This is a genomic window from Paenibacillus glycanilyticus (assembly GCF_023715145.1).
In the GTDB taxonomy this organism is placed as follows: domain Bacteria; phylum Bacillota; class Bacilli; order Paenibacillales; family Paenibacillaceae; genus Pristimantibacillus; species Pristimantibacillus glycanilyticus_A.
The window spans coordinates 1-55,098 of sequence record NZ_JAMBNP010000020.1; the positions used below are offsets into that span (position 1 = coordinate 1).

Sequence of the window (55,098 nt, forward strand, 5' to 3'; positions counted from 1 at the left end):
CCCCCCTCAAGATGAGATTTCCCAATTAGTAAGACCCCTTGAAGACGACGAGGTTGATAGGTTCGGGGTGGAAGCACAGCAATGTGTGGAGCTGACGAATACTAATCGGTCGAGGGCTTATCCTAAACAATCCCCAAAAAGTGAAGTTAAGCGTTGCAGCTTATTCCGATTACTTTTCGGGGACCCCGCAAGAAACTTAAGGAGAACATTATTTCGCATCCAGTTTTCAAGGCGCAAATCCTGAAGCGTTTCTGCAAGAAACGTACTTCGAAAGCAACGCCTTACGTTTGGTGGCGATGGCGGAGGGGAACCACACGTTCCCATACCGAACACGACCGTTAAGCCCTCCAGCGCCGATGGTACTTGGACCGCAGGGTCCTGGGAGAGTAGGACGTCGCCAAGCAATGAAGAGCCTGTCGCATTACGCGGCAGGCTTTTTGTTTTCGCACACTTATCAACGGTTCATCCACAACCTGAACAGCTGATCCACATTGGGATCAAGCTGCTTTTTTGTGTTGATATCCACATGTGAATAGTCGCTCAATTACAACTTATCTGCACATTGTAGATGAAGTTGTGTATAAATAGTGAAATCCCCTTATTTCATGCGCGTTTCCGCTCTGGATAACTGAATAGGCGGGTGGACAGTCGGCTGCTGCACGCAGCAATTCCCTCCTTTTGTCCTCATCCTGTTTATAAACCCAATATTTCTGTTTAATAACAACTTAGAGCCTTTGGTTTGCCCAAGCTTTTTGAACAAGCTTATGCACAAGTGTGAGTAGTCGGTGGAAAAAGTGCTTAGAATACAGCTGCAGCGATGTGTTTATGGGACGGACTGTGTATAAATCACATCCATCCGCACCATGATAGATAATGGCGATAGTGTAATTGTTAAATTATCAGAAAATTGAAATTCCGTGTATTGACCTTTCCTGATTTTTGCGTATAATAAAGTTAAAGTCAAAGAAAGTCAAAGTCAGTTGGGGCAGCATTTCCTTAAATGCATCCACAGCTCATGTCGCCAGGGGGTTGGTAAATTTGCGTAACATTTCCGATCTCATCGAGCAGTACTTGAAGCATATGTTGCAGGAAAGCCCGGAAGGCGCCGTTGAAATTCAACGCAATGAACTGGCAGACAAGTTTTCCTGCGTTCCGTCGCAGATCAATTATGTAATCAGTACCCGGTTCACTTTAGAGAAGGGATACATGGTTGAAAGCAAGCGCGGCGGCGGCGGTTATATCCGCATTCAGCGGGTAGACCTGCCGGCGCTTAAGACGATTCAATTCCATATCCATCAAACGATTGGCGATTGTGTCGAGCAAAGCGTGGCGGAGGGGCTGATTTATCAGCTGGAGGAGGCAATGCTAATTACGAAACGGGAAGCGAATCTGCTTCGGGCCGCGGTTGACCGCGATACCATAGCCGTTAAGCTGCCGCTTCGTGATGAGATCAGAGCCAGGTTACTGCGCTCCATGCTGATATCTTTATTAGCCAAATAAGCGCCTGAGAAGGTTACACCGGAAGGAGGGGATTCGGCTTGATTTGCCAGGAATGCGGCAAGAAGCCGGCAACGCTTCATTTTACGAAAATCGTGAACGGTGAAAAAACCGAATTTCACATCTGTGAATCCTGTGCGAGGGAACGGGGAGAAGGCATCCCTGGCGCTCCAAACGGGTTCTCTATTCACAGTCTGCTGTCGGGCCTTCTCGATTTCGATCCGAGCAGCACTAATGGCGCAAGCAGCGCCAAGCAACAGCAAATGATCCGTTGTGAGCATTGCGGATTAACTTATTCGCAATTCAGCAAGATCGGCAGATTCGGCTGCAGCAACTGCTACCGCCAATTCTCCGACAAGTTGGATCCATTGCTGAAACGGGTACATGGCAATACGGTACATGTCGGTAAAATACCGAAGCGTTCCGGCGGCCAAATTCAGTACAAGCGAGAGATTGAACAGCTGCGGCGAGATTTGCAAAGCCGCATTGAACGAGAAGAATTTGAAAGCGCGGCTCAGATTCGTGATCGAATCCGTGAGCTGGAGCGTAAAATAGTAGACCTGTAAGGCGCACGAAGGAGGGTTACTCTTGGCGAGTCGTCGTTTCTCACAACAAGCGTTAAGCGATTGGATGAAGGGAGTTGGGCCTGACTCCGATATCGTCATTAGCAGCCGAGTTCGCATCGCGCGAAACTTGAGGCATTTTCCATTCCCGATGCTTGCTACCAATCAGCAGTCGCTTGAAGTGATGAATCAGCTTTCTGCAATAGGGCAATCCGGCAAGCTCGATCCAATTGGCCGTTTCGATACAATTATTTTATCGGAACTGAGCGAGCTGGAGAGAAGGGTATTGGTGGAGAAACATCTAATTAGTCCGAACCTGGCCAACGAGTCACGGGGAGGGGCGGTCATCCTAAGCGAGAATGAATCGGTCAGCATTATGATTAACGAAGAGGATCATCTTCGTATTCAATGCTTGTATCCGGGCTTCCAAGTCAAAGAAGCTTGGACGCTCGCTAATCAGATCGATGATATCTTCGAGGAGGAAGCCAATTACGCATTTGACGAGCGGAGAGGTTATTTGACCACCTGCCCGACAAATGTGGGGACCGGTATTCGCGCATCGGTTATGATGCATTTGCCGGCGCTTGTGCTAACTCAGCAAATTAACCGCATTTTGTCGGCTGTCACGCAGGTCGGTCTCGCTGTCCGGGGAATGTACGGTGAGGGCAGCGAAGCGCTGGGAAATCTGTTCCAAATTTCGAATCAGATTACGCTGGGGCAGTCGGAAAGCGAGATCATTGATAATTTGCATGGGGTAGCCCGTCAGATTATCGAGCATGAGAGGGCAGCCCGTCAAAGACTCCTGTCAGAGTCCCCGCTTCGGGTTGAAGATCGGGTCAGACGGTCCTTCGGGATTCTCTCTTATGCGGCAGTGATGGATTCCAAGGAATCCGCGCAGCGGTTGTCCGATGTAAGGCTTGGGGTTGATCTGGGATTGCTTGATCACATCACGAGTCAATCATTAAATGAATTAATTGTTATGACGCAGCCCGGGTTCCTGCAGCAGACGTTCAACGAAAAGATGAGCTCTGATCAGCGGGATTACCGCAGGGCCGAATTAATCCGCAATCAATTGCGGGGTCAAACCGAGCATGGGGGTGCATGAAACATGATGTTTGGACGATTTACGGAGCGAGCGCAAAAGGTACTTGCCTTGGCGCAGGAGGAAGCGGTTCGTCTTGGTCACAATAATATTGGTACGGAGCATATTTTGCTCGGCCTGATTCGCGAAGGGGAAGGCATTGCAGCGAAAGCGTTAATCGGACTTGGTCTTGGGCTTGAGAAAATCCAGGATGAAGTGGAAGCTTTGATTGGACGCGGGCAAGAGCAGCCTACGAATATTGCCTACACGCCACGCGCGAAGAAAGTAATCGAGCTGTCGATGGACGAAGCGAGAAAGCTTGGCCATACGTACGTAGGAACTGAACATATCCTGCTTGGTCTGATTCGTGAAGGAGAAGGCGTAGCGGCCCGGGTTCTGAACAACCTCGGCATCAGCCTGAACAAAGCCCGTCAGCAAGTATTGCAGCTGCTTGGCAGCAGCGAAGCGGTATCCAGCAACCATGGCTCTCCATCTAATGTGAGCACGCCAACGCTGGACGGCTTAGCGCGTGACCTGACCGCATACGCTCGCGAGGGCAACCTCGATCCGGTTATCGGCCGCAGCAAAGAAATCGAACGCGTTATTCAGGTGCTCAGCCGCCGTACAAAGAACAATCCTGTTCTGATCGGTGAGCCGGGCGTTGGTAAAACAGCGATTGCGGAGGGTCTTGCTCAAAAGATCATCGCAAACGAAATTCCGGAGACTCTGCGCGACAAACGCGTAATGACGCTGGATATGGGCTCGGTAGTAGCCGGTACCAAATACCGCGGAGAATTCGAGGATCGTTTGAAAAAAATTATGGATGAGATCCGCCAAGCCGGCAACATCATCCTGTTCATCGATGAGCTTCATACGCTTATTGGTGCAGGCGGCGCAGAAGGCGCGATTGATGCCTCCAATATTCTGAAGCCTGCGCTTGCGCGCGGCGAGCTGCAGTGCATCGGCGCAACAACGCTGGATGAGTACCGCAAATACATCGAGAAGGATGCAGCTCTCGAGCGCCGTTTCCAGCCGATTACGGTTGATCAGCCGTCGCCGGAAGAAGCCGTTCAAATCCTGCACGGCTTGCGTGACCGCTACGAAGCCCATCACCGCGTGAAAATTACGGATGAAGCGATTGTTCAGGCGGTAAAGCTGTCTGACCGTTATATTACAGACCGCTTCCTGCCGGACAAAGCCATTGACTTGATCGACGAGGCGAGCTCGAAGGTTAGACTTAACTCGTATACCGTACCGCCTAATTTGAAACAACTGGAGAATCGTCTCGAGGATATCCGCAAGGAGAAGGACGCAGCGGTTCAAAGCCAGGAGTTCGAGAAAGCGGCAGCCCTACGCGATACGGAGCAAAAAATCCGCGAAGAGCTGGACGTGACGAAGAACCAATGGAAAGAAAAACAAGGCCGCACCGATTCCGAGGTAACGCCTGAGGACATCGCGCAAGTGGTTGCAAGCTGGACCGGTATTCCGGTTAGCAAGCTGGCGGAAGAAGAGACCGAGCGTCTGCTCAATATGGAATCGATCCTGCATGACCGCGTTATTGGTCAAGAGGATGCCGTTAAAGCGGTAGCGAGAGCGATCCGCAGAGCGCGTGCAGGCCTGAAGGATCCGAAGCGGCCAATCGGCTCGTTCATCTTCCTTGGTCCAACCGGGGTTGGTAAAACCGAGCTGGCCCGCGCGCTGGCGGAAGCCATGTTCGGCGACGAGAATGCGGTTATCCGCATCGATATGTCGGAGTACATGGAGAAACACTCCACGTCCCGTCTCGTCGGAGCTCCTCCGGGATATGTCGGCTACGAAGAAGGCGGTCAATTGACCGAAAAAGTACGCCGCAAACCATATTCCGTTGTCCTCCTCGACGAAATCGAGAAGGCCCATCCGGAAGTGTTCAACATCCTGCTGCAAGTGCTGGAAGACGGCCGTTTGACCGATTCCAAAGGCAGAGTGGTTGACTTCCGCAATACGCTGATCATTATGACGTCGAACGTTGGCGCGGATCAGATCAAACGCAACTCTTCGCTTGGCTTTACCGCGGTACAGGATTCGGGCCGCGAGTTCAACCAAATGAGAGACAAAGTAATGGCCGAGCTGAAGAAAAGCTTCCGTCCGGAGTTCCTGAACCGGATCGACGAAACGATTGTGTTCCACTCTCTGGAGCAAGAGCATATCGCTCAAATCGTAACGCTGATGTCCGACGAGCTTCGCAAACGGCTGCGTGAGCAAGAGGTGGACTTCATTCTCACGGATGCCGCGAAGGCATTCCTGGCGAAGGAAGGCTTCGATCCTCAGTATGGCGCGCGTCCGCTGCGCCGTGCGATTCAGAAGCATATCGAAGACCGTCTTTCCGAAGAGCTCTTGCTTGGCAAAATCCGCAAAGGCGACTCCTTCACGATTGACGAGAAGGACGGCGAACTGACGGTAAACAAAGCCGAGGCTGTCTCGGAAGAGCCGGCTGCGAAATAAATAAGCTAAGAACAAGGCTGCTTGAGCGAGGTTTTCCCCACTCAAGCAGCCTTTGTTTTCCCTATCTATTTGACAATGAGAATCATTATCTTATATGCTTGATGTAATGAGATGAACTTGAATGTCTTTTTAACATAGAAGCTTGGGAAGATGGAGGGACTTGAAATGATCGTTGTTACGAATACGATAAAAGTTAAAAAAGGCCATGGCGAAGAGGTTGCCGAACGGTTCCAGAAAACGAAAGGCATTGAGCATACTGCCGGCTTCGTGCGCATGGAGGTTATGCTGACTGAAAGCCTTGTTGAGTATGATGAATTGAAGGTGTGCACAACCTGGGAGAACAAAGCTTCCTTTGAAGGATGGGTCAACAGCGACTCCTTCCGTCAGGCGCATGCCCATAGAGGAAATAAGCAGGCCGAGAGCGGAAAAGCGCAGGATGGCGAGGGGGAACGCATCATGCTGGGCTCCCATTTGACGACGCACCGGATCCTCGTAGCAAGAGCGGCCGCGGCGATTGTCTAGAGAAACTTATACTTTTTTATCTTTTAACAAATGCTTTCTTTATTCCGTTATGGAGTAGAGAAAGTTTTTTTTGTTACCTGGAATCAATTGGTCCGTACATTAGTTCGTAAGAAGGGGTTTATACCCTCTCGATAAAATGGTAAACTTTGAATGGTAACGCTTGTTAAAAGGAGCCTTGTATGGCAAAAATAAAGTTGAAGTTTGTATGCACTGAATGCGGGACGGAATCGCCGAAATGGCTGGGGAAATGTCCGGGCTGCCAGTCTTGGAATACGATGGTGGAGGAAAAAGAGACCGTTATCAAGACACAAGGTGTCGGTCTTCGTGTGGCTCAGACGAAAGAAAAGCCGAAATCCATCATACATATAGAAAGTGGGCAGGAACCGCGTATTGAAACACGGTTGCAGGAGCTTAACCGGGTACTGGGCGGCGGCGTTGTGCCGGGCTCCCTTATTCTGGTTGGCGGCGATCCTGGTATCGGGAAATCCACGCTGCTTCTGCAAACCTCGCATGCTTTAGCATCCAAGGGATTGAAGGTGCTGTATATATCCGGGGAGGAATCGGTCCGGCAGACGCGTCTTCGCGCAGACCGGCTTGGTGCTCTGACGGAATCCCTGTTTGTGTTGTGCGAGACGAATATGGAGCAAATTAATGATGCGATCGAAACGGTCCAGCCGGATTTTCTCGTCATTGACTCCATTCAGACGGTGTATGATCCAAATGTTCAGTCCGCTCCGGGCAGTGTCGCTCAGGTCAGGGAATGCACCTCTCATTTCATGCGCGTTGCCAAGATTAACGGAATTGCCACCGTGCTGGTCGGGCATGTCACGAAAGAAGGCGCTATCGCAGGCCCTCGGCTTCTCGAGCATATGGTTGACTGCGTGCTGTATTTCGAAGGAGAGCGGCATCATACATACCGGCTGCTGCGGGCGGTTAAGAACCGCTTTGGTTCCACCAATGAGATTGGGATCTTTGAAATGGGCGAAGAGGGGCTGCGCGAAGTGGCCAATCCGTCAGAGCTGTTCCTGTCGGAACGTCCGCTTGGCGTATCCGGTTCTACGGTTGTGGCCAGCATGGAAGGAACACGCCCGGTGCTTGTCGAGCTTCAGGCTCTTGTCGCAGCGACGAATTTCCCGTCGCCGCGGCGGATGTCGACGGGGATCGACCATCACCGGATGGCATTGATTATTGCAGTATTAGAGAAGCGGATCGGCATGTTTTTGCAGACGCAGGATGCCTATTTGAATGTAGCGGGCGGCGTGAAGCTGGATGAGCCGGCCGTTGACCTTGCTGCTGCTGTCTCGTTGGCATCAAGCTTTCGGGATGCGCCTACGCGCCCCTATGACGTTATCTTCGGCGAAGTCGGGCTGACAGGCGAAGTAAGGGCGGTGTCCCGTGCCGAGCAGCGGGTGAAGGAAGCAGAGAAGCTTGGCTTCAAGCGGGTCATTATGCCGGAGAAAAGCTTAAAGGGCTGGAAGCCGCCGGAAGGCATCGAGATTATCGGCGTGAGTACGGTAGCAGAAGCGCTGTCCGCGGCACTTGGATAGGGGGCAAATGATGAAGGAACAAAGTCAGCTAGAAGTGATGAATCAGCTTTTGCAATTAGTCGCACCAGGCACCCCGTTCCGTGATGGGCTTGATAATGTGCTCCGGGCCAAAACGGGTGCGCTGCTAGTTGTCGGGTATAGTCCCGAAGTAATGGAGGTCGTGGATGGAGGCTTCTCCATTAACTGCGATTTCTCGCCTAACTATTTGTATGAGCTGGCCAAGATGGACGGGGCCATTATCCTCAGCGAGGATATGAAGCGGATCCTGTATGCCAATACACAGCTTATACCAAACAACTCGATTCCATCGATTGAGACCGGTATCCGCCACCGTACAGCGGAGCGGGTGGCAAAGCAGACCGGAAAGCTAGTCGTGTCGATCTCGCAGCGCCGTAATATCATTACCCTGTATCAGGGCAATTTGCGTTACTCGCTTAAAGAGATGGGCGTTATACTGACCAAGGCCAATCAGGCGATTCAGACGCTTGAGAAATATAAGGTGGTACTTAGCCAGTCATTGACGAATCTGTCGGCTCTCGAATTCGAGGAGCTGGTGACGCTGCAGGAAGTAGCGCATGTCGTTCAGCGGGTAGAGATGGTCTTGCGGGTCAAAATGGAAATCAAGCGTTATGTCACGGAGCTTGGTACGGAAGGACGCCTCATCGCCATGCAAATGGAAGAGCTTGTTAACGGCGTTGACGAAGATGCCTGGTACCTGCTCAAGGATTATGCCAAAGAAAATTCCGATGACAAAATCCGCGAAATTCGGGTTGCTCTAAAGAAACTGAGCGCAGAAGATCTGCTTGACGCGCCTCCGATTATCCGCCTTCTCGGGTATACGCATACCGCTGCAATGGCGGAAGAAGCCGTATCGCCGCGCGGCTATAGGCTGTTGAATAAAATTCCTCGTCTGCCATTAATTATTATGAATAATCTGATCGAGCGGTTCGGCCGATTGCCTCATATTTTGATGGCAACCATTGATGAGCTTGACGAAGTGGACGGTATTGGAGAGGTTCGGGCACGCGCGATTAAGGATGGCTTGAAGCGAATCCAAGAGCAGATGTTCATTGACAGACAAATTTAAATCTCATACAATGGATGGAATGTGTACCGTGTTCCAAACATACATTAGTAAACGGTTTTAGGGCATAGTAGAGAAGAGGTGGAATAGATGATCACTAAGTCGATACCGAGCCTTCTCACGGTCGGAAACTTATTCCTAGGAATAGCCGCCATTATTCTCGTGTTTAATGAAAAGCCGGAGACAGCTGCAATGATGGTTATTATTGCGATGCTGCTCGATGGCGTGGACGGCCGTGTAGCACGTGCGCTGAACGCGCAAAGCGAGTTCGGCAAAGAGCTCGATTCGTTATCCGATGTGATCTCGTTCGGCGTGGCGCCGGCTTTTATTATGTATGTCGTTGCCTTCCAAGAGCTTAACCCGACCATTGCCTGGATTATTACCGCACTGTTCCCGATCTGCGGTGCATTGAGGCTGGCCCGCTTTAATGTGATACCTGGGAAACCGGGTTACTTTATCGGCCTTCCCATTCCTGCTGCCGGAGGCGTGTTGTCCACGCTTGCGCTGTTCCAGGATGATATTGCAGTCTCGGTCTTGCTTGCGAGCACGCTTGTGCTTTCCTTGCTTATGGTTAGTACGATTAAATATCCGAACTTTAAAAAAATCGGCATCTCCAAGGGTGCCATTTGGGCGATTCCGTTTGTCGTCGCACTGGCGATTTTCCTCGGGATCCAATTCCCTGACCAGTTATCTAAAATTATCTTTGTTCCGATGTTGTTATATGCGCTTTATGGTCTAAAAAAAAACGTTGACGGCCGTATGAAAAAACGCGTCCGCAAACGCCGCGGCAAGGATGTACAGGATGAAAACGTACAATCGGAGACAATCGCGTAAACATTTCCCCACAAAGTGAAGCAAATGCTCCGGAGCTTATTCCGAGTACTTTGCGGGGGGCCCCGTTGTGAAAACAGGAAATAAATAAAAAAAGAAGGAGCTGTTCCTGCACTCGTGATGAACGAGGCGGGGAACAGCTCCTTTTTACGTATCGTATTAAGTTAAATTAAACAATCCGAGGGTTGAGCATTTGTCGTATTCCTTGGCGACAACTTCGTCTAATTGAATGTCCAGCAGATTGCACATCGCGGTCATGTAGAACAGATTACGCCCGAGCTCGGATTTGAGCACATCGCGGCAGGATTCGCATACATGGCCGGAGAGATGACTTTGAAGCGTAGACTTGGCGCTTTCGAGATTCGGTTCGTCTGCATACTCTTGCTTGCGTGCGTTGAGCTCAATACATCCGCAATCCGTTACGGCCTTCGTTACCGCGCGGTTAACGGACGCACCGGATTGACCAAACTTGGACATGACATCTAACAGGCTACGATGTCTAAGCAATAGTTCCGATACTTGCTGCTGGAATTCCTCCAGTGTTGGAGCGCTCATCGATTCCACCTCTTTCATCAGCTTCGTCTGCTATAACTGCTAATTCCATTATAAGCATACCTTGCCATCATTTCAAAATGAAAAATCATTCACGAACCTACGGTTTAGCCCGTCCATTATTGGAACATAATTGTAATGGAGGTGGTATTTATGATGAGACGTATTATTCAACTGGCTGGTCTACTATTCGGAGGACTGGCAGGATTAGAAGTGCAGGGAAGAACAAATGGCATGGAGAGCTGGACGCAATCGTCCCTTGGTATTTGGCAGGGAACAAGTTTGTATTATTTCGCGATTGGGGCACTTTTTGGACTTCTTGTTGCGAGCATGTCTGCAGGGCGGATTATCCGGTTTATGCAGCGCGGTATTGAGCAAACGGCTGAAATGCCGATGAAAGATCTGATGTCCGGCGGCGGCGGGCTCCTAGCGGGGCTGCTCTTTTCCGTACTCTTGTATCCGGCGGTAGCGGGGCTTGGAGGACCGGGACTGTTGATTCCGGCAGTAATGTCCCTCTTCTTCGGTTACCTGGGCCTTCGAATCGGCCTTAACAAGAAGGAAGAATTGGCGGCAGCTGCTTCGGCTATGCTGGAACAGCGCAAGGCTCAGCCGGCGGCAGAGGAAGCGGGCGGATTCGAAGAGCATAAAATTTTGGACACCAGCGTTATCATTGACGGCAGAATTGCGGATATCTGCAAGACCGGGTTTATCGAAGGCACTCTGGTTATTCCCGAATTCGTGCTGGAGGAACTGCAGCATATTGCGGATTCATCGGATCTGCTGAAGCGCAACCGCGGACGACGCGGGCTCGATATTTTGAACAAGATTCAAAAGGAGCTGGATGTCCGGGTGCTTATTTACGAAGGAGACTTTGAAGAAATAAGCGAGGTGGACAGTAAATTGGTCAAGCTGGCGAAAGCGCTCAAAGGCAAGGTTGTTACCAATGACTTCAACCTGAACAAGGTATGCGAGCTTCAAGGGGTATCGGTGCTGAACATTAATGATCTGGCAAATGCGGTGAAGCCGGTTGTCCTTCCCGGAGAAGAAATTATCGTACAAGTAATTAAGGACGGCAAAGAGCATGGGCAAGGCGTCGCCTATCTGGATGACGGTACGATGATCGTTGTCGAAGGCGGACGCGATTATATCGGCACAACGATGGAAGTGCTCGTAACAAGCGTTCTGCAAACCTCTGCGGGCCGAATGATATTTGCAAAGCCGAAGCTGTTGGAAAAAGCGCTGTAACCTTGTATAGTAGGGAGTAGTTGTTACGTACGAGGGAGACTTGAGGCGATGAATGCAAATTGGGGAGCGGTTGTCGTCGCGGCCGGACGCGGTTCGCGGATGGGAACCAAAGAAAGCAAACAGTATTTGCCGCTGCACGGAAAGCCTATTCTCGTTCATACGCTGGAGCTGTTCCAGGCGATGGACGAGATTGCAGATATAACGCTTGTTGTTGGCGCTGACGATGTCGAGCGCTGCACGCGGCTTGTACAAGAGTACAAGCTCGGCAAGGTTACGGATGTGGTAGCCGGAGGAAGCGAGCGGCAGCATTCGGTCTTTGCCGGGATCAAGGCGTTATCACCGGCAGCCGAGTGGGTTATGGTGCATGACGGCGTGCGGCCGCTGGTTACTCCGCAGGCGATACGCGCCTGCTGCGAGAAGGCCGAGCAAAGCGGCGCAGCCGTCTTGGCCGTACCGGTCAAGGATACCATCAAACAGGTAGATGACACAGGTCTGATCGTTTCAACCCCGGACCGCCGAAGCTTGTGGGCGATACAAACGCCGCAAGCTTTTCGTCGTGATCTGCTGACGGAAGCGCATGAGCGAGCGGCAGAGGAGCATTTTCTCGGTACGGATGATGCGATGGTGGTGGAACGGACGGGCGCGCCGGTCGTCATTGCGGAAGGCGATTATACGAATATTAAAATTACAACGCCGGATGATCTGCCCTGGGCGGAATTTTTGCTGGAGAAACGAAAGAGAGAGGAGAACAAACAATGATTCGAGTAGGACAAGGCTTTGACGTGCATCAGCTGGTGGAGGGGCGCCCATGTATTATCGGGGGCGTAACGATTCCGTATGAGAAGGGACTGCTGGGTCACTCCGACGCGGATGTGCTGCTGCATGCAATTAGCGATGCGATTCTGGGGGCGCTTGGTCTAGGGGATATCGGCAAGCACTTCCCGGATACTTCGGAGGAGTTCAAGGATGCGGACAGCTTGAAGCTGCTTGAGCATGTATGGTCTCTCGCGAAGGAGCGGGGCTACAAGCTTGGCAACTGCGATTCGACGATCATTGCGCAGCGCCCGAAGATGGCGCCTTACATTCCGCAAATGGCGGAAATTATCGCGCGCGCGCTGGAGGCCGACATAGAGCAGGTGAATGTGAAGGCGACAACGACCGAGCAGCTTGGTTTTACCGGCAGAGGCGAGGGAATTGCGTCCCAATCGGTTGTCTGCTTGATCCAGGATGTTATAATCAAGTAATGGTTAAAGTTATACGAGAGGGGTTTTAACGATGACGCAAGAAGTGAGAGTCCGTTATGCACCGTCCCCGACGGGTCATTTACATATCGGTAATGCCAGAACGGCCTTATTTAATTATTTGTACGCGCGCAGCCTTGGCGGTAAATTCATTATCCGGATCGAAGATACCGACGTGAAACGCAATGTGGCAGGCGGGGAAGAAAGCCAGCTGAAATATTTGAAATGGCTCGGCATCGACTGGGATGAGAGCATTGACATCGGCGGAGGCTACGGTCCTTACCGTCAGACAGAGCGTCTTGATATTTATAAGGAATATTGGCAGGATCTGCTTGACCGCGGACTTGCTTACCGCTGCTACTGCACGGAAGAGGAACTCGAGCAGGAGCGGGAAGAGCAGATGAGCCGCGGCGAGACGCCTCGATATTCCGGACGCCACCGCAATCTGACGGAGGAACAGCGCCAGGCCTTCGAAGCGGAAGGCCGCGTAGCAAGCGTGCGGTTCCGGGTGCCGGAGGGCAAGGTCTATGCTTGGGACGACATGGTCAAAGGATCAATCAACTTCGATACCGCGGAGATGGGCGACTGGGTAATCGTGAAGAAGGACGGCATTCCGACTTACAACTTCGCGGTAGTTATCGATGACTACCTGATGAAGATCAGCCACGTGCTGCGCGGCGAGGACCATATCTCGAATACCCCTCGTCAGTTGATGATCTATGAAGCGCTGAACTGGGAAGCTCCGAAGTTCGCCCATATGACGCTGATCGTGAACGAAAGCCGCAAGAAGCTCAGTAAACGCGATGAGTCGATCATTCAGTTTATCGAGCAATACGACGATCTCGGTTACCTGCCTGAAGCGTTGTTCAACTTTATCGCGCTGCTTGGCTGGTCGCCTGAGGGCGAGCAGGAAATTTTCTCCCAAGAGCAGTTGGTTGAAGTGTTTACAGCTGATCGCCTGAGCAAAAGCCCGGCCGTGTTCGACACGCAGAAGTTGAGCTGGATGAACGGCGAATATTTGAAAAAGATCGACCTTGAGCGTCTCGTTGATTTGTGTCTGCCGCATCTGCAAAAAGCAGGCCGCGTAGCGGAGCAGCTGGAAGGAGCGGATCGCGAATGGGTATCGGCTCTTGCAGCCCTGTACCAGGATAAGCTCCGTGCCGCTTCGGATATCGTGGCACAAACAGAGCTGTTCTTCCGGGATACGGTTGAGGATGAGGAGGAAGCCGCAACGGTTCTTGCCGAAGAGCAGGTGCCGGCTGTCCTTGCCGCATTCCTCGCCAAGATCGAAGAAAACGGCGCTGCGGCCTTTACGGTTGACGGCATTAAAGACTGGATCAAAGCCGTTCAGAAGGAAACGAGCTTCAAAGGCAAGCAGCTGTTTATGCCGATCCGCGCTGCGCTCACTGGCCAGACGCATGGTCCTGATCTGAACCAGTCGATCGCCCTGCTTGGACGCGACAAGGTGATTAACCGCCTTAAGAGCCGTCTGGGCTAAGGCATATTTGGGAGTGACAGTTGACAAGCCATGGCATAAATTCCTTGTCACGCTTATGGGGATTCGTTATACTGTTACTAATTACAATTCGATGACATACAAAAAGCCATGAACAGGAAAAGTACGTTTTGCCGGATTTACAGAGAGGACAACCGCGTTTGACTAGAGCCGATTACTTATTGGCAATAGAAGATGCAGGCTGCAAGTTGTCTAATTCGGGGGGCGGAAAATTGCACCTGGGAGCTTTGTTCCGATCCGCATTCCTTCCGCTTCGTATACCGAAGCCGGCGAAGCGGGGTAGGCAGCAACGTATCAGCCAACGTTACAGGCTTTAAGACGGACAGCCGGATGAGGCTGGGCCGAAGCTCATCTGCAGCTCCGGTTCCCAATCCTGGTTCGTTCAAGCAGAGTGGAACCGCGACGTTACACGCACGCCTCTGCAGCATTTCGATGCTGCGGAGGCTTTTTTTAGTTTCACCTTGTTTTATTTTGTTTTCTTCCTGCGGGGGGCCGCTGGACATGGGAGAGGAGAACACGCATGTTTCGCCATTTGCAATCAGACATTAAGGCAGTATTTGAGAATGACCCTGCGGCGCGGAGCCGATTCGAAGTGGTATTTACGTATTCGGGCCTGCATGCGATATGGGCGCACCGGATTGCAAATAAGCTTTTCCGCAAGGGATGGTTTACGTTTGCCCGGATTATCTCACAGTTCAGCCGCTTTATGACTGGCATTGAGATTCACCCGGGGGCGACTATCGGAGAGCGGTTGTTTATTGACCACGGGATGGGAATTGTTATTGGGGAAACATGCGAGATCGGCGACGATGTCGTGATTTATCAAGGGGTAACGCTAGGGGGGACCGGCAAGGAGAAGGGCAAGCGCCATCCGACCATCGGCAATAATGTCGTCATCGGATCGGGTGCGAAAGTACTAGGCTCGTTCCGTGTTGGCGATAATTCGAATATCGGATCCAATGCCGTCGTGCTTCGCGAAGTACCGGACAACTGCACCGTTGTAGGCAATCCGGGCCGTGTCGTCAGACGCAATGGGGAACGGGTCGGAGACCGGCTTGACCATAAGCAGCTGCCGGATCCTGTCATTGAGATGTTCCGCGAGATGCAAAAGGAAATAGATAGTTTAAAGGCCGAGGTCGAGAGACTTCGCGAGCCTGTAGCTGGAGGAGAAACGAGATCATGAATGTACAAATTTATAATACGCTGACCCGAGCAAAGGAAGCATTTGTCCCGCAGGAGCCGGGAAAAGTAAAGATGTACGTATGCGGACCAACGGTCTATGACTATATCCATATTGGCAATGCGCGTCCGGTTATCTTCTTCGACGTCGTACGCCGTTACTTGGAATACGCGGGTTATGACGTGAATTACGTTGTAAACTTCACGGATGTGGACGACAAGCTGATCAAGAAGGCCGAGCAGTCGGGACTGACGGTTCCGGAGGTTGCGAATAAGTTCATCAAGGCGTTTAACGAAGATATTGCCTCCCTTGGCGTGCACAAAGCTTCGCTTAATCCGCGAGTTACCGAACATATCCCATCGATCATCGCGTTTATTCAAGGCCTTGTCGACACAGGCTATGCGTACACGAGCGAAGGGGATGTGTATTACCGGACTTCGAAGTTCGAGGATTACGGCAAGCTCTCCCATCAGAATCTGGAGGAGCTGCAGTTCGGCATCCGGATCGAGGTGGGCGATCGCAAGGAAAACCCGCAGGACTTCGTCTTGTGGAAAGGCGCAAAGCCTGGCGAAATTAACTGGGAGAGCCCTTGGGGGCCGGGGCGTCCCGGCTGGCATATCGAGTGCTCGGCGATGGCTCGCGAGTACTTGGGCGATACGCTGGATATCCATGGCGGCGGCCATGACCTGCAGTTCCCGCATCATGAGTGCGAGGTTGCCCAGTCCGAGGCTCTGACAGGCAAATCGCTTGCCAACTACTGGATGCACAACGGCTACATTCATATCAACAATGAGAAAATGTCCAAATCGCTCGGCAACGGGATTACGGTAAATGAGCTTGTGAAGCGGGTGAAGCCGGCTGCTATCCGTTACTTTATTTTGTCTACGCATTACCGCAGCCCGCTTAACTTTACGGATGAGACAATCGCTCAAGCGGAAAACAGCGTGGATCGGATTGCAAACTGCGCGGCGAACCTGAAGCACCGCCTCTCTGCATTTGGCGGGCAAGTTGGGGGAGCTGCTTCCGGCACGGAGCTGGATGAAAGATTGGCGCAGATCAAGGCGCAATTTGAAGCGAAAATGGGAGATGACTTTAATACGCCGGATGCGATTACTGCGGTATTCGAACTGGTAACGGAAGCGAATCAATATTTGAACCGCGCGGATGCAACAGCCGAAGGCACTGCTGCATTGCTGGCAACGCTTGAGCAGATGAATACGGTGCTTGGCTTGCTGCCTGAAGCGGGTGCGGATGCAGAGCTGCTGGATGAGGAGATTGAAGCCCTTATTGTGGAGCGGACAGAAGTACGCAAAGCGAAAAACTGGGCACGGGCGGATGAAATCCGCAACCTGCTCACGGAAAAAGGCATCGCACTAGAGGACACTCCGCAAGGGATCCGTTGGCGGCGCCTGTAGGCTTCTGCCAAGGATCGATTGGAGGACGTGGTATTTTGAACAGTAATGAACAGGAATATGCAAGCATCACAGAAAAAGCGGCTAAGGACAACGGTGGGGCAGGAGCGGGGCTTCTCTTCCACCCGCCTGCCAAGAAGACGCAGCTCATTAATCCGGTTGTGCTCGCTTATGTGGGAGACAGCGTGTTTGAGCTGCTGGTCAGGCAGTACCTGGTATCGCTTCCTAACCATAAATCGCATCATCTTCATCGGGAAGCGACCAAGATCGTATCCGCGAAAGCCCAGCGCAAGCTGCTGGAGAAATGGCAGCCGCTGCTGACGGAAGAGGAAGCGGATATCGTAAGACGCGGCCGCAATACCAAATCCGGGGCTCCGCCGAAGAATGCGGATCCGGCCGATTACCGGCAGGCCACTGCGCTGGAATGTCTGGTGGGCTATTTGTATTACGAGGAGAGGATTGAACGTCTGCATGAATTGTTTGCGGCGGCAATTGCTCCGTCAACGGGAGAACAGCAGGAAGAGGAGGGACAAGCGTGACTGAACGTTACAACCAAGAAGAAATGATTGCCGGCAAGCATCCTGTCATGGAGGCGCTTCGTTCCGGACGCGATATTAACAAAATCTGGATCGCCGAGGGCGCGCAGAAGAGCCTGACCCAGCCGATCGTAGCCGAAGCCAAGCAGCACGGCGTTATCGTCCAATTTGTGGACAAGCGCAAGCTGGATACGATGGTGGAAGGCGTACAGCATCAAGGCGTTGTTGCTCAGGCGGCTGCTTTTGCTTATGCAGAGGTTGAGGATCTGCTGGCAAAAGCACGCGAACTGAACGAAACGCCGTTCCTGCTTATTCTCGACGAGATTGAAGATCCGCATAACCTGGGTTCTATCCTGCGTACGGCGGAGTGCACCGGCGTACACGGGGTTATCATTCCGAAGCGCCGTTCGGTTGGGCTGACCGCAACCGTGCTGAAGACGTCGGCTGGCGCGGCAGAGCATGTGCCCGTAGCACGCGTGACGAACCTGGCGCAGACGATCGATCGCCTGAAGGAAGAAGGCGTGTGGGTAGCAGGCACGGATGTCAGCGCGCCGCAGGATGTGTATAGAACGAAGTTTGATTTGCCGCTTGCGATTGTAATCGGGAATGAAGGCAAGGGAATGGGCCGCCTGATTAAGGAAAAATGCGATTTTCTGGTGAAGCTGCCGATGCATGGCCGGCTTAATTCCTTGAACGCCTCCGTTGCGGCGGGCGTATTGATGTACGAAGTGGTCAGGCAGCGCCGGAGTGTATAGCCGATGAACCGGCGCAATGATATTTTGCTGGTGGACGGCTATAATATGATCGGCGCCTGGCCTATGCTTGAGAAGTTGAAGGAAATTGACCTGGAGGAAGCTCGGGACAAGCTGCTCGATATGCTGGCGGATTACCAGGGCTTCTCGGGCATGACGGTTTACGTTGTTTTTGATGCTCATCAGGTGCCCGGATTAGGCGCCACCTACCGGCATCACAAGCTGACGATTGTGTATACGAAAGAAAAGGAAACGGCGGATGAATGCATCGAGCGTCTGGTCAGCGAGCTGATGGCAAGACGCCGCAATGTATTTGTCGCCACCTCCGATCTTGTCGAGCAGCATGTGGCGTTTGGCAAGGGAGCCCTTCGTCTGTCGGCTCGCGAGCTTCTCATTAATATCCAGCAGAACCGCAAGGCAATCGAGCTAACTCTGCGGGAAGAGACGCCAGGCAAGCGCAATACGCTCGGCGGAAATCTCAGTCTCGAGGTGCAGACTAAGCTGGAGCGCCTGCGCCGAGGCAAATAGATTCATTTTCATCCATAAAATTACAGAATTTCTATTAAAACGACTCTCTCGAATCGGCAAATCGGTTGACGGTGTAAGATTACATAATGTATACTGACTCTATATTTAGTGACGAGAACGGCGGTTTTATCGTTATTTTGTCTTGTTTGGATCGTTGTGGCGGGGAGCCATGGTGATGGATTGCATATGAATCTAGCGGCGTACGCCTTGCAGGCCGGAGGGATAGTTCGTGAGCATCGACCTCAAAAAATGGAGTACGCTTGAGTATGACTGCAGTTCTGACGAGGATATCGTAGAAGCGGTTCGAAACGGCGATAGTCTGGCTCTTGAATATTTGATCAACAAATATAAGAACTTTGTCCGTGCCAAGGCGCGTTCATACTTCCTTATCGGAGCCGATCGGGAAGATATCGTGCAGGAAGGCATGATCGGACTCTATAAATCTATCCGCGACTTTAAAGGGGACAAGCTTGCGAGCTTTAAGGCCTTTGCTGAGTTATGCATTACGCGGCAGATCATTACGGCTATCAAGACGGCTACTCGTCAGAAGCATATTCCGCTTAATTCCTATGTTTCGTTGGATAAGCCGATTTATGACGAAGACTCTGACCGTACCTTGCTTGATGTAATATGCGGCACTCGGGTGTCTGATCCCGAGGAGCTTATTATTAATCAGGAAGAATTTGTCGGTCTCGAGGACAAGATGTCCGAGATATTGAGCGATCTGGAGCGGAAAGTGCTGATGCTTTATTTGGACGGCAGGTCCTATCAGGAAATTGCGGTTGACCTCGACAGGCATGTGAAGTCGATTGACAATGCCCTGCAGCGCGTAAAGCGCAAGCTGGAGCGATATCTGGAAGTCCGGGATCTTAGTGGATAAGGCTATCAATCTCTATGGAATCGGTAGAGTCGAATATGAGCTGTTTTTCGCCGGGCAATTGGCCAGCGGCGGAGAACAGCTCATTTTTTAAATATAGGGACGGGCCGCTGTTGACGCTTAAGTTTAAAAAAGCGGGAATTGTGACGATAATGGTAGAGACGAGCGTCCAGGTGTCGCCATATTTCCATAATATTCGCTACGGTCCAACCTATGTTTCCATTGACATTGGAATAGGCCGTGTGATAAATTGTTTTAGGTAGGCCTTGATGTAAGGCTTTGTTTTGTATTGGGGCCGTAGTTGCAATGTCATAGTACATATGGCGTTGTGAACCGTTATTTAGCAGTTCGGGAGGTGTAATTCAATGCGGGTAATAATCACGTTGGCATGCACAAACTGCAAACAGAGAAACTATGCGAGCAGCAAGAACAAACGCAATCACCCCGACCGCATCGAGTTGAAGAAGTTTTGCAAGTTCTGTAACGAGCAGACTCCTCATCGCGAGACGAGATAGTCATTGGAGGTGTTGACGTGGCATTTTTGGCTAAACTGAAGCAAAGCTTCGGAACAACGTTTAGTTTCTTTGCCGACAGCTGGGCAGAACTTAAGAAAGTTCGCTGGCCAAACCGTAAAGAGTTGACAAGCTATTCGATCGTCGTGCTACTTACGATCGCGTTTGTGACGATTTACTTTTGGCTTCTTGACATCGGGATCTCGTCTCTAGTTAATCTGATTGTTTAAGAAGGGTCCAAAGGTGGATTGGAATGGAAAAAAGATGGTATGTCGTACACACTTACGCCGGTTATGAGAACAAAGTGAAAGCCAATTTGGAGCGTCGCCTCGAATCGATGGGCATGGAAGATAAAATCTTTCGCGTTCTGGTTCCGATGGAAGAAGAAGTGGTAGAGAAGGACGGTAAGAAAAAAACTGTTCAACGTAAAGTCTACCCCGGCTACGTCCTCGTGGAGATGGTTCAAACTGACGATTCATGGTATGTTGTTCGCAATACGCCGGGCGTCACAGGATTTGTAGGGTCAACCGGTTCTGGTTCCAAGCCAATCGCGCTTATGCCAGACGAAGTGGAACAGATTCTGAAGCATATGGGCATGGAAGAGCCTAAGCCGAAGATTGAATTCGACCTGAAGGAAACCGTGCGCGTCAAAGTAGGCCCTTTCGCAGATTTCGTTGGAACAGTAGAAGAGATTCTGCTCGACAAATCGAAGCTTAAGGTACATGTCAACATGTTTGGCAGGGAAACCCCTCTTGAGTTGGATTACACTCAAGTGGAGAAGATTTAATATCCGGTTTCTGAGTTTGGGATTACCAGTGTAAGGAGGTGTAAGTCATGGCAAAAAAGGTTATCAAAATGGTCAAACTGCAAGTTCCTGCAGGTAAAGCTAATCCGGCTCCGCCGATTGGTCCAGCACTTGGTCAAGCAGGCGTTAACATTATGGCGTTCTGTAAAGAATTCAATGCTCGTACCGCAGATCAAGCGGGATTGATTATCCCGGTTGTTATCACAGTGTTTGAGGACCGTTCCTTCACTTTCGAAACGAAAACTCCACCGGCAGCAGTATTGCTCCGCGTTGCAGCAGGTATCGAAAAAGGATCCGGCGAACCAAACAAAAAGAAAGTTGCTACAGTTAACCGCGCGAAAGTTCGTGAAATTGCTGAGCAAAAAATGCCTGACCTGAATGCAGCTTCCGTTGAAGCAGCAATGCTTATGATTGAAGGCACTGCACGCAGCATGGGTGTAACTATCGTTGACTAATTGTGCCGTCTGGCCGCTTGCGGTCAGTTAGCACAAGGGCAGCCGTTGCGGCATAGCCCAAGCGGAGCTTAGGCTTCGTTAGTGGGAGGAGTCCCATAAGGGGAATTTTCCGCTATAACCACAAAGGAGGAGAACTCAAATGGCTAAACACGGCAAGAAGTATGTGGAAGCAGCTAAGCTGATCAACAGCGAAGCTACTTACGAGTCTTTCGAAGCTATCGAGCTGGTAAAGAAAGCCGCTACAGCAAAATTCGACGAGTCCGTTGAAGTAGCTGTACGTCTGGGCGTTGACCCTCGTAAACAAGACCAAGCGGTTCGTGGCGTTGTTGTACTTCCGCATGGTACTGGTAAAACTAAACGCGTTCTCGTATTCGCAAAAGGCGAAAAAGCAAAAGAAGCGGAAGCTGCTGGCGCTGATTTCGTAGGCGATGCGGACATGATCAACAAAATCCAACAAGGCTGGTTCGAATTCGACGTCTGCGTAGCAACGCCGGACATGATGGCTGAAGTTGGTAAACTGGGTCGTATCCTCGGCGGTAAAGGCCTTATGCCTAACCCTAAAGCGGGTACGGTAACATTCGACGTTACTAAAGCTGTTCAAGAAATCAAAGCTGGTAAAATCGAATACCGTCTGGATAAAGCAGGTCAAATCCATGCTCCAATCGGCAAGGTTTCCTTCGACGCAGAGAAACTTAACGAAAACCTTAAGTCTCTGATCGATGCTCTGAACCGTGCTAAACCGGCAGCATCTAAAGGGGTTTACCTGAAAAACATCTCCGTTTCTTCGACAATGGGCCCTGGCGCTCGCGTCAACGTAGCGGCTTACCGCTAAGTTCAAACAAGAACGGAATTAAATTCGAATACGCATACCGTAGACAGTAGGTGCCGGAAGGCTTAATCTCCTACCGAGGTGTTATGATAAAACGGCTGCGCGTGATTAACTTCACGGCAGCGATATATCATGGCCTTCGCAGTCGCTGTGGAGGCCTTTCTCATGCTCTCTAAGCAGAGGAAGCTCGTCATGTTAACGGAATGTACAAATATTACGGGAGGTGTACGTTTTGGCAAACGCAAAAATCATCCAAGAGAAACAACAGGCGGTTGAAGTAATCACGGCGAAACTTCGTGAGAGCTCCAGCACTGTCGTTGCTGATTATCGCGGATTGAACGTTGCGCAAGTAACTGAACTTCGTAAACAGCTTCGTGAAGCTGGCATCGAGTTCCAAGTACTGAAAAACTCGCTCGTTCGCCGTGCGACTGAATCTGCGGAATTGACAGAACTGAACAGCATTTTGGTTGGTCCTACAGCCATTGCTTTCAGTGTTGATGATGCTGTAGCACCAGCGAAAATCTTGAACGATTTCGCTAAAAAGAATGACGCTCTGAAACTTAAAGGCGGCGTTGTTGAAGGTAAAGTAGTAGGTGCGGAAGAGATCAAAGCGCTGGCGGAACTTCCGTCCCGCGAAGGCTTGCTCTCCATGCTCCTCAGCGTTCTGCAAGCTCCAATGCGCAACTTCGCGCTTGCGGTTAAAGCAGTTGGCGAGCAAAAAGAATCAGCTTAATATTAGCTGTTGCATAACCCATGTTCGAACTGCTGATCTTCCTTGGAAGGCAGCATAAACCAAAAAAATTAAACCACTTTCGGAGGTATAACCATGTCTAAAGAGCAAATCTTAGAAGCGATTAAAGTTATGACTGTTCTTGAACTGAACGATCTTGTTAAAGCAATCGAAGAAGAATTCGGCGTTACAGCTGCTGCACCAGTTGCAGTTGTTGCTGGCGGCGCAGCAGAAGTTGCTGAGCAAACTGAATTCGACGTTATCCTTAACAACGCTGGCGCATCGAAAATCAACGTAATCAAAGTGGTTCGCGAAATCACAGGTCTTGGCCTGAAAGAAGCGAAAGACCTGGTTGACGGCGCTCCTAAACCAATCAAAGAAAAAGTAGCTAAAGAAGAAGCGGAAGCTGTTAAAGCTAAGCTTGAAGAAGCTGGCGCTGCTGTAGAAGTGAAGTAATTTCGCTTCAAGCTATAATAACGGGCCCCTTGAAACGTCACGTTTCAAGGGGTTCGTTGCATGTTCAAGACTTGTAGAGCAAGAGGCAGGAGGCTAATAGAATGTCGGACCACTATTACTCCCAAACACCGGGAGTGAAGCATGATAGGCAAATACATGAAGCAAAGCTTCGGGGATTCGCGCTGCGGTTTATGACGGATGCCGGCGTATTCTCGAAATCAGGCGTCGATTATGGCAGCCGCGTGCTGCTGGATGCGCTCGTTCTTGCGCCATCTGCTCAAGTGCTCGATGTCGGGTGCGGTTACGGGCCCATCGGATTAACTGCGGCGAAGCTTGCGCCGGAGGGGCATGTAACCATGATCGACATTAATGAGCGTGCGGTCGAGTTGTCGAAGGAGAATGCGAAGCTTAACGGAATTAGCAACGTAACCGTTTTACAAAGCGATATCTATGAAACTGTGAAAAATAATCGTTATGACGTGATCTTGACCAACCCTCCTATACGCGCAGGCAAACAGGTTGTCCATCGTATATTTGAAGAGGGCTATGACCTATTAAATCCTGGCGGTAAGATGTGGGTTGTCATTCAGAAGAAGCAAGGAGCCCCATCGGCGGAAGCCAAGCTGGAGTCGCTTTTTGGCAATGTTGAAGAAGCAACGAAGGACAAGGGATACCGGATTTTTTTGGCAACAAAATCTAGTTGATGATTTAGTTGACTTGACTTTTTAGATATGGTAATATTATAAAATGTCAGCATTAAATTGGGCTCAATCTCTTTAGTCAACTAAAATGTCAAGTGCGATTTTTGGCGCGGAATGCATATTACTTGCACATTTGACGTATAATGTTTACATTTTGGGCAAAATTACTTGATATGGAACCATCGCGCCGCGCTGCGTTTGGTTGGCTGCCGGAACACGCTCTTTTTTCGAACTATTCGATAAGGGCTTTTCTTTATTTAAAGTTAGTGACGCAGTAGATATCGATGCTGTGAGACAGACATGAGGGGTGAGGTTAAGTTGGCAGGACAACTTGTTCAGTATGGTCGGCGCACGCGGAGAAGTTACGCCCGGATCAACGAGGTGCTGGAAGTCCCGAACCTGATTGAAATCCAACAAAAATCGTACGAAAAGTTTTTGGACAATGACTTGCTTGAGTTATTCCAGGACATTTCGCCGATTCAGGACTTTACGGGCAATCTATCGCTTGAGTTTATCGACTATAGCTTGGGCGAACCGAAATATTCGGTCGATGAATCAAAGGAACGCGATGTGACGTACGCTGCTCCACTGCGCGTTAAGGTACGGCTCTTCAACAAAGAAACCGGCGAAGTGAAGGAACAAGAAGTGTTCATGGGCGACTTCCCGCTGATGACAGAGACCGGTACGTTCATTATTAACGGGGCGGAACGTGTTATTGTCAGCCAGTTGGTTCGATCCCCAAGTGTGTACTTCAGCACGAAGGTTGATAAGAACGGGAAGAAAACATACACGGCAACGGTAATTCCGAATCGCGGAGCTTGGCTCGAGCTTGAGACGGATGCTAAGGACATCATTTACGTTCGTATTGACCGGACCCGGAAAATACCGGTGACGGTGCTTTTGCGCGCTCTTGGCTTCGGAACCGACGCTGAGATCTTAGAATTGCTCGGCCATGACGAGTATATTCGCAACACGCTGGATAAAGACAACACAGATTCGACGGAGAAAGCGTTAATTGAAATCTATGAACGCCTTCGTCCAGGCGAACCACCTACTTTGGACAATGCGAAGAGCTTGCTTGTTGCTCGTTTCTTTGATCCAAAACGTTACGACCTGGCTAACGTCGGCCGTTACAAAATAAACAAAAAGCTTCACATCAAGAACCGTTTGTTCAACCAACGTCTTGCAGAGACACTGGTTGATCCGGGTACTGGCGAGATCATTGCGGAAGCAGGTCAAGTTATTGACCGCCGTCTGCTGGATGAGATCCTCGACAAGCTGGAGAAAAACGTAGGCTTCAAAACGTATCACGTAGCGAACGGTGTCCTTGATGCGGATAGCATTCCACTTCAAGCGATCAACGTATACTCGCCGCTGGACGATTCGAAAGTCATTAAGGTCATTGCGAATGGCGTTATTGATAAATCCGTTAAGCATATTACGCCGGCGGACATTATTTCGTCCATTAACTATTTCATCAATCTCCTTCATGGAGTAGGCAACACGGACGATATTGACCATCTTGGTAACCGTCGTCTGCGTTCGGTTGGTGAATTGCTTCAAAATCAGTTCCGTATTGGTCTCTCCCGTATGGAACGCGTTGTTCGTGAGAGAATGTCGATTCAAGACGCTAACGCCATTACGCCGCAGGCCTTGATTAACATTCGACCTGTAATCGCATCGATTAAAGAGTTCTTCGGTTCCTCGCAGCTGTCGCAGTTCATGGACCAAACGAACCCGCTCGCAGAGCTGACGCACAAACGCCGTCTGTCTGCACTCGGTCCGGGTGGTCTGACGCGTGAACGCGCAGGCTTCGAAGTACGGGACGTCCATCACTCCCACTACGGGCGTATGTGTCCAATCGAAACGCCAGAGGGTCCGAACATCGGTCTGATCAACTCCTTGTCGACGTTTGCCCGCATTAACGAGTATGGCTTCATCGAAGCGCCATATCGTTGGGTAGATCCGAAGACGGGTATCGTTACCGAGCAAATCTCGTATTTGACGGCTGACGAAGAAGATAACTACGTTGTCGCGCAAGCGAACGCGAAGTTAACGGATGAAGGCAGATTTGTCGATGACAGTGTCATCGTACGTTACAATAAGCAAGCAGATAACATCTTGACCATGCCAAGCGAACGCGTTGACTACATGGACGTATCGCCGAAGCAGGTTGTGTCGGTTGCGACAGCGCTCATTCCGTTCTTGGAAAATGACGACTCCAACCGTGCGCTCATGGGATCCAACATGCAGCGTCAGGCCGTTCCACTCCTTATTCCTAAAGCACCGCTCGTTGGTACGGGTATGGAGCACAAATCGGCTAAAGACTCTGGTGTATGTATTGTATCCAAGTATGACGGTGTTATTGAGCGAGTATCGGCAAACGAAATTTGGCTGCGCCGTACAGAGGTTCTGGATGGCAAACAAGTGATTGGCGATCTCGTGAAACATAAGCTGCATAAGTTTATGCGTTCCAACCAAGGAACATGTATCAACCAACGTCCTCTCGTCCGCAAAGGCGAAGTGATCAAGAAAGGCGACATTCTCGCCGACGGTCCTTCGACAGAGCAAGGCGAATTGGCGCTTGGCCGTAACGTTGTCGTTGCGTTCATGACTTGGGAAGGTTACAACTACGAGGATGCTATTCTTCTTAGCGAGAAGCTTGTGAAAGAGGATGTTTACACCTCCATTCACATCGAGGAATACGAATCCGAAGCACGCGATACGAAGCTTGGACCGGAAGAAATTACGCGCGACATTCCGAATGTCGGCGAAGAAGCGCTGAAAAACCTCGACGAGCGCGGTATTATCCGTGTTGGTGCAGAGATTGGCGCCGGCGATATCCTCGTTGGTAAAGTAACGCCTAAAGGGGTTACGGAGCTTACGGCGGAAGAACGCCTCCTTCACGCGATCTTCGGTGAGAAAGCTCGTGAAGTGCGCGATACATCGCTTCGCGTACCGCATGGTACCGACGGTATCGTCGTAGACGTTAAAGTATTTACTCGCGAGAACGGCGATGAGCTGCCACCAGGCGTGAATCAGCTGGTTCGTGTATATATTGCTCAAAAACGTAAGATCTCCGAAGGCGACAAAATGGCAGGACGCCACGGTAATAAAGGGGTTATCGCCCGTATTATGCCTGAGGAAGATATGCCGTTCTTGCCAGACGGCACACCGGTTGAAGTTGTACTGAACCCGCTCGGCGTACCATCGCGGATGAACATCGGTCAAGTACTGGAAGTCCATCTGGGTATGGCTTGTAAACGTCTCGGTCTTCATGCGGCTACGCCGGTATTCGACGGAGCGCGTGAGTACGACGTATTTGATACCATGGAAGAAGCCGGCATGCAGCGTAACGGTAAAACGATTCTGTACGATGGACGTACAGGGGAATCGTTCGAACGTGAAGTTACGGTTGGCGTCATGTACATGATCAAACTGGCGCACATGGTTGACGACAAAATCCATGCCCGTTCGACGGGTCCTTACTCTCTCGTTACGCAGCAGCCTTTGGGCGGTAAAGCACAATTTGGCGGCCAGCGCTTCGGCGAGATGGAGGTTTGGGCACTCGAGGCCTATGGTGCAGCCTACACGCTTCAAGAGATTCTTACCGTCAAATCCGACGACGTTGTCGGCCGCGTGAAGACGTACGAATCGATCGTGAAGGGCGAGAACGTTCCGGAGCCTGGCGTTCCAGAGTCGTTTAAAGTATTGATCAAAGAGCTTCAGTCCCTTGGTATGGACGTTAAGATCCTCACCGAGAATGAAGAAGAGATCGAAATGAAAGAAATCGATGATGAGGATGACGGTACGAGCGACAAGCTGAACCTGAACCTTGAAGGCGCAGAAGCTGGCGCTGAATAATGCTTGACCATTTGGCTGCTCGTCCTTCTGTCGAAGGGCGTGCAGCCGCCAATTTGTACGACATAGCCATACATGACGAAGGAGGGTTGCTCCTTGTTGGACGTGAACAACTTCGAGTATATGAAAATCGGGCTTGCCTCGCCGGATAAAATTCGTTCTTGGTCCCGCGGAGAAGTCAAAAAACCGGAGACGATCAACTATAGGACGTTAAAACCGGAGAAAGAGGGTCTTTTCTGCGAGAAGATCTTCGGGCCTACAAAAGACTGGGAATGCCATTGCGGTAAATACAAACGCGTTCGTTACAAAGGCGTAGTCTGTGACCGCTGCGGCGTTGAAGTTACACGTGCTAAGGTACGCCGCGAGCGTATGGGCCATATCGAGCTTGCTGCTCCTGTATCACATATCTGGTACTTTAAAGGCATTCCAAGCCGTATGGGCCTTGCGCTTGACATGTCGCCTCGTTCCCTTGAGGAGATCATTTATTTTGCATCCTATGTCGTGACAGACCCGGGTGATACGCCGCTTGAGAAAAAACAGCTGCTGTCGGAGAAAGAATACCGCAGCTACCGTGAGAAATACGGTTATGGCTTCCAAGCAAGCATGGGTGCTGAAGCCGTTAAGAAATTGCTGCAGGACATCGATGTAGAGAAAGAACTGGAGACGCTGAAAGAAGAATTGCGTACAGCCCAAGGGCAACGTCGTAATCGTGCGATCAAGCGTCTAGAAGTAATCGAAGCTTTCCGCAACTCCGGCAATGAGCCGGAATGGATGATTCTCGATGTGCTTCCGGTTATCCCGCCAGAGCTTCGTCCGATGGTACAGCTGGACGGCGGACGTTTTGCAACGTCTGACCTCAACGACCTGTATCGCCGTGTTATTAACCGTAACAATCGTCTGAAACGCTTGCTCGACCTTGGTGCTCCTGACATTATCGTTCAGAACGAGAAGCGCATGCTGCAAGAAGCAGTAGACGCCCTCATCGACAACGGCCGTCGCGGACGCCCTGTAACAGGTCCTGGTAACCGTCCTTTGAAATCCCTCAGCCACATGCTGAAAGGTAAACAAGGCCGTTTCCGTCAAAACTTGCTCGGTAAACGGGTTGACTACTCTGGTCGTTCCGTTATCGTCGTAGGTCCTAACCTGAAAATGTTCCAATGCGGTCTTCCTAAAGAGATGGCGCTGGAGCTGTTCAAGCCTTTCGTTATGAAAGAGCTGGTTAACAAAGGCCTTGCTCATAATATCAAGAGCGCAAAACGCAAAGTAGAACGCGTAAGCCCTGAAGTGTGGGACGTTCTCGAAGAAGTTATCAAGGAGCATCCGGTTCTTCTTAACCGTGCCCCTACGCTTCACCGTCTTGGTATTCAGGCGTTCGAACCGATTCTGGTTGAAGGCCGCGCCATCAAGCTTCACCCGCTCGTTTGTACCGCTTATAACGCGGACTTCGACGGTGACCAAATGGCCGTTCACGTACCGCTCTCGGCAGAAGCGCAAGCTGAAGCACGCCTCCTGATGCTTGCATCGGGTAACATCTTGAACCCGAAAGACGGCAAACCGGTTGTTACGCCATCCCAGGATATGGTTCTCGGATCTTATTACCTGACGATGGATAACAAAGAAGCAAAAGGTTCCGGCTCGGTGTTTGCAACGGTGAATGAAGCCATCTCCGCCTACCAACGCGGTATTGTATCGCTTCATGCGCGTGTATTCGTGCCTACAAAAGTACTGAAGAAAACCATTTTCACGGAACAACAGCAGAACTCGCTGATTAGTACAACGGTCGGTAAAGTTATTTTCAACGAAATCTTCCCGGAAGATTTCCCATACATCAATGAGGCCACTAAAGCAAACTTGCTGCATGGTACACCGGATAAGTATTTCGTCTACGAAAAAGGCAGCGACTTGAACAAAATCATGGATGAGTTGCCAATTGCCGGCGGTGTCGGCAAAGAGTATCTCGGCAACATTATCGGCGAGTGCTTCCGTATTTACCATACAACGCTGACTTCGATTATTCTTGACCGCATCAAGCAGCTCGGCTTTACGTACTCCACGCGCGCAGGTATTACGGTTGCGGTAGCGGACGTTGTCGTGCCGGAGGAAAAAGTTGAGATTCTGAAAGAATCGGATGCTAAAGTAGCGGTCGTTATGAATCAGTACCGCCGCGGTCTGATCACAAACGAAGAGCGCTATGACCGTGTCATCGAAATTTGGAGCAAATCGAAAGATCAAATTACCGATATCCTCATGAAATCGATGGATCGTTACAATTCCATCATGCTCATGGTTGACTCTAAAGCTCGGGGTAACAAATCGCAGATCGCCCAGCTCGGCGGTATGCGTGGTCTGATGGCCAACCCATCCGGTCGTATCATCGAGTTGCCAATCAAATCGAACTTCCGCGAAGGCCTTACCGTCCTCGAGTACTTCATCTCGACGCATGGTGCGCGTAAAGGTTTGGCCGATACCGCCCTTCGTACAGCGGACTCGGGTTACTTGACCCGTCGTTTGGTTGACGTTGCGCAGGACGTTATCGTTCGCGAAGACGATTGTGGTACGGATAAAGGCTTTGCTGTCAGCAAAATCCAGGACGGCAAAGAAGTTATCGAGGATCTGTACGACCGTATCGAAGGACGTTATGCATTCGAAACAATTCGTCATCCAAAAACGGGCGAGGTTATTGTGAAGAAGAGCGAGCTGATCGATTCCGGTAAAGCAGACGCGATTATTGATGCAGGCATCGAGAAACTTCAGATCCGTTCGGTGCTTAGCTGCCGTGCGCGTCATGGCGTATGTAAAGTTTGCTATGGCCGTAACTTGGCAACAGGCAAACACGTTGAGATCGGTGAAGCGGTTGGCATTATCGCAGCTCAATCGATCGGCGAACCAGGAACACAGCTGACGATGCGTACGTTCCATACCGGCGGCGTAGCCGGCGATGATATTACGCAAGGTTTGCCGCGTATCCAGGAGCTCTTCGAGGCGCGTAATCCGAAAGGTCAAGCGATCATTACGGAGCTCGACGGTGTCGTGAAAGAGATTCGCGAAGCGAAAGACCGCCGCGAAGTTGAAGTACAAGGCGAAGCGGAAACAAAAGTCTATGCAATTACGTATGGCTCCCGTATCCGCGTAACCGTAGGCCAGCAAATCGAAGCAGGCGACGAGCTTACAGACGGCTCGATCGACCCTAAAGAGATGCTGCGTATTAAAGGTATCCGCGGCGTTCAAAACTACATTTTGCAAGAAGTACAGCGCGTATACCGTAACCAAGGCGTAGAAATCAACGATAAGCACGTTGAGGTTATGGTTAAGCAAATGCTTCGCAAAATCCGTATCGTTGACGCTGGGGACACAAAGCTTCTTCCAGGCGCATTTGTTGACATCCACGAGTACGAAGCAGCTAACAGCGAAGCCATCTTTGCAGGCCTTGAGCCTGCCGTTGCGAAGCCGGTATTGCTTGGTATTACGAAGGCATCCCTTGAGACAGATTCGTTCTTGTCCGCGGCATCGTTCCAAGAAACGACCCGCGTCTTGACCGACGCTGCCATCAAAGGTAAAGTCGACCAATTGCTAGGTCTGAAAGAGAACGTTATTATCGGTAAGCTGATCCCAGCTGGTACGGGTATGAACCGTTACCGCAGCATTAAGCTGGTAGGCCTTGAAGATGAGCCGGAAACAACTGAAGAAGGCGAATTGGAATCCGAAGCCGTAACGATTGAATAGTATAGTGTAATAGATGAGGAGAGCGCGGCATTCGGCAGGGATGGTTGGTCTTCCCTGTTGATGCCCGCTCTTTTACATGTATAATAATTGATGGGCCGTACCTTTAACCGTACGAATGAGTTAACCAAAACTTTGCAGTTGGACAGGGTGTAATACAGCTTGACACTTCTAGATGTAGGTGATACTATATCGAAGTGTGCCTAATTGTGTGATCGCTCTACCGCAATAGGAAAGGTGATATCATGCAGTTTAAGGTTGGCGCGAAACAGACGACCAAGATGCTTGAGCAGAATCAAGCTATCGAAGTCTATGTGGCTCGTGATGCAGATCCGCGGATGAGAGAGAAGATCGTTCATCTGTGCGAGCGGTTGAGTGTTCCGGTCAAGTGGATAGATACGATGCAAGAACTCGGGGAAACCTGCGGGATTGATGTCGGAGCCGCTATGGCAGCGCTCATATCTGATGAAGAATAAAGTAGACACAATTTTTGTTGGTGCAGAATTGAAAGATGATGGACTGACAGAAATTTTTATTTGTTCTTTTATGAATCGCCTGGATCTGTGGGCTTAATTAATTGGGTAAAATGTCTTGCCATTAATAAGACATAATCATGGGAAGGGGGTGGCAACATGCCAACAATTAACCAGCTGGTCCGCAAAGGCCGCCAAGCTAAAGTCGTAAAATCGAAATCGCCTGCTTTGCAAAGAGGTTTTAACGCCCTTAAACGTGAAGCAACGAACATCAGCGCTCCGCAAAAACGCGGTGTGTGCACTCGTGTAGGTACAATGACTCCGAAAAAACCGAACTCCGCACTTCGTAAATATGCACGTGTACGTTTGACGAACCGTGTAGAAGTAACAGCGTACATCCCGGGTATCGGTCATAACCTGCAAGAGCACAGCGTTGTATTGATCCGTGGTGGACGGGTAAAAGACCTTCCAGGTGTACGTTACCATATCGTTCGCGGCGCATTGGATACTGCGGGTGTTAACAACCGTAACCAATCTCGTTCGAAATACGGTACTAAACGTCCTAAAGTTAAAAAATAATAAAATCAATATGTTCGGATAAATATTCGGATATTGCGACTAACTAAGAAAGGGGGACTTTCTCATGCCACGCAAAGGTCCTGTAACAAAACGCGACGTATTGCCGGATCCGGTTTACAATAGCAAGCTGGTAACCCGCCTTATCAACCGCATTATGATTGACGGCAAACGCGGCGTTGCACAAACGCTGTTGTATGATGCTTTCACACTGATCCAAGAACGCACGGGTAAAGATCCGATGGAAGTGTTCGAAGATGCATTGAAAAACATCATGCCAGTACTCGAGGTTAAGGCTCGCCGTGTAGGCGGTTCTAACTATCAAGTACCGATTGAGGTTAAACCAGAGCGCCGTACATCGCTTGGTCTCCGTTGGCTCGTGAACTATTCACGTAACCGCGGTGAAAAAACGATGGAAGAGCGTCTGGCTGCTGAAATCATGGACGCATCGAACAACACTGGCGCATCCGTGAAGAAGCGCGAAGATACACACAAAATGGCAGAAGCGAACAAAGCGTTTGCTCACTACCGTTGGTAGGATTTTAACCAAAATGTTTGAGTTTAACTCAAAACACGAGAGGAGACAAATTCATGTCTAGAGAGTTCTCCTTGAATAATACGCGTAACATCGGGATCATGGCGCATATCGATGCTGGTAAAACAACTACCACTGAGCGTATCTTGTTCTATACAGGCCGTACTCATAAGATCGGTGAAGTGCACGAAGGTGCTGCAACGATGGACTGGATGGAGCAAGAGCAAGAGCGCGGTATTACAATTACGTCTGCCGCGACTACTGCTCAATGGAAAGGCAACCGCATCAATATTATCGACACCCCGGGGCACGTTGACTTCACAGTCGAAGTTGAACGTTCCCTGCGCGTATTGGATGGGGCCGTTGGCGTATTCAGTGCTAAAGAAGGCGTTGAGCCACAGTCTGAAACGGTATGGCGTCAAGCTGACCGTTATGGCGTTCCTCGGATCGCTTACATTAACAAAATGGACATCATCGGTGCAGACTTCCTGAATGTTGTTAAAGACATGCGTGAGCGTCTGCAAGCGAATGCTGTTGCGATTCAATTGCCGATTGGTGCTGAGAGTGATTTCCTCGGCGTAATCGACATCATTGATCGCGTAGCTTACAAGTACAAAGACGACCTCGGGAGAGATCCTGAGCAAGTTGAGATTCCTGCTGAATATGCTGACCAAGTTGAAGAGCTTCGCACGGAGCTGATCGAGAAGGTAGCTGAGCTGGATGAAGAATTGACTATGAAATATCTGGAAGGCGAAGAAATTACGATTCCAGAAATTAAAGCAGCGCTCCGCAAGGGCGTTTGTGAAGTTAAGATCTTCCCGGTTATCGCAGGTTCCTCGTACCGCAACAAAGGTGTTCAAATGATGCTGGACGCAGTAGTAGACTACCTGCCATCCCCGCTCGACGTACCTGCTATCAAAGGTACACTCGAAGACGGCGAAGAGTCGGTACGTCATTCTTCTGACGAAGAGCCGTTCGCGGCACTCGCGTTCAAAATCATGACTGACCCTTATGTTGGTAAGCTGACGTTCTTCCGTGTATACTCGGGTATCCTGAAATCCGGTTCGTATGTTCTTAACGCAACTAAGAACAAACGCGAGCGGATCGGACGTATCCTGCAGATGCATGCGAACAGCCGTCAAGAAATTTCAGAAGTTTACTCCGGCGATATCGCTGCCGCAGTAGGTCTGAAAGATACCATTACAGGCGACACACTGTGCGATGAGAAGAACCCGATCATCCTTGAATCGATGAACTTCCCTGAGCCGGTAATCTCGGTAGCTATCGAACCAAAAACGAAAGCTGACCAAGATAAGCTTGGTATCGCAATTTCCAAACTGGCTGAAGAAGATCCAACATTCCGTGCTCATACAGACGAAGAAACGAACCAAACGATCATCTCGGGTATGGGTGAGCTTCACCTTGAAATCCTCGTTGACCGTATGCTTCGCGAATTCAAAGTTGAGACTAACGTTGGTAAACCTCAAGTAGCTTACCGTGAAACATTCCGTTCCGCGGCTAAGGTTGAAGGTAAATTCGTACGTCAGTCCGGCGGTAAAGGTCAATATGGCCATTGTTGGGTTGAATTCACTCCGCAAGAGCCAGGTCAAGGCTTCGTATTCGAGAATAAAGTTGTTGGTGGATCGATTCCTCGTGAATTTATCGCTCCTATCCAAGCAGGTATCGAAGAGTCGATGAAGAACGGCGTTATCGCTGGCTTCCCGCTCGTAGATGTTAAAGCAACTGTATTCGACGGATCGTACCATGACGTTGACTCCTCGGAGATGGCGTTCAAAATCGCTGGTTCCATGGCGCTTAAAGCTGCTAAGGAAAAATGTAACCCAGTTCTTCTTGAGCCAATCATGAAGGTTGAAGTTACAGTGCCAGAAGAGTACATGGGCGACGTTATGGGTATGCTGAACTCCCGTCGTGGTCGTATCGAAGGTATGGATACTCGTGCAGGCGCACAAATCATCCGTGCTAAGGTACCTCTTGCAGAGATGTTCGGTTACTCCACAACTCTTCGTTCCGGTACGCAAGGCCGTGGCGTATTCTCCATGGAGCTCTCGCACTATGAAGAAGTACCACGTTCGATCTCGGAAGAGATCATCGCGAAAAACAAAGGCGCTTAATTATTAAGCCCTTAAATCATACCTTTGGTATGCAATGGCTGGACACAGATGCATCAATACATTTGTGTTTGGCCCACACATAAAACTTCAGTTATATTAAGGAGGATTAAGTTCAATGGCAAAGGCTAAATTTGAACGTAATAAACCGCACGTAAATATCGGTACAATCGGTCACGTCGACCATGGTAAAACTACTTTGACAGCTGCTATCACTACTGTACTTTCCAAAAAATACGGTGGCGCGGCAATCGCTTTTGACCAAATCGACAAAGCTCCTGAAGAGCGCGAGCGCGGTATCACAATCTCGACAGCTCACGTAGAGTATGAGACTCCTAACCGTCACTATGCTCACGTTGACTGCCCAGGTCACGCCGACTACGTTAAAAACATGATCACTGGTGCTGCTCAAATGGACGGCGCTATCCTGGTTGTATCCGCAGCTGACGGCCCTATGCCGCAAACTCGCGAGCACATCCTTCTGTCCCGCCAAGTAGGCGTACCATACATCGTTGTATTCCTGAACAAATGCGACATGGTTGAAGACGAAGAGCTCCTTGAACTGGTTGAGATGGAAGTTCGCGACCTTCTTAACGAGTATGAGTTCCCAGGCGACGACACTCCAATCATCCGTGGTGCAGCTCGTGAAGCTCTGCAAAACCCAGATGGTCCTTGGGCTGACAAAATCGTTGAACTGTTCGAGCAAGTTGACACTTACATCCCAACTCCTGAGCGCGACACAGCTAAGCCTTTCCTGATGCCTGTCGAGGACGTATTCACAATCACAGGTCGTGGTACAGTTGCTACTGGCCGTATCGACCGTGGTGTGGTTAAAGTTGGCGACGAGATCGAAATCGTTGGTCTGGCTGAAGAAACTCGCAAATCCGTTGTTACGGGCGTAGAAATGTTCCGTAAACTGATGGATTCCGCTCAAGCGGGCGACAACATCGGCGCACTGCTTCGTGGTGTAGACCGTAAAGACATCGAGCGTGGTCAAGTACTGGCTAAACCGGCTTCGGTTAAACCACACACTAACTTCACTGCTCAAATCTACGTTCTGACTAAAGAAGAGGGTGGCCGTCACAAACCTTTCTTCACTGGTTACCGTCCACAATTCTATTTCCGTACAACTGACGTAACAGGTATCATCAACCTGCCTGAAGGTACTGAAATGGTTATGCCTGGCGACAACATCACAGTTACTGTAGAACTGATCGCTCCAATCGCGGTTGAAGAAGGAACTCGTTTCTCCATCCGTGAAGGCGGCCGTACTGTAGGCGCTGGCGCTGTTGCAACTATCCAAAAATAATAAGGTGCGGCATTAGCCGCGCTTTATGAAAACCCTCTGCCCCGGCAGAGGGTTTTTTTATTTCCAGATAAAACCCACCATTGACGTATATCTTTACATGCCATTAGAATTAATGGATAAGCGTCTATCGACGTTATTTGAAGTATTCAGACAAATATCCTTTTGGGAGGGGCAATCTAGAAATGAAAAAGAAATGGTTGGCACCGCTTGCTTTAGTCCTTTTGCTCGTTACAGCAGCATGTGGGAACAGTGCTAAAAACAATGAAAACAGCACTTCCGGCAATGCGACAGATTCCGCAAATTCGGATGCAAAGAAATCGTACAAAATCTCTATCTCTCAAATTGTTGAGCATCCATCGCTTGATGCAACAAAAGAAGGCTTTCTTGCTGGACTAAAAGATGCGGGCTTTGTTGAAGGGGAAAACTTGACTGTAGACTTTAATACAGCTCAAGGCGATCAAACGAATAACCTGTCTATCGCTCAAAAAATTGCAGGTGCAAAAGCCGATCTGGCTCTTGGGATCGCAACACCGTCCGCACAAGCGCTTGTACAAGCTTACACGAATGCAGGCAACAAAGCTCCAGTATTGTTCGCCGCTGTAACGGATCCGCTTTCCGCAGATCTGGTAACTAATCTGGATGCTCCGGGAGGCAATGTTACTGGTGCTTCCGATACGAATCCTGATGCAGCCATTCAACTGATGGATTTCATCGCAGCTAACTTCCCTGATGTGAAGAAGGTTGGATTGGTTATTAACAAAGGCGAAAGCAATGCGGTTGTTATGGCTGCTACTGCAAAAGAAGCACTCGCCAAACACAACATTGAACTGATTGAAGCTCCGGTTACGAATACTTCCGAAGTTAAACAAGCCGGCGAATCGCTCATCGGAAAAGTGGACGCCATGTACATCACGCTTGATAACGTTGTCGTTTCTGGCGTAGATGCTCTTCTGCAGCTGGCCAAAGAAAACAAAATTCCGTTCTTCTCCAGTGACCGTGATACGGTTGAGAAAGGCGCTTTTGCTACAGTAGGCTTCAAATACTATGATCACGGCTACCAAGTAGGCCAAATGGCCGCTGAAATACTGAACGGTAAAAATCCGGGCGAGATGAAAGTAACAAAGCCGGACAAGCTTGATCTGATCTTGAACCTGAAAGCAGCTGCAGACCAAGGTATTACCGTTACCGATGCAATGAAGTCCGGAGTTAAAGATCCGGATAATAACATTATTCAATAAGAACATGAGAACGGGGTAAACGCTCCTTGCGTTCATCCCGTTCTCTTATTATGTGGAGGAGGTGCCCCGGTGCCAGTATGGTTAAATGGTGCTTTTGAGCTTGGTTTGCTTTATTCTTTAATGGCTCTAGGCGTCTATATTACATTTCGCATCCTTGATTTTCCCGATCTTACGGTTGACGCAAGCTTTACAACCGGAGCAGGGGTAGCAGCAGTTCTGATAACGAACGGCACTTCGCCATGGCTAGCTTGCCTTGCGGCATTTGGCGCCGGAGCTGCCGCGGGTGCAATTACGGGCTTGCTGCACACGAAAGGTAAAATCAACGGATTGTTATCCGGTATTCTTATGATGATTGCGCTCTATTCCGTAAATATGCGGATCATGGGCAAGCCTAACATCGGGCTGATGGGTACGGACATCTCGACTATTTTTTCGGGAGTAAAGGTTCTGGTCCTTATGCCGATCGTTGTTGTCATTATTAAACTGCTTCTTGATTTATTCTTCAAGACGGATATTGGTCTAAGCCTGCGTGCAACAGGGGATAACGAACGGATGATCCGAAGCTTTGGCACGAACACGGATACAACAAAAATTCTGGGTATTGCTCTGTCGAATGGTCTGGTTGCTCTCTCGGGCTCGTTTGTCGCACAACAAAGTGGATTTGCTGATATTTCGATGGGTGTCGGAATGATCGTAATTGGTCTAGCATCGGTTATTATCGGGGAAGCTCTGTTTGGCGCGAAGTCGGTATTCCGTGCAACGCTTGCCGTTGTGCTTGGCTCGATCGTATATCGCATCATCATTGGTCTTGCTTATCAAAGCGACTTCTTCGAGGCATCCGATCTCAAGCTGATCACAGCCGTTATCGTTATTATTGCGCTCGTATTCCCGTCTCTGCAGAAATCGTATAAGCAAAAGAGAATGGCGCAAAAACGCACGGCAGCTCTTTTGAATAGCGTTGATCAGAAGGGGGGCGAACGCTGATGCTCGAAATAACCAAAGTATCAAAGCTGTTTAACCCGGGGACATTAGATGAAAAGACGGCCCTTGTAAATACAAACCTGGCGATGAAGCCAGGCGACTTTATCACCGTTATCGGAAGTAATGGTGCCGGCAAATCGACCTTGATGAATATCATCTCCGGCGTTATGAAGCCGGATACCGGCGAAGTCCGGATCGAGGGCAAGAATATTAGCAATCTGCCGGAGTTCCGCAGAAGCAAATGGATCGGACGCGTGTTCCAGGATCCGATGGCAGGCACAGCGCCTCGCATGTCCATTGAAGAAAATTTGGCGATGGCCTATACACGGGGGAAGCAGCGCGGTTTCTCGCTTAGCATCAACCGTGGACGCCGAGCTATTTTCCGCGAGCAGCTGTCGCGTCTTGGTATTGGCCTTGAGAATCGCTTGAGCGCCAAAGTAGGTTTGCTGTCAGGCGGCGAGCGTCAAGCTTTAAGTCTTCTGATGGCAACCTTCACCAAGCCTCAGATTCTTCTGCTTGATGAACATACGGCAGCACTTGATCCGGCACGTGCAGAGCTAATCACGACGTTGACTGAGACATTGGTTCGCGAGATGAATCTGACAACCCTAATGGTCACTCACAACATGGAACAGGCGATTCGTCTTGGCAACCGGTTAATCATGATGGATAAAGGCAGAATCATTCTTGAAGTGAATGAAGACCGGAAGAAAGATCTGACGGTGGAGCGCCTGCTTGGCGAATTCGAGCAGATCAGCGGCAAAAAGATGGCCGACGATCGCGTCGTTCTTGGCTAAGCACTTACATGAGGAACGCAATGGCGATATTCGCTGTTGCGTTTCTTCTATTATATAGAAGCATATTTACAGGTCAAAAATGGATTTGAGAGTTTGTTCGCAATCGTGTAATATAGGCGGAGTGGAAAACACGGTTCGTCCTGGCGGCGGACGCGGGAAAGTCGAACATAAATCGTTGTTGCGCCAAGCTGAGTAAAGATAGGAAAAGTCATAACTTTTCCCTTGCATTTGCCCAGCTGTTTCGGTATAATATTGACTGTTGGTCTGTGACGTTGCGATGATGTGAGAGGTTGCCGACACACCCGGCCCCTTTGCCATGGGGCATGTGCCGGGTTTTCTCACGGAGTATGTCCGATAAGAAATTGGGCGATAGAAGGAGGGACTTATATGGCAAAGCAAAAGATTCGTATTCGCTTGAAAGCATACGATCACAGAATTCTTGATCAATCCGCTGAGAAAATCGTGGAAACAGCAAAACGTTCCGGTGCAGGCGTATCCGGGCCGATTCCGCTTCCTACGGAAAAGCAAATCATCACTATTCTCCGTGCGGTGCATAAGTACAAGGATTCCCGGGAGCAATTCGAAATGCGTACACATAAACGCTTGATCGATATTGTTAACCCAACGCCGCAAACGGTTGATGCGTTGATGCGCCTGGATTTACCATCCGGTGTAGATATCGAAATCAAACTGTAATAAGCATAATTGATTATTGAAGGAAAAGAGGTGTCAACATGAAAGGTATCTTAGGGAAAAAACTTGGTATGACGCAAGTGTTTACTGCTGAAGGTAACGTCGTTCCAGTAACGGTAATCGAAGCAGGTCCTTGTGTGGTTCTCCAAAAGAAAGATCAAGAGAACGATGGCTATGAAGCCGTACAATTCGGTTTCTCCGATAAGAAAGAAGCTAGAGCGATCAAGCCGGAAATCGGCCACGCGAAGAAAGCTAACACAGCTCCTAAGCGCTACGTTCGTGAAATTCGCGGTATTAACTTGGGCGAATATGAAGTTGGCCAAGAAGTTAAGGCTGATCTGTTTGCAGAAGGCGAATTTGTTGACGTAACAGGTATTTCGAAAGGTAAAGGCTTCGCCGGCGTTATCAAACGTTGGGGACAAAGCACGGGTCCTATGGCCCACGGTTCCCGTTACCATCGTGGTCCTGGTTCCATGGGTTCCATTCAAGCGAACCGCGTACCAAAAGGCAAACACCTTCCTGGTCACATGGGTCATGAGACAGTTACGATTCAAAAACTCGAAATTATCCGTGTAGACGCTGAGCGTAACGTGCTCCTCGTTAAAGGTTCCATTCCTGGTCCTAAAAACGGTTTCGTTAAAGTAAAGCAAACTGTTAAGAACTAATTGCTTATAAAGAAAGGAGGAACAAGAAATGCCTAAAGTTACAGTATTTAACGTGAGTGGTTCTGAAGTTGGTCAAATCGAATTGGCAGACAGCGTATTCGGTATTGAACCTAACTCTCACGTTCTGCATAGCGCTGTAGTGCTTCAGCAAGCTGCTGAGCGCGCAGGCACGCACAAAACAAAAGGACGCTCCGAAGTACGTGGCGGCGGTCGTAAACCTTGGAAGCAAAAAGGTACTGGCCGTGCTCGTCAAGGTAGCATTCGTTCGCCACAATGGGTTGGCGGCGGTACAGTATTTGGACCGACACCACGCTCGTATGGCTTCAAACTTCCTAAGAAGGTTCGCCGTCTGGCGATTAAATCCGCTTTGTCTTCGAAAGTGATCGCTAACGAAATCGTCGTTCTTGATCAACTGGCATTCGCGGCTCCTAAAACGAAGGAATTCGCAGCAATCTTGAACAACCTTAAAGTTGATCGCAAAGCACTTGTTGTTTTGCCAACTTATGATGACAATGTAGCATTGTCCGCTCGCAATATCCCAGGTGTTAAATTCGTCGCTGCTGACGGCATTAATGTTCTGGACGTATTGGTGCATGACAAGCTCATCATCACGAAAGAAGCCGTAGAGAAAGTACAGGAGGTGTTTGCATAATGAAAGATCCTCGCGATATTATCAAACGCCCTGTTATTACGGAGCGCACAAGTGACTTCATGGCGGTTAAACGCTACGTATTCGAAGTTGACATTCGTGCGAACAAAACCGAAATTAAAGATGCTATCGAGCAAATCTTTAAAGTAAAAGTAACGAGCGTTAATACAATGCGTGTTGCCGGTAAGCCGAAACGCTACGGTAAATACAATGGTTATAGACCTGATTGGAAAAAAGCAATCGTTCAGCTTAGCGCTGAGAGCAAAGAACTCGAATTCTTTGAAACGTCTGTTTAGAAAAGGAGGGAAACTAAGTGCCAATTAAAAAGTACAAACCGACATCCCCGGCCCGTCGTAACATGTCCGTTTCGACTTTTGAAGAGATCACAACAAGCACACCGGAGAAATCCTTGCTTGCTCCGCTTTTCAAAAAAGCTGGCCGTAATAACCAAGGTAAAATTACAGTTCGTCACCATGGCGGCGGACACAAACGTAAATACCGTATTATCGACTTCAAACGTACTAAAGATGGTGTTGTAGGTAAAGTAGCTTCGGTTGAATACGATCCGAACCGTACATCCAACATCGCTTTGATTCATTACCTGGACGGTGAGAAAGCTTACATCATCGCACCTAAAGGTCTGAAAGTCGGAGATCAAGTTGTTTCCGGTCCTGATGCTGACATCAAAATCGGTAACGCACTGCCACTGATCAACATTCCAGTGGGTACAGTTATCCACAACATCGAATTGAAACCAGGCAAAGGCGGACAATTGGTTCGCGCAGCTGGTACAGAAGCTCAACTTCTTGGTAAAGAAGGCGACTATGTATCTATTCGTCTGTCCTCCGGTGAAGTTCGTCGCATTCTGAGCACTTGCCGTGCAACAATCGGCTCCGTTGGCAACGAAGATCACGAACTCGTGAAAATCGGTAAAGCCGGCCGTTCCCGTTGGATGGGCAAACGTCCTGAAGTTCGCGGCGTAGTAATGAACCCGAACGATCACCCACACGGTGGTGGTGAAGGCCGTGCTCCAATCGGTCGTAAATCCCCTATGTCTCCTTGGGGCAAACCGACTCTGGGTTACAAAACACGCAAGAAGAAAAAAGCATCGAGCCAATATATTATTCGTCGTCGTACGAAGTAATAATCGCTTGTTTGCAAGCAGCGTGATCATTGGTCGCGCTACGTTTCCGCGAAGGGAGGACTCCAAATGGGTCGCAGTTTGAAAAAAGGTCCGTTTATTGACGGCCACCTGCTCAAAAAGGTCGAGGAATTGAACGAAAGCAACAAGAAAGTTGTTATCAAGACTTGGTCCCGTCGCTCGACAATTTTCCCGCAATTCATCGGACACACCATTGCAGTCTATGACGGCCGCAAGCATGTACCGGTTTATGTAACGGAAGATATGGTTGGACACAAGTTCGGTGAGTTTGCACCGACTCGTACCTACAAAGGCCATGACGATGACAAGAAGACAGGCAAAAGATAAGTTGCCTAGATTATTTTTTTATGTATGAGAGGAGGTTCATCCATGCCAGAAGCTAAAGCGCACGCTAATTTCGTACGCATTGCTCCTCGTAAAGCACAGCTGGTTGCGGACTTGATCCGTGGCAAGCAAGTAGGTGAAGCGATCGCGATTTTGCGTCATACACCGAAATCCGCTTCCCCAATCCTGGAGAAGTTGCTGAACTCTGCTATTGCTAACGCTGAGCATAACTACCAATTGGACGTGAACAAACTGGTTATCACGCAAGCTTTCGTGAACCAAGGTCCGACAATGAAACGTTTCCGCCCTCGTGCAATGGGACGCGCAAGCCGGATCAACAAAAGAACCAGCCACATCACATTGGTTGTATCTGAAAAATAAGGAGGGATAACGTGTGGGTCAAAAGGTAAATCCGGTCGGTCTTCGTATCGGGATTATCCGTGATTGGGAATCCAAATGGTACGCTGGCAAAGACTTCGGCGATCTTCTGTTGGAAGACGTGAAAATTCGTGAATACCTGAAGAACAAACTGAAAGATGCAGCAGTATCCCACATCGAGATCGAGCGCGCGGCTAACCGCGTTAACGTAACGATCAACACTGCTAAACCGGGCATGGTTATCGGCAAAGGCGGTTCTGAAGTAGAAAGCCTTCGTACGGAGCTTGGTAAAATCACTAAAGGCAAAAAAGTACACATTAACATTTCCGAAATCAAACAAGCAGATCTGGACGCTATTCTTGTAGCTGAAAGCATCGCGCAACAACTGGAGCGTCGTGTTTCATTCCGTCGTGCTTTGAAACAAGCGATCCAACGTTCGATGCGCGCAGGCGCTAAAGGGATTAAGACTGCTGTCAGCGGTCGTCTCGGCGGTGCTGAAATTGCTCGTTCGGAAGGCTACAGCGAAGGTACAGTACCGCTTCATACGCTCCGTGCAGATATCGATTATGGCACAGCTGAAGCACATACAACTTACGGCCGTATCGGCGTAAAAGTATGGATCTACCGCGGTGAAGTCCTTCCAGCTAAGAAGAAAGCTCCCCAGGAAGGAGGCAACTAATCATGTTGGTACCTAAACGTGTCAAACACCGTAAGCAACAACGCGGAAGTATGAGAGGTCGCGCTAAAGGCGGCACTGAAGTAGCTTTCGGCGAATACGGCTTGCAAGCTCTTGAACCAACTTGGATTACGAACCGTCAAATTGAAGCGGCTCGTATCGCAATGACTCGTTATATCAAGCGTGGCGGTAAAGTGTGGATCAAAATCTTCCCACATAAACCGATCACTCAAAAGCCTCTCGAAGTTCGGATGGGTAGCGGTAAAGGTAACGTTGAGAAATGGGTTGCAGTCGTGAAACCAGGCAAGATCATGTTTGAACTGGCTGGTGTTTCCGAAGAAGTCGCTCGTGAAGCGATGCGCCTCGCGTCCCACAAACTGCCGATCAAAACGAAGTTCGTGAAACGCGAAGAAGTAGGTGGTGAAGCAAATGAAAGCTAGTGAATTTCGCAACCTAACCTCTGCTGAGATTGAACAAAAAATCGCTGGTTTTAAAGAAGAGCTTTTCAACCTTCGTTTCCAACTGGCAACTGGCCAATTGGAAAGCCCGACACGTATTCGTGACGTGCGTAAGAACATCGCTCGCGCTAAAACCATTTTGCATGAAAGACAACTCGGTATCAGCAGCTAATTTAGCTGTCCTTGACTTAGGGTTACCAAGGTTAAAGGAAGGAGGAAGAACATGAGCGAACGTAATGCCCGCAAAGTTCAAATCGGTAAAGTCGTTAGCGATAAAATGGATAAAACAATCGTTGTAGCTGTTGAAACATACAAAAAACACGATTTGTACCATAAACGTATTAAATACACGAAAAAGTTCAAAGCGCATGATGAGAACAATCAAGCGAAAATTGGCGATATCGTGAAAATCATGGAGACTCGTCCACTTTCGAAAGACAAACGCTTCAGACTGGTAGAAGTTGTTGAAGTGGCAGTTGTCCTTTAAGATGTTATAATCAGTGAATGAGCATTTTCCCGGAAGGAGGACGTTGAAATGATTCAACCATTTACTCGTTTGCGTGTTGCTGACAACTCCGGCGCTAAAGAATTGATGTGTATTCGTGTTCTTGGCGGTACTGGACGTCGCGTAGGCGCTATCGGTGACCTGATCGTATGCTCTGTAAAACAAGCAACACCAGGCGGCGTTGTCAAAAAAGGTGACGTTGTTAAAGCGGTTATCGTTCGTACGAAGCGTGCAGTTCGTCGTAAAGACGGTTCTTACATCGCATTCGATGAGAACGCAGCTGTAATCGTGAAAGAAGATAAGAGCCCGCGCGGTACTCGTATTTTTGGACCTGTTGCCCGTGAGCTTCGCGATAAAGATTTCATGAAAATCGTATCGCTTGCACCAGAGGTTATCTAAGACAAGTACCCTGTGCTTAACAGGGACAGCGATATAGCCTGGAAAGCTTAAGTGAGCAGGAGGTGTAATCAATGCCAAGACTGAAAAAAATTCTTGAATCGCATAACAACAAGCTCCACGTTAAAAAAGACGACACGGTTATCGTCATTTCCGGTAAGGATAAAGGCAAAAAAGGCCGTGTAATCGCTGCGTATCCGCGTGAAAACCGCGTACTCGTAGAAGGCGTGAACTTCGTTAAAAAGCATACTCGTCCGTCCCAAGTGAATCCACAAGGCGGAATCATCGAGCAAGAAGCTCCGATTCACGTTTCCAACGTGATGCACATTGATCCGAAGAGCGGTAAAGTTACTCGTATCGGATACAAAGTGCTGGACAACGGCAAAAAAGTCCGGTTCGCAAAACGTTCCGGCGAAGTGATCGACTAATCGTTACTGTAGGAAAGGAGGTCCATTAATAATGGCAGCAAGATTGAAAGATAAATTTCTTAACGAAATTACGCCTGCATTGATGCAGAAGTTTAACTATACGACTGTAATGCAAGTGCCGAAGATCGAGAAAGTTGTCATCAACATGGGTGTTGGCGAAGCGGTTGCTAACTCCAAAGTGCTTGATGTCGCTGTCGACGAACTTCGTCAAATCTCCGGTCAAAAACCGGTTGTAACTCGTGCGAAGAAGTCCATCGCGGGCTTTAAACTTCGTGAGAACATGCCAATCGGGGTTAAAGTTACACTGCGCGGAGAGCGCATGTACTACTTCCTTGACAAGCTGTTCAACATCTCGCTTCCACGCGTACGTGACTTCCGCGGTGTATCGACGAAAGCATTCGACGGTCGCGGTAACTACACGCTTGGCCTGAAAGAACAACTCATCTTCCCAGAGATTGAGTATGATAAAGTTGATAAAGTTCGTGGTATGGACATCGTCATCGTCACGACGGCAAAAACGGACGAAGAATCTCGTGAACTGCTTACCCAAATGGGCATGCCGTTCACGAAGTAATCCACTTCTAGGAGGTGTAATACCAAGTGGCAAAAACTTCGATGAAAGTGAAGCAACAACGTACACCGAAATTCCAAGTGCGTGCCTATACGCGCTGTGAACGTTGCGGCCGTCCGCACTCTGTTTTGCAAAAGTTTAAAATTTGCCGGATTTGTTTCCGCGAATTAGCATACAAAGGCCAGATTCCTGGCGTTAAAAAAGCAAGCTGGTAATCAGCCTAGTTCGGGAAGGAGGTTAACACAAATGGTTATGTCTGATCCGATTGCAGATATGCTGACGCGCATTCGTAATGCGAATGTTGTTCGTCACGAAACCGTGGAATTGCCCGCTTCGAAAGTGAAGAAGCAAATCGCAGAAATTCTGAAACGCGAGGGCTTTATCCGCGATGCTGAATATATCGAAGACAACAAACAAGGGATTATCCGTATTTTCTTGAAATACGGCCCTAACCAAGAGCGCGTTATCACTGGTCTGAAACGTATTTCTAAACCAGGTCTGCGCGTTTACACAAAATCGACTGAAATCCCACGCGTTTTGGGTGGTCTGGGAATTGCTATCATTTCCACATCCAAAGGGGTTATGACCGATAAAGAAGCACGCCAAGGCAAAGCAGGCGGCGAAGTCGTTTGCTACGTTTGGTAATTAACTAGTCACAAGATTGGAGGTGTAACAATGTCCCGTATTGGTCGTAAACCAATCCAAGTGCCAGCAGGCGTTAGCGTTAACTTGGATAACACGGTTATTACTGTAAAAGGACCGAAAGGATCGCTTACTCGCGAAATTCACAAAGATATGAAAGTGAACGTTGCTGAGAACGAGATCGTAATCGAACGTCCTTCCGATAATAAATTGCATCGTTCTTTGCACGGAACAACTCGCAGCGTCATCGCTAACATGGTGAGCGGCGTTACTGAAGGCTTCTCGAAAAACCTGGAGCTGGTAGGCGTAGGTTACCGTGCGAACAAAACTGGCGATAAGATCGTTCTTAACGTTGGTTATTCCCACCCAGTGGAGATTGCACCTGAAGCCGGTATTGAGTTCGAAGTTCCAGCGAACACGAAAATCACTGTTCGCGGTATCGATAAAGAGCGCGTAGGCGCTGTTGCTGCTCAAATCCGTTCCGTACGTGAACCAGAGCCTTACAAAGGAAAAGGTATCAAGTACGAAGGCGAACGCATCATCCGCAAAGAAGGTAAAGCTGGTAAGAAGAAATAAGCAGTCTGATTGGGCTGCTTAAAATAGCGGTATAAGGCAGAAGGAAAGGAGTGAACCTTGAATGATTACGAAAGGCGATAAAAACAAGGCTCGTCTGAAAAGACACTTGCGTGTTCGTAAAAAAATCAACGGAACTGTAGCTCGTCCACGTCTCTCGGTTTTCCGTTCGGCGAAACATATCTATGTTCAATTGATCGATGACGTACAAGGCGTAACGCTTGCATCCGCGTCCACTGTTGACAAAGAACTGGCAACGTCCATCGGCAACGGCGGCAGCGTAGAAGCAGCTCGTAAAGTTGGCGAATTGATCGCAAAACGCGCTCAAGCGAAAGGGGTAACCCAAATCGTATTTGACCGCGGTGGTTACTTGTATCATGGCAGAATTCAGGCGCTTGCTGATGCAGCACGCGAAGCTGGTCTGGAATTCTAGTCGAATTTACTTATAAGGAGGTTAATCGACTTGCGTGTAGATCCAAATACGTTAGAACTGACTGAAAAAGTTGTCCACATCAACCGCGTTGCTAAAGTTGTTAAAGGCGGACGTCGTTTCAGCTTTAGTGCGCTCGTAGTTGTCGGCGACGGCAAAGGCTACGTAGGCGCAGGGATCGGTAAAGCGGGCGAAGTACCAGATGCGATTCGCAAAGGTATCGAAGACGCTAAGAAAAACCTGATCCACGTTCCACTCGTTGGAACAACAATTCCACACCTTGTAGTTGGACATTTCGGTGCAGGTGAAGTTCTCCTGAAACCGGCTTCCAAAGGTACTGGTGTTATCGCCGGCGGCCCTGTTCGTGCCGTGCTCGAACTGGCTGGTGTAGGCGATATCTTGACGAAATCGCTTGGTTCTTCGAACTCCATGAACATGGTAAACGCAACGCTTGAAGGTCTTTCCCGTCTGAAGCGCGCGGAAGATGTTGCGAAACTTCGTGGAAAAACAGTCGAAGAGCTGTTAGGTTAAGGAGGGGTATAGGATGGCAAAATTGCAAATCACCCTCGTTCGCAGTTTGATCGGCCGCAACGAGAAACAACGTGCTACTGTTGAATCCTTCGGTTTGAAGAAAATTCGTCAATCCGTTGTTTTGAACGACAGCGAAGCTGTTCGCGGCATGGTTAATGCTGTAAGCCACTTAGTTAAAGTTGAAGAAGTTTAAGCAACTTGCTTGCTATATGAAATAAATAAGGAGGTGCAAGAACGATGAAATTGCATGAACTCGCACCAGCACCAGGCTCCACGCAAGTGGGTAAGCGCAAAGGTCGCGGTATTGGCTCCGGCAACGGTAAAACTGCAGGTAAGGGTCATAAAGGTCAAAACGCTCGTTCCGGCGGCGGTGTACGCCCTGGTTTCGAGGGTGGCCAAAACCCATTGTACCGTCGTTTGCCGAAACGTGGTTTCAATAACCGTTTCCGCACGGAATATGCTATCGTGAACATTGAAGAGTTGAATAACTTTGCAGCAGGTACCGAAGTTACTCCAGAAGTTCTTATTGAGCAAGGGATCATCAAAAATCCTTTGGCGGGCATTAAGATTTTGGGTAGCGGCGAAATCAAGGTTCAATTGACTGTTAAAGCAAACAAGTTCTCTCAATCTGCGGTAGAGAAAATCCAGGCTGCCGGCGGTAAAACCGAGGTGATCTAATTGTTTAACACCGTGTCCAACATTTGGAAAGTGGCGGATTTGCGCAGGCGGATCCTCTTCACCCTTTTCATTCTGCTTGTTTATCGCATCGGAGCATTTATTCCGGCGCCAGGCGTTAACAAAGATGTATTCAAACAGATTGACCAAACCGGTGTAAATCTGTTCGGTTTGCTTAACACGTTCTCCGGCGGTGCGCTTTTCCAGTTCTCAATCTTTGCGATTGGTATCGCTCCTTACATTACGGCTTCGATCATCGTACAGCTGTTATCAATGGACGTTATTCCTAAATTCGCGGAATGGGCGAAGGAAGGCGAGAACGGGAAGAAGAAGCTCGCGCAGATTACACGTTACGGCACGGTTATCCTTGGTTTATTGCAAGGTTTTGCAACAGCAATCGGCTTTAATCGTCAATACAACTACGAAATGGTTCCAGGTGCGAATTTTGTAGATTACTTGCTCATCGCTCTCGTACTGACAGCGGGCGTATCATTCCTGATGTGGCTTGGCGAGCAAATTACGGAGCGCGGTATCGGCAACGGTATCTCGATTCTGATCTTTGCCGCAATCGCAGCAAGCATTCCGCAACATATTCGTACGATCTACCAAACAGAATTTGCTGCTCAAGACGGCAACCTGTTCTGGAGCATCGGTAAAGTTGTGCTCATCGCAGTGGCGATTATTCTGATTATTGTTGGGGTTATCTTCGTACAACAAGGTATCCGTAAAATTCCGGTTCAATACGCTAAACGCGTTGTTGGACGGAAAATGTATGGTGGTCAATCGACTCACATACCTATGAAAGTGAACGGTGCAGGTGTTATTCCGGTCATTTTCGCAATCTCGTTATTGATGTTCCCTGCAACAATCGCTCAATTCTGGGCTGGTGCCGCTTGGGCAGATTGGATCATGCATAACCTGACATACACTGAGCCGCTTGGCATGGTGCTGTATGTTCTGCTGATCATCGGGTTCACGTTCTTCTATACATTCGTACAGATCAATCCGGTACAAATGGCGGATCAGATGAAGAAGAACGGTGGTTACATCCCAGGCATTCGTCCTGGTAAACCGACGTCCTCTTATTTGACTCGCGTATTGTCGCGGATTACGCTGACGGGTGCGATTTTCCTGGCCGTTATCTCCTTGTTGCCAGTGGTATTCGGCGAAATCGCCGGATTGCCTGCTTCGGTAAGACTTGGCGGTACCTCGCTTCTTATCGTCATCGGTGTTGCGCTTGATACGATGAAGCAAATCGAGAGCCAGTTGATAAAACGCCATTACAAAGGGTTTATCAATAAATAACAATAGGTTCCGACCGGGATTCCGTAACGTCGCAAACGCGATGGACGGAACCCGCACGAGCCTATTGTGCTTAAAGCGAGGAAGACGGAATGAACATTTTATTCATGGGTCCTCCGGGGGCCGGTAAAGGGACGCAGGCAGAACGTATCGTTGGGGAGTTTGGCATTCCGCACATCTCGACAGGCGATGCATTCCGTCTTGCGATGAAACAGGGGACTCCGCTCGGTCTTAAGGCGAAAGAGTATGTCGATCAAGGCAAACTCGTTCCCGATGAGATTACGAACGGTATTGTCAAAGAACGTCTTGCTCAAGACGATTGCAATAAAGGTTTCTTGCTCGATGGTTTTCCACGTACGCTGCAGCAAGCCGAAGCGCTTGATGTTATGCTGACTGAACTGAACCGCGGCATTGACCATGTTGTTAATTTGAAAGTTGACCGCGGCTTGTTGCTTGCCCGTCTGACTGGCAGACGCATCTGTAAAGCTTGCGGATCGACATACCATGTAATGTTCAACCCACCGAAACAAGAAGGCGTCTGCGACAAATGCGGCGGCGAATTGTACCAACGGTCGGATGACACGGAAGAGAAAGTCGGGACGCGTCTTGACGAGTATATCTCGAAAACCGCGCCGCTTCTTGACTACTACAACGGTAAAGGTCTACTTCGCGAAGTCGACGGCGAGAAGGAAATCGATACGGTTACGGCCGAGATTGTTTCCTACTTGCGAGGTTCATTGTAATGATCATTTGCAAATCCGACTCGGAGCTGCGATATATGAGGGAAGCCGGCCGCATTGTAGCGGAGACACATCGGATTATGGCTGAAGCGGTAAAGCCCGGGGTTACGACCCAGGAGCTCGATCAGCTGGCCGAAGCGTACATCCGCAGCCAAGGCGCCGAACCATCCTTCAAAGGTTACAATGGTTTTCCTGCCAGCATTTGCGCTTCTGTAAATGACGAGCTGGTTCACGGTTTTCCCGGACCTCGTAAGTTGAACGAAGGCGATATTATAAGCATCGACATTGGAGCGCAGTACAAAGGCTATCATGGCGACTCAGCCTGGACTTATCCGGTCGGCAACGTTTCGGATGACGTCAAGCGGTTGCTTGAGGTGACGGAAGAATCTCTGTACGCAGGGATTAATCTGATCCGCCCAGATGTTCGTTTATTTACAATATCGCATGCGGTTCAACAGGTTGCCGAAGCGGCGGGCTTTTCGATTGTACGGGAATTTGTCGGACACGGTATTGGCAAGGACCTCCACGAGGAACCGCAAATTCCGAATTACGGCATTCCGGATCGCGGGCCGCGTCTTAAGCCAGGAATGGTGCTTTGCATCGAGCCTATGGTCAACATCGGCGAACGTTATGTTCGCACGCTTGAAGACAATTGGACGGTCGTAACCGAGGACGGCTCCTGGTGCGCTCACTTCGAGCACACGGTTGCCGTAACGGAGGACGGATTCGAAATTTTGACGAAACTACCGCAGTCGGTGTAATCTGTTATGGATAAACATCCGCAAATCGGTCAAATCGTTAAGGTGCTTCGGGGCAAAGATGAGAACAGCTACGCTGTTATTATTGAAATTGTTGACGAACGCTTCGTACTTATCGTCGATGGCGATAAGCGCAGGTTTGATCAACCGAAGAAAAAGAACGTTCTGCATCTCGAGTTACAACCCGCTATAAGCAGCGAAGTTACAAGCAGCTTGCTTGAAACGGGCAGGGTGACCAATGCCAAGTTACGTTATGTGATTCAGAAGTACGCACATGCGAAAGGAGAATGACGGTGGCTAAGGAAGACGTCATTGAGGTCGAAGGTACGGTAATCGAACCGCTGCCGAATGCCATGTTCAAGGTGGAGCTGGAGAACGGTCATCAAATTCTCGCACATGTTTCCGGAAAACTCAGAATGCATTTCATCCGTATTCTGACTGGGGACAAAGTGGTTATACAGTTATCGCCTTATGATTTATCAAGAGGGCGCATCACCTATCGGAAGTAGGCCGCCTCGCGGTTTGCTCTCGAAGGATTCGGGAGGTAATTCACAATGAAGGTTAGACCTTCGGTAAAGCCGATTTGCGAAAAATGCAAAGTCATTCGTCGTAAAGGCAACGTTATGGTAATTTGTGAAAATCCGAAACACAAACAAAAACAAGGATAAAAGGAGGGAAAACGGCCTATGGCACGTATAGCTGGTGTAGACTTGCCGCGTGATAAGCGCGTCGAAATCGCCCTGACATACATTTTCGGTATTGGCAAAACAACTTCGCAAAAACTTCTGAGCTCTGCTGGCGTGAACGCTAACACTCGTGTTCGCGATCTGACAGAAGACGAACTCGCGAAACTGCGCGAAGCAATTGACAAATCCGTTAAAGTGGAAGGCGACCTGCGTCGTGAAATTTCGCTTAACATCAAACGTTTGATCGAGATCGGTTGCTACCGTGGTGTTCGTCACCGTCGTGGTTTGCCTGTTCGTGGTCAACGCACGAAAACAAACGCTCGTACGCGTAAAGGTCCTCGTCGGACTGTAGCTAACAAAAAGAAATAATAAAGGGGTGAAATAGGGCAATGGCTAAACCTAAAAAAGTCGTTCGTACAAAACGTCGTGACCGGAAAAATATTGAGTCGGGCGTAGCGCACATCCGTTCGACATTCAATAACACGATCGTAACGATCACTGACCCTCATGGCAACGCAATCTCTTGGGCAAGCTCCGGTAACCTGGGCTTCAAGGGTTCGCGTAAATCCACGCCTTTCGCAGCACAAATGGCAGCTGAAGCAGCGGCTAAAGCAGCGATGGAGCATGGCATGAAAGCTGTTGAGGTTATGGTTAAAGGTCCTGGCGCAGGCCGCGAAGCAGCGATTCGTTCGCTTCAAGCAGCTGGTCTGGAAGTTAACCTGATTAAAGACGTAACGCCAGTTCCTCACAACGGATGCCGTCCGCCGAAACGTCGTCGCGTATAGTTCAATCCGCTGTGGTATCAAATAACAACAACTTGTGAATAATGGTTGTGAAGGTTTGGCATACTACGAGATTTGACTAAACAATACGAATGGTAACGGAGCGACGTTTGAAGGAGGGTACTATTAGTGATTGAGATCGAAAAGCCGAAAATCGAGACCGTAGATTTGAATGAGGATGGAACATACGGGCGTTTCGTAGTAGAACCGCTCGAGCGTGGATATGGCACGACGCTTGGAAATTCGCTTCGCCGAATTTTGTTGTCCTCGCTGCCGGGTGCGGCAGTAACATCCGTTCAGATCGACGGAGTGCTTCACGAGTTCTCTACGGTTCCAGGAGTGATCGAAGACGTAACTGAGATCATTCTGAACTTGAAAGGCCTCTCGTTGAAAATCCACTCCGATGAAGAAAAGGTGCTGGAAATCGACGCTGAAGGCGAAGGAATCGTTACGGCAGGGGATATTCGAGCTGACAGCGATGTCGAGATTTTGAACCCTGATCTTCACATCGCAACCTTGGCCTCCGGCGCGCGGCTCCATTTGCGAATTTTTGCCAATCGCGGACGTGGTTACGTCCAGGCGGACCGTAACAAACGGGACGATCAACCGATTGGGGTTATTCCCGTTGATTCGATTTACACGCCAATTACCCGTGTCAATTACAGCGTTGAAAATACCCGCGTTGGTCAAGTAACCAACTACGACAAGCTTACGCTTGAAGTATGGACTGACGGCAGTATTAGACCGGAAGAGGCTGTAAGCCTTGGCGCTAAAATTTTGACCGAGCATTTGGACCTGTTCGTCGGATTGACCGATGAAGCCAAAGACGCGGAAATCATGGTCGAGAAGGAAGAGGACAAGAAAGAGAAAGTTCTTGAGATGACTATCGAAGAACTGGATCTGTCTGTACGTTCCTACAACTGCTTGAAGCGTGCCGGCATTAACACGGTTCAAGAGCTGATCACGAAATCCGAAGAGGACATGATGAAGGTTCGTAACCTGGGCCGTAAATCCCTCGAGGAAGTTCAAGAGAAGCTGGAAGAGCTGGGTCTTGGCCTGCGCATGGAAGAGTAGAGTCTTGAACATCTAGAACAGACTATAGGCAAGGGAGGGGAAAACAAAATGGCATATCAAAAATTGGGCCGTGACGCTAGCGCGCGGAAAGCATTGTTCCGTGACCTCGTTACTGACCTGTTCCTGTATGAGCGCATTCAAACAACAGAAGCTAAAGCGAAAGAGGTTCGTTCGATCGCTGAAAAACTGATCACGAAAGCGAAGAAAGGTGACTTGCACGCTCGTCGTCAAGTAGCTGCATACGTTCGTCGTGAAACTGTTGATGGAGAGCAAGATGCAATCCAAAAGCTGTTCTCCGAGCTGGCCACCCGTTACTCGGAACGTGCGGGCGGATACACACGGATTTTGAAACTAGGACCTCGCCGTGGCGACGCTGCGCCTATGGTGTACCTGGAACTGGTTGACCGTGCGTAACACAAGCGTAATCAGCTCGCCGCTCTGAGCGGTT

At 49.4% G+C, this 55,098-nt stretch carries 68 protein-coding genes, 2 rRNA genes and 1 other annotated feature; of the genes, 69 read left to right on the forward strand and 1 reads right to left on the reverse strand.

Going from position 1 to position 55,098, the window contains the following annotated elements; translation table 11 throughout:
- The 10 genes from M3194_RS29420 to pssA form a co-directional block, all read left to right on the forward strand.
- A 23S ribosomal RNA gene (locus M3194_RS29420) occupies positions 1–125 on the forward strand; the annotation flags it as partial.
- Positions 126–286: 161 nt separating this feature from the next.
- Positions 287–403 (forward strand): 5S ribosomal RNA (gene rrf / locus M3194_RS29425).
- Positions 404–1,038: 635 nt separating this feature from the next.
- Positions 1,039–1,500 carry a CtsR family transcriptional regulator gene (locus tag M3194_RS29430; protein ID WP_251657708.1) on the forward strand — a complete coding sequence of 154 codons (462 nt, stop codon included), beginning with the start codon at positions 1,039–1,041 and terminating at the stop codon, positions 1,498–1,500.
- A 38-nt stretch (positions 1,501–1,538) separates the two neighbouring features.
- The gene (locus M3194_RS29435; protein WP_251657709.1) at positions 1,539–2,063 is read left to right on the forward strand and encodes a UvrB/UvrC motif-containing protein; all 525 of its coding nucleotides are present in this window, start codon (positions 1,539–1,541) and stop codon (positions 2,061–2,063) included.
- A 22-nt stretch (positions 2,064–2,085) separates the two neighbouring features.
- On the forward strand, positions 2,086–3,165 hold the full coding sequence (locus tag M3194_RS29440) for a protein arginine kinase (protein WP_251657710.1): 1,080 nt from the start codon (positions 2,086–2,088) through the stop codon (positions 3,163–3,165).
- 3 nt (positions 3,166–3,168) lie between these two features.
- Positions 3,169–5,622, forward strand: coding sequence for an ATP-dependent protease ATP-binding subunit ClpC (gene clpC / locus M3194_RS29445; RefSeq protein ID WP_251657711.1), 2,454 nt, complete (start codon positions 3,169–3,171; stop codon positions 5,620–5,622).
- Between the two features lie 165 nt (positions 5,623–5,787).
- Positions 5,788–6,144, forward strand: a complete 357-nt coding sequence (locus tag M3194_RS29450; protein ID WP_251657712.1) for an antibiotic biosynthesis monooxygenase — start codon at positions 5,788–5,790, stop codon at positions 6,142–6,144.
- Between the two features lie 179 nt (positions 6,145–6,323).
- Positions 6,324–7,691, forward strand: coding sequence for a DNA repair protein RadA (gene radA / locus M3194_RS29455; protein WP_251657713.1), 1,368 nt, complete (start codon positions 6,324–6,326; stop codon positions 7,689–7,691).
- Positions 7,692–7,701: 10 nt separating this feature from the next.
- Entirely contained in the window at positions 7,702–8,778 is a 1,077-nt protein-coding gene (gene disA / locus M3194_RS29460; protein WP_251657755.1) for a DNA integrity scanning diadenylate cyclase DisA, read from the forward strand.
- Between the two features lie 87 nt (positions 8,779–8,865).
- Positions 8,866–9,609 carry a CDP-diacylglycerol--serine O-phosphatidyltransferase gene (pssA, locus tag M3194_RS29465; RefSeq protein ID WP_251657714.1) on the forward strand — a complete coding sequence of 248 codons (744 nt, stop codon included), beginning with the start codon at positions 8,866–8,868 and terminating at the stop codon, positions 9,607–9,609.
- Positions 9,610–9,765: 156 nt separating this feature from the next.
- Here the strand turns inward: pssA and M3194_RS29470 are convergent, their stop codons facing one another.
- A complete protein-coding gene (locus M3194_RS29470) occupies positions 9,766–10,161 on the reverse strand; it encodes a nucleoside triphosphate pyrophosphohydrolase family protein (protein ID WP_251657715.1) in 396 nt (131 codons plus the stop codon).
- A 150-nt stretch (positions 10,162–10,311) separates the two neighbouring features.
- On the opposite strand from M3194_RS29470, the gene M3194_RS29475 reads away from it, so the two are divergent.
- The 59 genes from M3194_RS29475 to rplQ all read left to right on the forward strand — a co-directional run bounded on the left by M3194_RS29475 (position 10,312) and on the right by rplQ (position 55,064).
- The gene (locus tag M3194_RS29475; RefSeq protein WP_251657716.1) at positions 10,312–11,403 is read left to right on the forward strand and encodes a PIN/TRAM domain-containing protein; all 1,092 of its coding nucleotides are present in this window, start codon (positions 10,312–10,314) and stop codon (positions 11,401–11,403) included.
- A 48-nt stretch (positions 11,404–11,451) separates the two neighbouring features.
- Complete coding sequence (ispD, locus tag M3194_RS29480) at positions 11,452–12,162, forward strand: 2-C-methyl-D-erythritol 4-phosphate cytidylyltransferase (RefSeq protein ID WP_251657717.1); 711 nt, start codon at positions 11,452–11,454, stop codon at positions 12,160–12,162.
- Positions 12,159–12,647, forward strand: coding sequence for a 2-C-methyl-D-erythritol 2,4-cyclodiphosphate synthase (gene ispF, locus M3194_RS29485; protein WP_251657718.1), 489 nt, complete (start codon positions 12,159–12,161; stop codon positions 12,645–12,647). Before ispD ends, ispF begins: the two co-directional genes overlap by 4 nt.
- A 31-nt stretch (positions 12,648–12,678) precedes the next feature.
- The gene (gltX, locus tag M3194_RS29490) at positions 12,679–14,142 is read left to right on the forward strand and encodes a glutamate--tRNA ligase (RefSeq protein WP_251657719.1); all 1,464 of its coding nucleotides are present in this window, start codon (positions 12,679–12,681) and stop codon (positions 14,140–14,142) included.
- 538 nt (positions 14,143–14,680) lie between these two features.
- On the forward strand, positions 14,681–15,343 hold the full coding sequence (cysE, locus tag M3194_RS29495) for a serine O-acetyltransferase (protein ID WP_251657720.1): 663 nt from the start codon (positions 14,681–14,683) through the stop codon (positions 15,341–15,343).
- Complete coding sequence (gene cysS / locus M3194_RS29500) at positions 15,340–16,755, forward strand: cysteine--tRNA ligase (protein WP_251657721.1); 1,416 nt, start codon at positions 15,340–15,342, stop codon at positions 16,753–16,755. The genes cysE and cysS overlap by 4 nt, the downstream gene beginning before the upstream one ends.
- A gap of 35 nt (positions 16,756–16,790) precedes the next feature.
- Positions 16,791–17,291 carry a Mini-ribonuclease 3 gene (locus M3194_RS29505; RefSeq protein ID WP_285889641.1) on the forward strand — a complete coding sequence of 167 codons (501 nt, stop codon included), beginning with the start codon at positions 16,791–16,793 and terminating at the stop codon, positions 17,289–17,291.
- 23 nt (positions 17,292–17,314) lie between these two features.
- A complete protein-coding gene (rlmB, locus tag M3194_RS29510; protein ID WP_251657757.1) occupies positions 17,315–18,043 on the forward strand; it encodes a 23S rRNA (guanosine(2251)-2'-O)-methyltransferase RlmB in 729 nt (242 codons plus the stop codon).
- Between the two features lie 3 nt (positions 18,044–18,046).
- Positions 18,047–18,568, forward strand: a complete 522-nt coding sequence (locus tag M3194_RS29515; RefSeq protein WP_251657722.1) for an NYN domain-containing protein — start codon at positions 18,047–18,049, stop codon at positions 18,566–18,568.
- Between the two features lie 229 nt (positions 18,569–18,797).
- Positions 18,798–19,448 (forward strand): RNA polymerase sporulation sigma factor SigH, encoded by a 651-nt coding sequence (sigH, locus tag M3194_RS29520; RefSeq protein WP_015847243.1) that lies wholly within the window; start codon positions 18,798–18,800, stop codon positions 19,446–19,448.
- Positions 19,449–19,810: 362 nt separating this feature from the next.
- Complete coding sequence (rpmG, locus tag M3194_RS29525) at positions 19,811–19,960, forward strand: 50S ribosomal protein L33 (RefSeq protein WP_015847242.1); 150 nt, start codon at positions 19,811–19,813, stop codon at positions 19,958–19,960.
- Positions 19,961–19,977: 17 nt separating this feature from the next.
- Complete coding sequence (gene secE / locus M3194_RS29530; protein ID WP_015847241.1) at positions 19,978–20,187, forward strand: preprotein translocase subunit SecE; 210 nt, start codon at positions 19,978–19,980, stop codon at positions 20,185–20,187.
- A gap of 23 nt (positions 20,188–20,210) precedes the next feature.
- Complete coding sequence (gene nusG / locus M3194_RS29535) at positions 20,211–20,744, forward strand: transcription termination/antitermination protein NusG (protein WP_015847240.1); 534 nt, start codon at positions 20,211–20,213, stop codon at positions 20,742–20,744.
- A gap of 47 nt (positions 20,745–20,791) precedes the next feature.
- On the forward strand, positions 20,792–21,217 hold the full coding sequence (gene rplK, locus M3194_RS29540) for a 50S ribosomal protein L11 (protein ID WP_091190677.1): 426 nt from the start codon (positions 20,792–20,794) through the stop codon (positions 21,215–21,217).
- A gap of 139 nt (positions 21,218–21,356) precedes the next feature.
- Complete coding sequence (rplA, locus tag M3194_RS29545; RefSeq protein ID WP_251657723.1) at positions 21,357–22,049, forward strand: 50S ribosomal protein L1; 693 nt, start codon at positions 21,357–21,359, stop codon at positions 22,047–22,049.
- Between the two features lie 19 nt (positions 22,050–22,068).
- Positions 22,069–22,220 (forward strand) — a sequence feature (ribosomal protein L10 leader region).
- A gap of 58 nt (positions 22,221–22,278) precedes the next feature.
- Positions 22,279–22,779 carry a 50S ribosomal protein L10 gene (rplJ, locus tag M3194_RS29550; protein WP_251657724.1) on the forward strand — a complete coding sequence of 167 codons (501 nt, stop codon included), beginning with the start codon at positions 22,279–22,281 and terminating at the stop codon, positions 22,777–22,779.
- Positions 22,780–22,872: 93 nt separating this feature from the next.
- Entirely contained in the window at positions 22,873–23,232 is a 360-nt protein-coding gene (rplL, locus tag M3194_RS29555) for a 50S ribosomal protein L7/L12 (RefSeq protein WP_251657725.1), read from the forward strand.
- A gap of 101 nt (positions 23,233–23,333) precedes the next feature.
- The gene (locus tag M3194_RS29560; RefSeq protein ID WP_251657726.1) at positions 23,334–23,936 is read left to right on the forward strand and encodes a class I SAM-dependent methyltransferase; all 603 of its coding nucleotides are present in this window, start codon (positions 23,334–23,336) and stop codon (positions 23,934–23,936) included.
- A gap of 297 nt (positions 23,937–24,233) precedes the next feature.
- The gene (gene rpoB, locus M3194_RS29565; protein ID WP_251657727.1) at positions 24,234–27,797 is read left to right on the forward strand and encodes a DNA-directed RNA polymerase subunit beta; all 3,564 of its coding nucleotides are present in this window, start codon (positions 24,234–24,236) and stop codon (positions 27,795–27,797) included.
- 93 nt (positions 27,798–27,890) lie between these two features.
- Complete coding sequence (rpoC, locus tag M3194_RS29570) at positions 27,891–31,517, forward strand: DNA-directed RNA polymerase subunit beta' (protein ID WP_251657728.1); 3,627 nt, start codon at positions 27,891–27,893, stop codon at positions 31,515–31,517.
- Between the two features lie 242 nt (positions 31,518–31,759).
- Positions 31,760–31,990 carry a ribosomal L7Ae/L30e/S12e/Gadd45 family protein gene (locus tag M3194_RS29575; protein WP_251657729.1) on the forward strand — a complete coding sequence of 77 codons (231 nt, stop codon included), beginning with the start codon at positions 31,760–31,762 and terminating at the stop codon, positions 31,988–31,990.
- Between the two features lie 156 nt (positions 31,991–32,146).
- Complete coding sequence (gene rpsL, locus M3194_RS29580; protein WP_015847231.1) at positions 32,147–32,566, forward strand: 30S ribosomal protein S12; 420 nt, start codon at positions 32,147–32,149, stop codon at positions 32,564–32,566.
- 64 nt (positions 32,567–32,630) lie between these two features.
- On the forward strand, positions 32,631–33,101 hold the full coding sequence (rpsG, locus tag M3194_RS29585; RefSeq protein ID WP_251657730.1) for a 30S ribosomal protein S7: 471 nt from the start codon (positions 32,631–32,633) through the stop codon (positions 33,099–33,101).
- 53 nt (positions 33,102–33,154) lie between these two features.
- On the forward strand, positions 33,155–35,230 hold the full coding sequence (fusA, locus tag M3194_RS29590; RefSeq protein ID WP_251657731.1) for an elongation factor G: 2,076 nt from the start codon (positions 33,155–33,157) through the stop codon (positions 35,228–35,230).
- A gap of 115 nt (positions 35,231–35,345) precedes the next feature.
- Positions 35,346–36,536, forward strand: coding sequence for an elongation factor Tu (gene tuf, locus M3194_RS29595; RefSeq protein ID WP_015847228.1), 1,191 nt, complete (start codon positions 35,346–35,348; stop codon positions 36,534–36,536).
- A 182-nt stretch (positions 36,537–36,718) separates the two neighbouring features.
- On the forward strand, positions 36,719–37,774 hold the full coding sequence (locus tag M3194_RS29600; RefSeq protein WP_251657732.1) for an ABC transporter substrate-binding protein: 1,056 nt from the start codon (positions 36,719–36,721) through the stop codon (positions 37,772–37,774).
- Between the two features lie 69 nt (positions 37,775–37,843).
- The gene (locus M3194_RS29605) at positions 37,844–38,758 is read left to right on the forward strand and encodes an ABC transporter permease (protein ID WP_311292450.1); all 915 of its coding nucleotides are present in this window, start codon (positions 37,844–37,846) and stop codon (positions 38,756–38,758) included.
- Complete coding sequence (locus tag M3194_RS29610; RefSeq protein ID WP_251657733.1) at positions 38,758–39,552, forward strand: ABC transporter ATP-binding protein; 795 nt, start codon at positions 38,758–38,760, stop codon at positions 39,550–39,552. Before M3194_RS29605 ends, M3194_RS29610 begins: the two co-directional genes overlap by 1 nt.
- A 387-nt stretch (positions 39,553–39,939) precedes the next feature.
- A complete protein-coding gene (gene rpsJ / locus M3194_RS29615) occupies positions 39,940–40,248 on the forward strand; it encodes a 30S ribosomal protein S10 (RefSeq protein ID WP_005544556.1) in 309 nt (102 codons plus the stop codon).
- A gap of 38 nt (positions 40,249–40,286) precedes the next feature.
- Complete coding sequence (rplC, locus tag M3194_RS29620; RefSeq protein WP_251657734.1) at positions 40,287–40,910, forward strand: 50S ribosomal protein L3; 624 nt, start codon at positions 40,287–40,289, stop codon at positions 40,908–40,910.
- Between the two features lie 28 nt (positions 40,911–40,938).
- Complete coding sequence (gene rplD / locus M3194_RS29625) at positions 40,939–41,562, forward strand: 50S ribosomal protein L4 (RefSeq protein WP_251657735.1); 624 nt, start codon at positions 40,939–40,941, stop codon at positions 41,560–41,562.
- On the forward strand, positions 41,562–41,855 hold the full coding sequence (rplW, locus tag M3194_RS29630) for a 50S ribosomal protein L23 (protein ID WP_251657736.1): 294 nt from the start codon (positions 41,562–41,564) through the stop codon (positions 41,853–41,855). The genes rplD and rplW overlap by 1 nt, the downstream gene beginning before the upstream one ends.
- A gap of 17 nt (positions 41,856–41,872) precedes the next feature.
- Entirely contained in the window at positions 41,873–42,703 is an 831-nt protein-coding gene (gene rplB / locus M3194_RS29635; RefSeq protein ID WP_251657737.1) for a 50S ribosomal protein L2, read from the forward strand.
- A gap of 66 nt (positions 42,704–42,769) precedes the next feature.
- Positions 42,770–43,048 (forward strand): 30S ribosomal protein S19, encoded by a 279-nt coding sequence (gene rpsS, locus M3194_RS29640; RefSeq protein WP_251657738.1) that lies wholly within the window; start codon positions 42,770–42,772, stop codon positions 43,046–43,048.
- A 42-nt stretch (positions 43,049–43,090) separates the two neighbouring features.
- Positions 43,091–43,426 (forward strand): 50S ribosomal protein L22, encoded by a 336-nt coding sequence (gene rplV / locus M3194_RS29645; protein WP_015847219.1) that lies wholly within the window; start codon positions 43,091–43,093, stop codon positions 43,424–43,426.
- Positions 43,427–43,439: 13 nt separating this feature from the next.
- A complete protein-coding gene (rpsC, locus tag M3194_RS29650) occupies positions 43,440–44,102 on the forward strand; it encodes a 30S ribosomal protein S3 (RefSeq protein ID WP_015847218.1) in 663 nt (220 codons plus the stop codon).
- A gap of 2 nt (positions 44,103–44,104) precedes the next feature.
- Positions 44,105–44,539 carry a 50S ribosomal protein L16 gene (rplP, locus tag M3194_RS29655; protein ID WP_091190717.1) on the forward strand — a complete coding sequence of 145 codons (435 nt, stop codon included), beginning with the start codon at positions 44,105–44,107 and terminating at the stop codon, positions 44,537–44,539.
- Positions 44,529–44,729: a 50S ribosomal protein L29 gene (gene rpmC, locus M3194_RS29660; protein ID WP_091190718.1), complete on the forward strand. Its 201-nt coding sequence runs from the start codon at positions 44,529–44,531 to the stop codon at positions 44,727–44,729. The genes rplP and rpmC overlap by 11 nt, the downstream gene beginning before the upstream one ends.
- A 51-nt stretch (positions 44,730–44,780) precedes the next feature.
- Entirely contained in the window at positions 44,781–45,044 is a 264-nt protein-coding gene (gene rpsQ / locus M3194_RS29665) for a 30S ribosomal protein S17 (protein ID WP_015847215.1), read from the forward strand.
- 48 nt (positions 45,045–45,092) lie between these two features.
- Positions 45,093–45,461 (forward strand): 50S ribosomal protein L14, encoded by a 369-nt coding sequence (rplN, locus tag M3194_RS29670; protein ID WP_015847214.1) that lies wholly within the window; start codon positions 45,093–45,095, stop codon positions 45,459–45,461.
- Positions 45,462–45,532: 71 nt separating this feature from the next.
- Positions 45,533–45,886, forward strand: a complete 354-nt coding sequence (gene rplX, locus M3194_RS29675) for a 50S ribosomal protein L24 (protein ID WP_091190720.1) — start codon at positions 45,533–45,535, stop codon at positions 45,884–45,886.
- Between the two features lie 31 nt (positions 45,887–45,917).
- Complete coding sequence (rplE, locus tag M3194_RS29680) at positions 45,918–46,460, forward strand: 50S ribosomal protein L5 (protein ID WP_251657739.1); 543 nt, start codon at positions 45,918–45,920, stop codon at positions 46,458–46,460.
- Between the two features lie 26 nt (positions 46,461–46,486).
- On the forward strand, positions 46,487–46,672 hold the full coding sequence (locus tag M3194_RS29685; RefSeq protein ID WP_015847211.1) for a type Z 30S ribosomal protein S14: 186 nt from the start codon (positions 46,487–46,489) through the stop codon (positions 46,670–46,672).
- A 31-nt stretch (positions 46,673–46,703) separates the two neighbouring features.
- Positions 46,704–47,102 (forward strand): 30S ribosomal protein S8, encoded by a 399-nt coding sequence (gene rpsH / locus M3194_RS29690; RefSeq protein WP_015847210.1) that lies wholly within the window; start codon positions 46,704–46,706, stop codon positions 47,100–47,102.
- Positions 47,103–47,132: 30 nt separating this feature from the next.
- On the forward strand, positions 47,133–47,675 hold the full coding sequence (gene rplF, locus M3194_RS29695) for a 50S ribosomal protein L6 (RefSeq protein WP_251657740.1): 543 nt from the start codon (positions 47,133–47,135) through the stop codon (positions 47,673–47,675).
- Between the two features lie 61 nt (positions 47,676–47,736).
- The gene (rplR, locus tag M3194_RS29700) at positions 47,737–48,105 is read left to right on the forward strand and encodes a 50S ribosomal protein L18 (protein ID WP_251657741.1); all 369 of its coding nucleotides are present in this window, start codon (positions 47,737–47,739) and stop codon (positions 48,103–48,105) included.
- Between the two features lie 30 nt (positions 48,106–48,135).
- Entirely contained in the window at positions 48,136–48,633 is a 498-nt protein-coding gene (gene rpsE, locus M3194_RS29705; RefSeq protein WP_015847207.1) for a 30S ribosomal protein S5, read from the forward strand.
- A 13-nt stretch (positions 48,634–48,646) separates the two neighbouring features.
- Positions 48,647–48,826: a 50S ribosomal protein L30 gene (rpmD, locus tag M3194_RS29710; RefSeq protein WP_167282884.1), complete on the forward strand. Its 180-nt coding sequence runs from the start codon at positions 48,647–48,649 to the stop codon at positions 48,824–48,826.
- A 44-nt stretch (positions 48,827–48,870) separates the two neighbouring features.
- Positions 48,871–49,311, forward strand: a complete 441-nt coding sequence (gene rplO / locus M3194_RS29715; RefSeq protein ID WP_251657742.1) for a 50S ribosomal protein L15 — start codon at positions 48,871–48,873, stop codon at positions 49,309–49,311.
- Positions 49,312–50,613 (forward strand): preprotein translocase subunit SecY, encoded by a 1,302-nt coding sequence (secY, locus tag M3194_RS29720; RefSeq protein WP_251657743.1) that lies wholly within the window; start codon positions 49,312–49,314, stop codon positions 50,611–50,613.
- 89 nt (positions 50,614–50,702) lie between these two features.
- On the forward strand, positions 50,703–51,353 hold the full coding sequence (locus M3194_RS29725; protein WP_251657744.1) for an adenylate kinase: 651 nt from the start codon (positions 50,703–50,705) through the stop codon (positions 51,351–51,353).
- Positions 51,353–52,111 (forward strand): type I methionyl aminopeptidase, encoded by a 759-nt coding sequence (map, locus tag M3194_RS29730; protein ID WP_251657745.1) that lies wholly within the window; start codon positions 51,353–51,355, stop codon positions 52,109–52,111. Before M3194_RS29725 ends, map begins: the two co-directional genes overlap by 1 nt.
- A gap of 6 nt (positions 52,112–52,117) precedes the next feature.
- Positions 52,118–52,399, forward strand: a complete 282-nt coding sequence (locus M3194_RS29735) for a KOW domain-containing RNA-binding protein (RefSeq protein WP_091190745.1) — start codon at positions 52,118–52,120, stop codon at positions 52,397–52,399.
- A gap of 2 nt (positions 52,400–52,401) precedes the next feature.
- Positions 52,402–52,617, forward strand: coding sequence for a translation initiation factor IF-1 (gene infA / locus M3194_RS29740; protein ID WP_015847200.1), 216 nt, complete (start codon positions 52,402–52,404; stop codon positions 52,615–52,617).
- A 45-nt stretch (positions 52,618–52,662) separates the two neighbouring features.
- Positions 52,663–52,776 (forward strand): 50S ribosomal protein L36, encoded by a 114-nt coding sequence (gene rpmJ / locus M3194_RS29745; RefSeq protein WP_003333770.1) that lies wholly within the window; start codon positions 52,663–52,665, stop codon positions 52,774–52,776.
- Between the two features lie 18 nt (positions 52,777–52,794).
- Positions 52,795–53,163: a 30S ribosomal protein S13 gene (gene rpsM, locus M3194_RS29750; protein ID WP_251657746.1), complete on the forward strand. Its 369-nt coding sequence runs from the start codon at positions 52,795–52,797 to the stop codon at positions 53,161–53,163.
- A gap of 20 nt (positions 53,164–53,183) precedes the next feature.
- Positions 53,184–53,579 carry a 30S ribosomal protein S11 gene (rpsK, locus tag M3194_RS29755; protein WP_015847198.1) on the forward strand — a complete coding sequence of 132 codons (396 nt, stop codon included), beginning with the start codon at positions 53,184–53,186 and terminating at the stop codon, positions 53,577–53,579.
- A 126-nt stretch (positions 53,580–53,705) separates the two neighbouring features.
- Positions 53,706–54,650 carry a DNA-directed RNA polymerase subunit alpha gene (locus M3194_RS29760; RefSeq protein WP_015847197.1) on the forward strand — a complete coding sequence of 315 codons (945 nt, stop codon included), beginning with the start codon at positions 53,706–53,708 and terminating at the stop codon, positions 54,648–54,650.
- A 48-nt stretch (positions 54,651–54,698) separates the two neighbouring features.
- Positions 54,699–55,064, forward strand: a complete 366-nt coding sequence (gene rplQ / locus M3194_RS29765) for a 50S ribosomal protein L17 (protein ID WP_091190749.1) — start codon at positions 54,699–54,701, stop codon at positions 55,062–55,064.
- The last annotated feature ends 34 nt before the right edge of the window (positions 55,065–55,098 follow it).

What these genes read in the sequence shown, in the direction of transcription:
- clpC (WP_251657711.1), top strand. Translation starts at nt 3,169, where the DNA reads ATGATGTTTGGACGATTTACGGAGCGAGCGCAAAAGGTACTTGCCTTG.
- M3194_RS29450 (WP_251657712.1), top strand. Translation starts at nt 5,788, where the DNA reads ATGATCGTTGTTACGAATACGATAAAAGTTAAAAAAGGCCATGGCGAA.
- radA (WP_251657713.1), top strand. Translation starts at nt 6,324, where the DNA reads ATGGCAAAAATAAAGTTGAAGTTTGTATGCACTGAATGCGGGACGGAA.
- disA (WP_251657755.1), top strand. Translation starts at nt 7,702, where the DNA reads ATGAAGGAACAAAGTCAGCTAGAAGTGATGAATCAGCTTTTGCAATTA.
- pssA (WP_251657714.1), top strand. Translation starts at nt 8,866, where the DNA reads ATGATCACTAAGTCGATACCGAGCCTTCTCACGGTCGGAAACTTATTC.
- M3194_RS29470 (WP_251657715.1), bottom strand. Translation starts at nt 10,161, where the DNA reads ATGAGCGCTCCAACACTGGAGGAATTCCAGCAGCAAGTATCGGAACTA.
- M3194_RS29475 (WP_251657716.1), top strand. Translation starts at nt 10,312, where the DNA reads ATGATGAGACGTATTATTCAACTGGCTGGTCTACTATTCGGAGGACTG.
- ispD (WP_251657717.1), top strand. Translation starts at nt 11,452, where the DNA reads ATGAATGCAAATTGGGGAGCGGTTGTCGTCGCGGCCGGACGCGGTTCG.
- ispF (WP_251657718.1), top strand. Translation starts at nt 12,159, where the DNA reads ATGATTCGAGTAGGACAAGGCTTTGACGTGCATCAGCTGGTGGAGGGG.
- gltX (WP_251657719.1), top strand. Translation starts at nt 12,679, where the DNA reads ATGACGCAAGAAGTGAGAGTCCGTTATGCACCGTCCCCGACGGGTCAT.
- cysE (WP_251657720.1), top strand. Translation starts at nt 14,681, where the DNA reads ATGTTTCGCCATTTGCAATCAGACATTAAGGCAGTATTTGAGAATGAC.
- cysS (WP_251657721.1), top strand. Translation starts at nt 15,340, where the DNA reads ATGAATGTACAAATTTATAATACGCTGACCCGAGCAAAGGAAGCATTT.
- rlmB (WP_251657757.1), top strand. Translation starts at nt 17,315, where the DNA reads ATGATTGCCGGCAAGCATCCTGTCATGGAGGCGCTTCGTTCCGGACGC.
- M3194_RS29515 (WP_251657722.1), top strand. Translation starts at nt 18,047, where the DNA reads ATGAACCGGCGCAATGATATTTTGCTGGTGGACGGCTATAATATGATC.
- rpmG (WP_015847242.1), top strand. Translation starts at nt 19,811, where the DNA reads ATGCGGGTAATAATCACGTTGGCATGCACAAACTGCAAACAGAGAAAC.
- nusG (WP_015847240.1), top strand. Translation starts at nt 20,211, where the DNA reads ATGGAAAAAAGATGGTATGTCGTACACACTTACGCCGGTTATGAGAAC.
- rplK (WP_091190677.1), top strand. Translation starts at nt 20,792, where the DNA reads ATGGCAAAAAAGGTTATCAAAATGGTCAAACTGCAAGTTCCTGCAGGT.
- rplA (WP_251657723.1), top strand. Translation starts at nt 21,357, where the DNA reads ATGGCTAAACACGGCAAGAAGTATGTGGAAGCAGCTAAGCTGATCAAC.
- rplL (WP_251657725.1), top strand. Translation starts at nt 22,873, where the DNA reads ATGTCTAAAGAGCAAATCTTAGAAGCGATTAAAGTTATGACTGTTCTT.
- M3194_RS29560 (WP_251657726.1), top strand. Translation starts at nt 23,334, where the DNA reads ATGTCGGACCACTATTACTCCCAAACACCGGGAGTGAAGCATGATAGG.
- rpoB (WP_251657727.1), top strand. Translation starts at nt 24,234, where the DNA reads ATGAGGGGTGAGGTTAAGTTGGCAGGACAACTTGTTCAGTATGGTCGG.
- M3194_RS29575 (WP_251657729.1), top strand. Translation starts at nt 31,760, where the DNA reads ATGCAGTTTAAGGTTGGCGCGAAACAGACGACCAAGATGCTTGAGCAG.
- rpsL (WP_015847231.1), top strand. Translation starts at nt 32,147, where the DNA reads ATGCCAACAATTAACCAGCTGGTCCGCAAAGGCCGCCAAGCTAAAGTC.
- rpsG (WP_251657730.1), top strand. Translation starts at nt 32,631, where the DNA reads ATGCCACGCAAAGGTCCTGTAACAAAACGCGACGTATTGCCGGATCCG.
- fusA (WP_251657731.1), top strand. Translation starts at nt 33,155, where the DNA reads ATGTCTAGAGAGTTCTCCTTGAATAATACGCGTAACATCGGGATCATG.
- tuf (WP_015847228.1), top strand. Translation starts at nt 35,346, where the DNA reads ATGGCAAAGGCTAAATTTGAACGTAATAAACCGCACGTAAATATCGGT.
- M3194_RS29600 (WP_251657732.1), top strand. Translation starts at nt 36,719, where the DNA reads ATGAAAAAGAAATGGTTGGCACCGCTTGCTTTAGTCCTTTTGCTCGTT.
- M3194_RS29610 (WP_251657733.1), top strand. Translation starts at nt 38,758, where the DNA reads ATGCTCGAAATAACCAAAGTATCAAAGCTGTTTAACCCGGGGACATTA.
- rpsJ (WP_005544556.1), top strand. Translation starts at nt 39,940, where the DNA reads ATGGCAAAGCAAAAGATTCGTATTCGCTTGAAAGCATACGATCACAGA.
- rplC (WP_251657734.1), top strand. Translation starts at nt 40,287, where the DNA reads ATGAAAGGTATCTTAGGGAAAAAACTTGGTATGACGCAAGTGTTTACT.
- rplD (WP_251657735.1), top strand. Translation starts at nt 40,939, where the DNA reads ATGCCTAAAGTTACAGTATTTAACGTGAGTGGTTCTGAAGTTGGTCAA.
- rplW (WP_251657736.1), top strand. Translation starts at nt 41,562, where the DNA reads ATGAAAGATCCTCGCGATATTATCAAACGCCCTGTTATTACGGAGCGC.
- rpsS (WP_251657738.1), top strand. Translation starts at nt 42,770, where the DNA reads ATGGGTCGCAGTTTGAAAAAAGGTCCGTTTATTGACGGCCACCTGCTC.
- rplV (WP_015847219.1), top strand. Translation starts at nt 43,091, where the DNA reads ATGCCAGAAGCTAAAGCGCACGCTAATTTCGTACGCATTGCTCCTCGT.
- rplP (WP_091190717.1), top strand. Translation starts at nt 44,105, where the DNA reads ATGTTGGTACCTAAACGTGTCAAACACCGTAAGCAACAACGCGGAAGT.
- rpmC (WP_091190718.1), top strand. Translation starts at nt 44,529, where the DNA reads ATGAAAGCTAGTGAATTTCGCAACCTAACCTCTGCTGAGATTGAACAA.
- rpsQ (WP_015847215.1), top strand. Translation starts at nt 44,781, where the DNA reads ATGAGCGAACGTAATGCCCGCAAAGTTCAAATCGGTAAAGTCGTTAGC.
- rplN (WP_015847214.1), top strand. Translation starts at nt 45,093, where the DNA reads ATGATTCAACCATTTACTCGTTTGCGTGTTGCTGACAACTCCGGCGCT.
- rplX (WP_091190720.1), top strand. Translation starts at nt 45,533, where the DNA reads ATGCCAAGACTGAAAAAAATTCTTGAATCGCATAACAACAAGCTCCAC.
- rplE (WP_251657739.1), top strand. Translation starts at nt 45,918, where the DNA reads ATGGCAGCAAGATTGAAAGATAAATTTCTTAACGAAATTACGCCTGCA.
- rpsH (WP_015847210.1), top strand. Translation starts at nt 46,704, where the DNA reads ATGGTTATGTCTGATCCGATTGCAGATATGCTGACGCGCATTCGTAAT.
- rplF (WP_251657740.1), top strand. Translation starts at nt 47,133, where the DNA reads ATGTCCCGTATTGGTCGTAAACCAATCCAAGTGCCAGCAGGCGTTAGC.
- rplR (WP_251657741.1), top strand. Translation starts at nt 47,737, where the DNA reads ATGATTACGAAAGGCGATAAAAACAAGGCTCGTCTGAAAAGACACTTG.
- rpmD (WP_167282884.1), top strand. Translation starts at nt 48,647, where the DNA reads ATGGCAAAATTGCAAATCACCCTCGTTCGCAGTTTGATCGGCCGCAAC.
- rplO (WP_251657742.1), top strand. Translation starts at nt 48,871, where the DNA reads ATGAAATTGCATGAACTCGCACCAGCACCAGGCTCCACGCAAGTGGGT.
- M3194_RS29725 (WP_251657744.1), top strand. Translation starts at nt 50,703, where the DNA reads ATGAACATTTTATTCATGGGTCCTCCGGGGGCCGGTAAAGGGACGCAG.
- map (WP_251657745.1), top strand. Translation starts at nt 51,353, where the DNA reads ATGATCATTTGCAAATCCGACTCGGAGCTGCGATATATGAGGGAAGCC.
- M3194_RS29735 (WP_091190745.1), top strand. Translation starts at nt 52,118, where the DNA reads ATGGATAAACATCCGCAAATCGGTCAAATCGTTAAGGTGCTTCGGGGC.
- rpmJ (WP_003333770.1), top strand. Translation starts at nt 52,663, where the DNA reads ATGAAGGTTAGACCTTCGGTAAAGCCGATTTGCGAAAAATGCAAAGTC.
- rpsM (WP_251657746.1), top strand. Translation starts at nt 52,795, where the DNA reads ATGGCACGTATAGCTGGTGTAGACTTGCCGCGTGATAAGCGCGTCGAA.
- rpsK (WP_015847198.1), top strand. Translation starts at nt 53,184, where the DNA reads ATGGCTAAACCTAAAAAAGTCGTTCGTACAAAACGTCGTGACCGGAAA.
- rplQ (WP_091190749.1), top strand. Translation starts at nt 54,699, where the DNA reads ATGGCATATCAAAAATTGGGCCGTGACGCTAGCGCGCGGAAAGCATTG.